The sequence below is a fragment of the Terriglobales bacterium genome, assembly GCA_035573675.1.
Lineage (GTDB): Bacteria > Acidobacteriota > Terriglobia > Terriglobales > Acidobacteriaceae > DATMAB01.
On record DATMAB010000010.1, the window covers coordinates 1 to 57,671 of the forward strand.

50 protein-coding genes and 3 tRNA genes (1 of these 53 running past the window's edge) are annotated in these 57,671 nt (G+C 64.5%); 28 read left to right on the forward strand and 25 right to left on the reverse strand.

Features of this window, described 5'->3' with window-relative positions:
• Window positions 1-41: 41 nt before the first annotated feature.
• Both VNK82_02095 and VNK82_02100 read left to right on the forward strand, forming a co-directional pair.
• A complete protein-coding gene (locus VNK82_02095) occupies window positions 42-1,001 on the forward strand; it encodes an RluA family pseudouridine synthase (GenBank protein ID HXE89734.1) in 960 nt (319 codons plus the stop codon).
• Window positions 1,002-1,108: 107 nt separating this feature from the next.
• Window positions 1,109-2,251 (forward strand): VWA domain-containing protein, encoded by a 1,143-nt coding sequence (locus VNK82_02100; protein HXE89735.1) that lies wholly within the window; start codon window positions 1,109-1,111, stop codon window positions 2,249-2,251.
• Window positions 2,252-2,340: 89 nt separating this feature from the next.
• Here VNK82_02100 and VNK82_02105 read toward each other — a convergent pair whose 3' ends face one another.
• Complete coding sequence (locus tag VNK82_02105; protein HXE89736.1) at window positions 2,341-3,240, reverse strand: VWA domain-containing protein; 900 nt, start codon at window positions 3,238-3,240, stop codon at window positions 2,341-2,343.
• A gap of 210 nt (window positions 3,241-3,450) precedes the next feature.
• Between VNK82_02105 and VNK82_02110 the strand changes: the two genes are divergently transcribed.
• From VNK82_02110 to VNK82_02120, 3 genes are all read left to right on the forward strand, one after another.
• Window positions 3,451-4,695 (forward strand): VWA domain-containing protein, encoded by a 1,245-nt coding sequence (locus VNK82_02110; GenBank protein HXE89737.1) that lies wholly within the window; start codon window positions 3,451-3,453, stop codon window positions 4,693-4,695.
• Between the two features lie 186 nt (window positions 4,696-4,881).
• Window positions 4,882-5,466, forward strand: coding sequence for an ADP-ribosylation factor-like protein (locus VNK82_02115; protein ID HXE89738.1), 585 nt, complete (start codon window positions 4,882-4,884; stop codon window positions 5,464-5,466).
• A 75-nt stretch (window positions 5,467-5,541) separates the two neighbouring features.
• On the forward strand, window positions 5,542-6,477 hold the full coding sequence (locus tag VNK82_02120; GenBank protein ID HXE89739.1) for a hypothetical protein: 936 nt from the start codon (window positions 5,542-5,544) through the stop codon (window positions 6,475-6,477).
• A 3-nt stretch (window positions 6,478-6,480) separates the two neighbouring features.
• On the opposite strand, the gene VNK82_02125 is transcribed toward VNK82_02120, so the two are convergent.
• Entirely contained in the window at window positions 6,481-7,869 is a 1,389-nt protein-coding gene (locus VNK82_02125; protein HXE89740.1) for a M48 family metallopeptidase, read from the reverse strand.
• A 414-nt stretch (window positions 7,870-8,283) separates the two neighbouring features.
• On the opposite strand from VNK82_02125, the gene VNK82_02130 reads away from it, so the two are divergent.
• From VNK82_02130 to VNK82_02160, 7 genes are all read left to right on the forward strand, one after another.
• Window positions 8,284-9,246 carry a branched-chain amino acid transaminase gene (locus tag VNK82_02130; protein HXE89741.1) on the forward strand — a complete coding sequence of 321 codons (963 nt, stop codon included), beginning with the start codon at window positions 8,284-8,286 and terminating at the stop codon, window positions 9,244-9,246.
• A 256-nt stretch (window positions 9,247-9,502) separates the two neighbouring features.
• Window positions 9,503-10,624 carry a type IV pilus twitching motility protein PilT gene (locus tag VNK82_02135; protein ID HXE89742.1) on the forward strand — a complete coding sequence of 374 codons (1,122 nt, stop codon included), beginning with the start codon at window positions 9,503-9,505 and terminating at the stop codon, window positions 10,622-10,624.
• 108 nt (window positions 10,625-10,732) lie between these two features.
• Window positions 10,733-11,326, forward strand: a complete 594-nt coding sequence (locus VNK82_02140) for a RecX family transcriptional regulator (protein HXE89743.1) — start codon at window positions 10,733-10,735, stop codon at window positions 11,324-11,326.
• 231 nt (window positions 11,327-11,557) lie between these two features.
• Complete coding sequence (gene alaS, locus VNK82_02145; GenBank protein ID HXE89744.1) at window positions 11,558-14,563, forward strand: alanine--tRNA ligase; 3,006 nt, start codon at window positions 11,558-11,560, stop codon at window positions 14,561-14,563.
• 100 nt (window positions 14,564-14,663) lie between these two features.
• Window positions 14,664-15,515, forward strand: a complete 852-nt coding sequence (locus tag VNK82_02150; GenBank protein HXE89745.1) for a tetratricopeptide repeat protein — start codon at window positions 14,664-14,666, stop codon at window positions 15,513-15,515.
• 18 nt (window positions 15,516-15,533) lie between these two features.
• Window positions 15,534-16,013 carry a YdeI/OmpD-associated family protein gene (locus tag VNK82_02155; protein HXE89746.1) on the forward strand — a complete coding sequence of 160 codons (480 nt, stop codon included), beginning with the start codon at window positions 15,534-15,536 and terminating at the stop codon, window positions 16,011-16,013.
• Window positions 16,014-16,057: 44 nt separating this feature from the next.
• Entirely contained in the window at window positions 16,058-16,549 is a 492-nt protein-coding gene (locus VNK82_02160) for a pyridoxamine 5'-phosphate oxidase family protein (GenBank protein ID HXE89747.1), read from the forward strand.
• A gap of 6 nt (window positions 16,550-16,555) precedes the next feature.
• On the opposite strand, the gene VNK82_02165 is transcribed toward VNK82_02160, so the two are convergent.
• Window positions 16,556-17,659: an aromatic ring-hydroxylating dioxygenase subunit alpha gene (locus tag VNK82_02165; protein ID HXE89748.1), complete on the reverse strand. Its 1,104-nt coding sequence runs from the start codon at window positions 17,657-17,659 to the stop codon at window positions 16,556-16,558.
• Between the two features lie 687 nt (window positions 17,660-18,346).
• On the opposite strand from VNK82_02165, the gene VNK82_02170 reads away from it, so the two are divergent.
• From VNK82_02170 to VNK82_02180, 3 genes are all read left to right on the forward strand, one after another.
• Window positions 18,347-19,210, forward strand: a complete 864-nt coding sequence (locus VNK82_02170; protein HXE89749.1) for a lytic transglycosylase domain-containing protein — start codon at window positions 18,347-18,349, stop codon at window positions 19,208-19,210.
• A 49-nt stretch (window positions 19,211-19,259) separates the two neighbouring features.
• Window positions 19,260-21,296, forward strand: a complete 2,037-nt coding sequence (locus VNK82_02175) for an N-acetylmuramoyl-L-alanine amidase (GenBank protein HXE89750.1) — start codon at window positions 19,260-19,262, stop codon at window positions 21,294-21,296.
• Between the two features lie 65 nt (window positions 21,297-21,361).
• Window positions 21,362-22,531 (forward strand): DUF6599 family protein, encoded by a 1,170-nt coding sequence (locus VNK82_02180; GenBank protein ID HXE89751.1) that lies wholly within the window; start codon window positions 21,362-21,364, stop codon window positions 22,529-22,531.
• Between the two features lie 321 nt (window positions 22,532-22,852).
• On the opposite strand, the gene VNK82_02185 is transcribed toward VNK82_02180, so the two are convergent.
• Window positions 22,853-22,928 (reverse strand) — tRNA-Thr (locus VNK82_02185).
• 230 nt (window positions 22,929-23,158) lie between these two features.
• On the opposite strand from VNK82_02185, the gene VNK82_02190 reads away from it, so the two are divergent.
• The 4 genes from VNK82_02190 to VNK82_02205 all read left to right on the forward strand — a co-directional run bounded on the left by VNK82_02190 (window position 23,159) and on the right by VNK82_02205 (window position 26,995).
• Entirely contained in the window at window positions 23,159-24,037 is an 879-nt protein-coding gene (locus VNK82_02190) for a tetratricopeptide repeat protein (protein HXE89752.1), read from the forward strand.
• A 74-nt stretch (window positions 24,038-24,111) separates the two neighbouring features.
• Window positions 24,112-25,287 (forward strand): acyl-CoA dehydrogenase, encoded by a 1,176-nt coding sequence (locus tag VNK82_02195; protein ID HXE89753.1) that lies wholly within the window; start codon window positions 24,112-24,114, stop codon window positions 25,285-25,287.
• A gap of 14 nt (window positions 25,288-25,301) precedes the next feature.
• The gene (locus VNK82_02200) at window positions 25,302-25,607 is read left to right on the forward strand and encodes a PilZ domain-containing protein (protein HXE89754.1); all 306 of its coding nucleotides are present in this window, start codon (window positions 25,302-25,304) and stop codon (window positions 25,605-25,607) included.
• A gap of 128 nt (window positions 25,608-25,735) precedes the next feature.
• Window positions 25,736-26,995: a M23 family metallopeptidase gene (locus VNK82_02205; protein ID HXE89755.1), complete on the forward strand. Its 1,260-nt coding sequence runs from the start codon at window positions 25,736-25,738 to the stop codon at window positions 26,993-26,995.
• 16 nt (window positions 26,996-27,011) lie between these two features.
• Here the strand turns inward: VNK82_02205 and VNK82_02210 are convergent, their stop codons facing one another.
• Both VNK82_02210 and VNK82_02215 read right to left on the reverse strand, forming a co-directional pair.
• Window positions 27,012-27,611, reverse strand: a complete 600-nt coding sequence (locus VNK82_02210) for a hypothetical protein (protein HXE89756.1) — start codon at window positions 27,609-27,611, stop codon at window positions 27,012-27,014.
• A gap of 116 nt (window positions 27,612-27,727) precedes the next feature.
• On the reverse strand, window positions 27,728-28,726 hold the full coding sequence (locus VNK82_02215; GenBank protein ID HXE89757.1) for an alpha/beta fold hydrolase: 999 nt from the start codon (window positions 28,724-28,726) through the stop codon (window positions 27,728-27,730).
• A 76-nt stretch (window positions 28,727-28,802) separates the two neighbouring features.
• On the opposite strand from VNK82_02215, the gene VNK82_02220 reads away from it, so the two are divergent.
• Window positions 28,803-29,030, forward strand: coding sequence for an FmdB family zinc ribbon protein (locus tag VNK82_02220; GenBank protein HXE89758.1), 228 nt, complete (start codon window positions 28,803-28,805; stop codon window positions 29,028-29,030).
• 110 nt (window positions 29,031-29,140) lie between these two features.
• On the opposite strand, the gene VNK82_02225 is transcribed toward VNK82_02220, so the two are convergent.
• The 4 genes from VNK82_02225 to VNK82_02240 form a co-directional block, all read right to left on the reverse strand.
• The gene (locus VNK82_02225; GenBank protein ID HXE89759.1) at window positions 29,141-30,367 is read right to left on the reverse strand and encodes a glycosyltransferase family 87 protein; all 1,227 of its coding nucleotides are present in this window, start codon (window positions 30,365-30,367) and stop codon (window positions 29,141-29,143) included.
• A 20-nt stretch (window positions 30,368-30,387) separates the two neighbouring features.
• Window positions 30,388-31,923, reverse strand: a complete 1,536-nt coding sequence (locus VNK82_02230; protein ID HXE89760.1) for an AsmA-like C-terminal region-containing protein — start codon at window positions 31,921-31,923, stop codon at window positions 30,388-30,390.
• 144 nt (window positions 31,924-32,067) lie between these two features.
• A tRNA-His gene (locus VNK82_02235) sits at window positions 32,068-32,143 on the reverse strand.
• A gap of 133 nt (window positions 32,144-32,276) precedes the next feature.
• Window positions 32,277-33,545, reverse strand: coding sequence for a nucleotide sugar dehydrogenase (locus VNK82_02240; GenBank protein ID HXE89761.1), 1,269 nt, complete (start codon window positions 33,543-33,545; stop codon window positions 32,277-32,279).
• A 562-nt stretch (window positions 33,546-34,107) separates the two neighbouring features.
• Here VNK82_02240 and VNK82_02245 point away from each other — a divergent pair.
• Window positions 34,108-35,319, forward strand: coding sequence for a kelch repeat-containing protein (locus VNK82_02245; GenBank protein HXE89762.1), 1,212 nt, complete (start codon window positions 34,108-34,110; stop codon window positions 35,317-35,319).
• A gap of 35 nt (window positions 35,320-35,354) precedes the next feature.
• On the opposite strand, the gene VNK82_02250 is transcribed toward VNK82_02245, so the two are convergent.
• Complete coding sequence (locus VNK82_02250) at window positions 35,355-35,903, reverse strand: 2'-5' RNA ligase family protein (GenBank protein ID HXE89763.1); 549 nt, start codon at window positions 35,901-35,903, stop codon at window positions 35,355-35,357.
• A 127-nt stretch (window positions 35,904-36,030) separates the two neighbouring features.
• Here VNK82_02250 and VNK82_02255 point away from each other — a divergent pair, with 127 nt between their 5' ends.
• The 5 genes from VNK82_02255 to VNK82_02275 all read left to right on the forward strand — a co-directional run bounded on the left by VNK82_02255 (window position 36,031) and on the right by VNK82_02275 (window position 38,862).
• Window positions 36,031-36,540, forward strand: a complete 510-nt coding sequence (locus tag VNK82_02255) for a DUF4112 domain-containing protein (GenBank protein HXE89764.1) — start codon at window positions 36,031-36,033, stop codon at window positions 36,538-36,540.
• Window positions 36,541-36,611: 71 nt separating this feature from the next.
• Window positions 36,612-37,550: a cysteine synthase family protein gene (locus VNK82_02260; protein HXE89765.1), complete on the forward strand. Its 939-nt coding sequence runs from the start codon at window positions 36,612-36,614 to the stop codon at window positions 37,548-37,550.
• 44 nt (window positions 37,551-37,594) lie between these two features.
• Window positions 37,595-37,671: transfer RNA gene (locus VNK82_02265), tRNA-Pro, on the forward strand.
• A gap of 195 nt (window positions 37,672-37,866) precedes the next feature.
• Window positions 37,867-38,631 carry an energy transducer TonB gene (locus VNK82_02270; protein ID HXE89766.1) on the forward strand — a complete coding sequence of 255 codons (765 nt, stop codon included), beginning with the start codon at window positions 37,867-37,869 and terminating at the stop codon, window positions 38,629-38,631.
• Window positions 38,632-38,670: 39 nt separating this feature from the next.
• Window positions 38,671-38,862, forward strand: coding sequence for a hypothetical protein (locus tag VNK82_02275; protein HXE89767.1), 192 nt, complete (start codon window positions 38,671-38,673; stop codon window positions 38,860-38,862).
• A 152-nt stretch (window positions 38,863-39,014) separates the two neighbouring features.
• Here the strand turns inward: VNK82_02275 and VNK82_02280 are convergent, their stop codons facing one another.
• The 3 genes from VNK82_02280 to VNK82_02290 all read right to left on the reverse strand — a co-directional run bounded on the left by VNK82_02280 (window position 39,015) and on the right by VNK82_02290 (window position 42,062).
• Window positions 39,015-39,794, reverse strand: coding sequence for a ceramidase domain-containing protein (locus VNK82_02280; GenBank protein ID HXE89768.1), 780 nt, complete (start codon window positions 39,792-39,794; stop codon window positions 39,015-39,017).
• Between the two features lie 210 nt (window positions 39,795-40,004).
• Entirely contained in the window at window positions 40,005-41,318 is a 1,314-nt protein-coding gene (locus tag VNK82_02285) for a serine/threonine-protein kinase (protein HXE89769.1), read from the reverse strand.
• A 234-nt stretch (window positions 41,319-41,552) separates the two neighbouring features.
• Window positions 41,553-42,062 (reverse strand): hypothetical protein, encoded by a 510-nt coding sequence (locus tag VNK82_02290; GenBank protein ID HXE89770.1) that lies wholly within the window; start codon window positions 42,060-42,062, stop codon window positions 41,553-41,555.
• 216 nt (window positions 42,063-42,278) lie between these two features.
• Between VNK82_02290 and VNK82_02295 the strand changes: the two genes are divergently transcribed.
• On the forward strand, window positions 42,279-43,991 hold the full coding sequence (locus VNK82_02295; GenBank protein HXE89771.1) for a TonB family protein: 1,713 nt from the start codon (window positions 42,279-42,281) through the stop codon (window positions 43,989-43,991).
• Between the two features lie 339 nt (window positions 43,992-44,330).
• Window positions 44,331-44,864, forward strand: a complete 534-nt coding sequence (locus tag VNK82_02300) for a DoxX family protein (GenBank protein ID HXE89772.1) — start codon at window positions 44,331-44,333, stop codon at window positions 44,862-44,864.
• Between the two features lie 158 nt (window positions 44,865-45,022).
• On the opposite strand, the gene VNK82_02305 is transcribed toward VNK82_02300, so the two are convergent.
• The 11 genes from VNK82_02305 to VNK82_02355 all read right to left on the reverse strand — a co-directional run.
• Complete coding sequence (locus tag VNK82_02305) at window positions 45,023-47,263, reverse strand: hypothetical protein (GenBank protein HXE89773.1); 2,241 nt, start codon at window positions 47,261-47,263, stop codon at window positions 45,023-45,025.
• 76 nt (window positions 47,264-47,339) lie between these two features.
• Entirely contained in the window at window positions 47,340-49,040 is a 1,701-nt protein-coding gene (locus VNK82_02310) for a M28 family peptidase (protein HXE89774.1), read from the reverse strand.
• A 115-nt stretch (window positions 49,041-49,155) separates the two neighbouring features.
• Window positions 49,156-49,653, reverse strand: coding sequence for a TlpA disulfide reductase family protein (locus tag VNK82_02315; protein HXE89775.1), 498 nt, complete (start codon window positions 49,651-49,653; stop codon window positions 49,156-49,158).
• Window positions 49,654-49,705: 52 nt separating this feature from the next.
• The gene (locus VNK82_02320) at window positions 49,706-50,689 is read right to left on the reverse strand and encodes an A/G-specific adenine glycosylase (protein ID HXE89776.1); all 984 of its coding nucleotides are present in this window, start codon (window positions 50,687-50,689) and stop codon (window positions 49,706-49,708) included.
• A 93-nt stretch (window positions 50,690-50,782) separates the two neighbouring features.
• Window positions 50,783-51,367: a hypothetical protein gene (locus tag VNK82_02325; protein HXE89777.1), complete on the reverse strand. Its 585-nt coding sequence runs from the start codon at window positions 51,365-51,367 to the stop codon at window positions 50,783-50,785.
• A 6-nt stretch (window positions 51,368-51,373) separates the two neighbouring features.
• Window positions 51,374-52,903, reverse strand: coding sequence for a pilus assembly PilX N-terminal domain-containing protein (locus VNK82_02330; GenBank protein HXE89778.1), 1,530 nt, complete (start codon window positions 52,901-52,903; stop codon window positions 51,374-51,376).
• An 11-nt stretch (window positions 52,904-52,914) separates the two neighbouring features.
• A complete protein-coding gene (locus VNK82_02335; GenBank protein HXE89779.1) occupies window positions 52,915-53,757 on the reverse strand; it encodes a type II secretion system protein in 843 nt (280 codons plus the stop codon).
• A gap of 13 nt (window positions 53,758-53,770) precedes the next feature.
• On the reverse strand, window positions 53,771-54,358 hold the full coding sequence (locus VNK82_02340; protein HXE89780.1) for a prepilin-type N-terminal cleavage/methylation domain-containing protein: 588 nt from the start codon (window positions 54,356-54,358) through the stop codon (window positions 53,771-53,773).
• Between the two features lie 8 nt (window positions 54,359-54,366).
• Window positions 54,367-54,981, reverse strand: coding sequence for a prepilin-type N-terminal cleavage/methylation domain-containing protein (locus VNK82_02345; protein ID HXE89781.1), 615 nt, complete (start codon window positions 54,979-54,981; stop codon window positions 54,367-54,369).
• Between the two features lie 219 nt (window positions 54,982-55,200).
• Window positions 55,201-55,665 (reverse strand): nuclear transport factor 2 family protein, encoded by a 465-nt coding sequence (locus tag VNK82_02350; GenBank protein ID HXE89782.1) that lies wholly within the window; start codon window positions 55,663-55,665, stop codon window positions 55,201-55,203.
• 76 nt (window positions 55,666-55,741) lie between these two features.
• On the reverse strand, window positions 55,742-57,671 hold the 3' portion of the coding sequence (locus VNK82_02355; GenBank protein ID HXE89783.1) for a radical SAM protein. Its footprint extends 206 nt past the window's final position; the window shows 1,930 of its 2,136 coding nt (coding positions 207-2,136); its start codon lies off the right edge, out of view — the gene reads right to left on this strand; it ends in the stop codon at window positions 55,742-55,744.

A 57,671-nucleotide genomic window follows, 5' to 3' on the forward strand; every position in this document is an offset into this window, starting at 1 on the left:
CCGCCTCATCCGAGTAGCCGCTTGCGGTATTCTTCCGGCCCATGGCGCGGCCTGATCCTCCAGCCACATTTCCGGTTGCACAGGAGGACGCTGGCCTGCGCCTGGATCAGTTTGTGACGCGGCACCTCGCCGGGGTGAGCCGTGCCCGTGTGCAGGAGCTGATCCGGCAGGGCAAGGTGGAGGTGAACGGGGCGGCGGCCAAGGCGTCGCTCAAGCTGCACGGAGGAGAGAACGTCGTGGTGCGGGGGCCGGCGGAGCGCCCACCGCTGCGCGCCGAGCCGGAAGCAATCCCGCTCGATGTGGTCTACGAGGACGATTGGCTGGCGGTCATCAACAAACCCGCCGGCATGCTGGTGCACGCGGGCGCCGGACGCGGCCGCGGCACGCTGGTCAACGCGCTGCTCTATCGCTTCCGTTCGCTTTCCGGCGTGGGCGGCGAGTTGCGTCCCGGGATTGTGCATCGCCTCGACCGGCAGACTAGCGGCCTGGTCGTGGTGGCCAAGGATGACGCCACGCATCGCGCCCTGGCCGAGCAGTTCTCCTCGCGGCAGGTGAAAAAACGCTACCTGGCGCTGGTGCACGGCTGGCTGAAGCAGGACACAGGCACCGTGGAGGCCGCAATCCATCGCGATCGCCTTCGGCGCAGGCGGATGACCACACGCCGCCGCGGCGGGCGCGAGGCGGTCTCGCGCTACAAGGTGCTGGAACGGATGGAGACGCCGGCGGGACGCTTCACGCAAGTGGAGGTAGAGATTGCCACCGGACGCACCCACCAGATCCGCGTGCATATGGCTTCCCTCGGCCATCCGGTCGTAGGCGATACGCTCTACGGAGCTCCGCGCAAGCTGGCGGGCATGCCGACATTGGAACGCAACTTCCTGCATGCCGCTTCGCTCGAGTTCCGCCATCCGAAGACGGGAAAGCCGATGGCGTTGGCGGCGAAGCTGCCGGAGGAATTGGAGGAGTTCATCGGGCAGCTACGCCCGCCCGCGAATTCATAATCCGGCGATTTGCAATTCACAGGCGGCGAGACGACGGTATCACGCATCTCAGAAGTAAGAGCCGCGAGGACATCCGCGCGGCGCAAACCGCTATAATGAGGCTCGTGATGAAGCAGTGGGTGCTGATGTTGTTTGCCGTGTTGCTGGCAGCTTCCCTGGCGGCAGCCCAAACCTCCGACGACAATCTGCCGGCGGCGCCTTCCGCGGCCAAGGCTGAGCAAGAGAAACCGAAAGCCGAGCCGCCCCCAGCGCCGGCCCCAGCCCATGCGGTTCCTGCGCCGGAGACGGAAAAGCCGGTCGAAGCCGCGCCCACCGCCGAAACCTCGGTTCCGGAAGCTTCGACGGCATCTCCTGCCCGCGCCGCAGCCGCTCCCGCGCCAAGCGCACCGCGGGCCAGTGATGACGTCCCGCTCACCACCATCATCAAGCGGGTGAACGAAGTGAACGTCATCTTCACCGTGACCGACAAGCGCGGCCGCTTCGTCAAGGACCTGACGCAGAAGAATTTCTCGGTGCTGGACGACCGCAATCCGGTGAAGAACATCCGCTACTTCAACGCCCAGACCGACCTGCCGCTGCGCGTCGGCCTGCTGATCGATTCCAGCGCCTCCGTTCGCGACCGCTTCCGCTTCGAGCAGGAGTCGGCCATCGAGTTCCTGGGCCAGATGGTGCGCTACAAGAAAGACCTGGCGTTCGTAGTGGCCTTCGACAGCAACGTGGAAGTGGTACAGGACTTCACCGACAACACGGAGAAACTGGCCCGGGCGGTGCGCAGCCTGCGCCCCGGCGGCGGCACCGCCATGTATGACGCGCTCTACGGCGCCTGCCGCGACAAGCTGCTGAAGCTGAACGAGCCTTTCGCTGTGCGCCGCGCCATCGTGCTGCTCTCCGACGGCGAGGACAACCAGAGCCGCGTTACGCGCGAGGAAGCGCTGGAAATGTGCCAGCGCGCCGAGGTGGTGATCTACACCATCAGCACCAACGTTCTGGGCCGCACGCCGCACGACAAGGTGCTGGAACGGTATGCGGAGCAGACCGGCGGCCGCGCCTTCACCCCCTTCCGCCTGGAAGAAGTGGCCAGCGCTCTGGCGGCCATCCAGGAGGAACTGCGCAGCCAGTACGCCCTCGGCTACCTGCCGGACAACTTCGTCGCCGACGGGCGCTACCGCACCATCGACATCAAGGCCCGCGGCCGCGGCGGCCTGAAGATCCGCGCCCGCAAAGGCTATTACGCGCCGCGACAGCCGTAGCACTCAGGCATTTGGCGCTTAGCATTCAGCCACTCAACGAAGTAGTGCCACGCTTCCCCGTTCCGGAGCTAAGTGCCAAGTGCTGACGGCTAATTGCTTGCCTTGGTGGCGTAGTAGCCCTGGCGAGCCTGGATCTTGTATCCGTCAGTGGACTTGATCTGGATGCGGCGGAAACTGCCGTCGCGGGCGGTGTTGGTGGGCGTGTAACCGATGGAGTACTGGCTGCGCAGCTCCTGCGCGATCTGGTCGAAGGCCTCCTTGAGCTTTTCTACCTTCTCGACTTCGATCAGCCGACCGCCGGTTTGCTCAGTGAGCTTCTTCATATCCGTGTCGCCAAAGAAAGGCGAACTGCCATAGAACTTGCGATCCGCGACCAAGAGCACATAACACAGGGCGTCGGCCTTCTGCGCCATTTCGATGGCCTCTTGCAGGGTGTAGTAACTGCCTTCGTCATGGCCGTCGGTGACGATGATCATGGCCTTGCGGCCCGCTTCACTGGCCAGCTTGTCGCGCGCGGCCAGGTACACGGCGTTGAACAGCTTTGTGCCCCCTTTGGGAACGGTGGGCACCGGATTGCCCCCGCCCCCCGGGATGATCACGCCATCTCCTCCTCCCGTGTTGATGCGCGCGCGCTCAAATGCTCTTCGCAAGCTCGACTTGGAGTTGGTGAAGTCCTGCAAAAGGTCCACGTTGACATCGAACGTGATGAGGAACGCCAAATCCTTCGGTCCGATAACCTCGTTCAGGAAGGCCATCCCCACCCGCTTCTCTTCGTCGAGCACATACTGGACGCTGCCGCTGGTATCCATCAGCAGGCCGAGCGTGAGGGGCTGGTTGGATTCCGCCGCGAAGTACTTGATGGTCTGCTTGGCGCCCTCCTCGAAGACCTCGAAGCGGTCGCGGGTGAGGTTGGGAACCAAAGCGCCCCGCTTGTCCTTAACGTTGAAGAAGACGTTCACGACCTCGACTTCCACCCGCAAGGTCTGCATCGCAGGGTCGTCACCCCGGCGGGCGGCCGGGGCGGATTGCTGGGGCTCGTCGGCAGCCCAGGCGGCTGGGACCAGCAGCAAAGCCAGACACAGCGATTTGCACGTCCGCCACACTTTTATGCAGCCTTTTTTGTTAGTCTAACATCGTAAGATGCGCGAACCCGGGCTATCGGCACACGCCGGGTTGCAACATCGGAGAGGGCAGGACGCATGAGCGTGGCGCGCAGCATCGGCGGGTTGATGGCGATCCTTGTGGTGGTCGCACTGGCCAGCGCGCAGAACGTCCCTGACGCGCCTTCCGCCACGCGGCCACCGCAGCAGACCACTCCGTTCCCGCCCGCCGATCCCAACGCCCCCAAACGTCCGGCCCCAGAGCCCCCGGCGCAGCCAGCCCCAGAACCCGGGCAACCGTCTCCCGAGGCACAGATCGGCACCGTGCCGGCCGGACAGGCTCCGGCCACCAGCAGCGAGGACGAGCTGTACCGCTTCAGCGTCACGGTGAACTCGGTGTTCGTTCCGGTTACGGTGCGCGACGCTTCCGGACGGCTGGTCGATGGCCTGCAAGTCAAAGACTTCCAGGTGCTGGAAGACGGCGTGCCGCAGCGCATCCGCTTCTTCACCAGCGATCCGTTCCCGCTTTCCGCCGCGGTCATTATTGACACCGGCATGCCGGACAAGGCCATGCGCAAGGTGTCGGGAACGCTCGAGGCGCTGGGCGGAGCCTTCAGCCAGTTCGACGAGGTCTCGCTCTACACCTTCGCGAACACAGTAGAGCACCGTCTGGACTGGAGCGCGGTGAGCGAGCGTTTTATCACCGCTATGAAGCGCGAGAACTATGTGGGACGCACCGGCGGGGTGCCGGTCACCACCGGCCCGATGGCCGCGGGGCCGACTGTGAATGGGGCGCCCTTTGATCCCGGGCGGCCGCGGGTGACCGCCATCCGCCGCGAGGCCAAGGTGCTGAATGACGCCATCCTGGCCGCCGCCCTCGACCTGGCCAAGCGCGACCGCAAGCGCCGCAAGATGATCTTCATCATCAGCGACGGCGCCGAGGAAGGCTCCACCGCCAAGTACGACGATGTGCTCAAGGTGCTGCTGACCAACGAGATCGCCGTGTACGCGGTGGCCGTGGACGCGGCCGCTATCCCGGTCTACGGCTCCATCCGCGACGTGCGTTTCCCCGGTATGGGCTGGGGCAACATCCTGCCCCGCTACGCCGTGGCCACCGGGGGCGACGTGTTCTCCGAGTTCAACCGGTCGGCCATCGAGACGGCCTATGCGCGGCTGACCACCACCGCCCGCAACCAGTACACCCTGGGCTACCAGTCGCCCGGTACCGTGGCCAGCAACTACCGCACCATCGAGGTGCGGGTGATGCGCCCCGGCCTGCGGGTGTACGCGCGCGACGGATACTACCCGCTGCCTCCGCCGCGCCAGCCGAGTCCCGGGCAGTAAGAGTACCAGCGTACAGGTACTTCCGTGCCTTGGCGGAGCGGCCCGCCCAGAACCGGCGTGAGGTAGAATCTGAGCAGTCCCTCCACCCGATGTGGTATAAAACAGCGCTCGGAGTGGCGTCGGAAATCCCCGCGCGCGGCGACCCAGCCCCTACTGTCGCCCCGCGCCCGATGAGGCATACGTCCGTTGAGCTTTATTAACTTCGCGGCCCGCGAGATCAACTGCAAGATCGTCTACTACGGCGCCGGCCTGGGCGGCAAGACCACCAATCTGCAGGTGATCTACGACAAGACCGGCGACAAGCAGAAGGGCAAGATGATCTCGCTGGCCACCGAAACCGACCGCACCCTGTTCTTCGACTTCCTGCCCCTGGACCTGGGCACAGTGCGCGGCTTCAAGACACGCTTCCACCTCTATACCGTCCCCGGCCAGGTGTTCTATGACGCCAGCCGCAAACTCATCCTCCGGGGCGTGGACGGTGTGGTCTTCGTGGCCGATTCCCAGGAAGACCGCATGGACGCCAACCTGGAAGCGCTGGAGAACCTGCAGGACAACCTCAAGGAGCACGGCTACGATTTCCTGAAGATCCCCTACGTGCTGCAGCTCAACAAGCGCGACCTCCCCAGCGCCCTGCCCGTGGACGAACTGAAGAAAGAACTGGTCAAGCGCGGCGAGCCGGTCTTTGAAGCCGTGGCCTACCAGGGCACGGGCGTGTTTGAGACGCTGAAGGAAGTCGCCCGCCAGGTGCTGGTCGAGCTGAAAAAGGGCTAGCGGCACCATCCCCTCCCCTTGCTAGGTGTCTCCATCCCGCACGTTCGGTACCGGCCATCGCTGATTCGGAGGGGCGTGTGCGGAATCCTGTTAGGTGTGCTGCTGGTGGGAGTAGCTTGGGCGGCGGATGCGCCACGCCTGGCTCCCAAGGGCCGCCGGGCACTGTGGATCTGGAACCCCACCTTTCTGGAAAACGGCGACGACTTCGGCGAGCTGCTGAAGTTCACCCGCAAGCGGCGCGTCCAGACGTTGTTTCTCTATGCCTCGACGCGGCGGCTGGAGGCGAAGCCGGAAGTCTATCGCAAGTTCCTAGAGCGCGCACACCGTGCCAACCTCGTGGTGCACGCTCTGAATGGCTCGCCGGAATGGACCCTGCGCGAAGAGCGCAGCGAGCCGCGCGCGTTTCTGAATGCCGTGTTCACCTTCAACCGCGCCAGCCGGGCGGCGGAGCGCTTCGACGCCGTGCATCTCGATGTGGAGCCGCAATCCCTGCGCCGCTGGACCTCACCCGGTTCGGAGGACATCCGCCGGAACCTGGCGGAACAGTATCTGGACCTGCTGAAGTGGGCGCGGCGCAAGACCTCCGACGAGGGCTTGCGGCTCGCTGTCGACATTCCTGTAGTGTTTGCGACCATCCAGCTGGAATCCCGGCCACTGCTGGCGGAGGTGATGGAGCAGGTGGACGAGGTCGCGGTGATGGCCTACCTGGACAACACCGCCGAGGTGCTGGCCGGCAGCCGTGTGCCGATGGAGCACGCCACGCGCATGGGAAAAGGCGTGTGGGTGGGCTTGAGCGCCGATCCCGAGCATCTGCCGCGCGCCAAGCCGGGGAAAAAGCTGGAGCCGGCGCTGGAAAAGCTGGCGCGCGAGGTGGAGAGGAGCCTGGCCGGCCGAACGGCTTTCCGCGGCGTGGCCATCCATGATTACGACCACTACCGCCGCACGCAGTGCAAGTCGCTGGAGAAATGCCGGCCGGACGCACCTCAGGCGCCGGCGGAGAGCACCTACTAACGCTCAGTGCAGCCGCAGGCTCCTCAGCATGCTGACGAAGGTAGGATGGATCTGCTCGAAGTCACGCGTGGGCGCGACGAACACGGCGTAGAGCACGGAACCATCGCCGCGGTCGAGGACTACGACCCAGTTGCGCTCCCGTTGGCCGCGCACCGGCGAGGGACCTTCCAGTTGCAGCTCCATACCGGGTACGCCATTCACGCGGATCTCTTCGGCCGCCGCGGTCTGGCGATGGTCCGGGTTGCCCTGCAGCATGCCCTGCACGAGCTGCCGGGTAGTGTCGCCCAGGCTCTGGCGGGTGCGGGGCCTGGCCACGCCCACGATGGCGCCGTAGGCGATGGCGTCGCCGCTGCGTCCGGCCGGCGGTGCAATGTTGATCTCCTGCTCGGCTTCGGTCACCGGCCAGTTCGCTGGGCGACGGATGCGGAACGCCGCATGCTCGTAGAGCTGCAGCGTGCTGCTGGGCATGACCTCGGCGCGCGAGACGCTTTCGATGGTGCCGCTGCCCTGCGCCTGTCCGGATTGCGACGCGCCCTTCCCTGCGGCAATCTCTTTCGCGGTGAGCGGTTTCATGGCAGCCACGCGCCGCTTGACGTCTTTGAACTCGGAACTGTCGCTGCGATAGCTGCGCGCCGGCAGCGTAGCCACTTCATCCCCCACCAGCTTGGCCCGGTTGCCCGGGTTGGGGTGCGAACTGAAGAACTCCGCGCCGCGCCCGCCCCCGCTTTCCGCCTGCAGCTTTTCGAAGAAGGCCACGACGCCATGCGGGTCGTAGCCGGCGTCATGGATGATGCCGGCGCCGACCAGGTCGGCCTCGCGTTCGGCATCGCGCGAATATTTCAGGAAGACGGAATTCAGCCCGAAGACGATGCCCAGTTGGGCCAGTTGTCCGCCGATACCGCCTCCCAGCCGGCCGCCCAGCACCGCCAAGGGCAATTGCGCCAGCATCGCCTTGCTGGCCTGCTCGGTGGAGTGGCGCATCACCACGTGCGAGATCTCGTGGCCCATCACCCCGGCCAGTTGTGCCTCATTGTCGGCCGCCTGGATGGTGCCCACGTTCACGTAGATGGGCCCTCCGGGCAGCGCGAAAGCGTTGATCTCCTTCTGGTTCACCACCTTGAAGGTGTAGGGATACCGGGGTTCCGGCGTGTATTGCGCCAGTTGCGCGCCCAGACGCTGCACATAACGCGTCACCGGGTCGCTCTCCGGCAGGATGGGGAGCTGTTTTTCGATCTCGGCCGCAGCTTTACGGCCTTCGGTGACCTCATCCTCGCGAGAAAACAGGTTGAAGCCGTACTTGGGCTTGTAGCGGGCCGCGAGCTCCGGCGGCGCCGCCAACAGCAGCACCAGCAGGATGGCCACGACCCTGGTCCATGATGACTGGTTTCTCATAACGTTCTCCGCGCGTTTCGGCGCGCAATAGATAGAACCCTTTCCCTCATGATTGGATGCGAAGCCCGCACATACGGTTTGGGCCTCCGCAAGTTACTCCCCAGCAAGCGGCCGGTGCAACCCGCAAGCGCGAAGCCGCATCCTGCGCCGGAGCACCCGGAGGCGGTGCGATTCCAGCCTGCCGGCCGCCGGCCGGCTGCATCTGTCAAGAGCCAATCTCAAACCAGATTTGAAATCGCGATTGATCGGAACGGGGCTTGGGTATAATGAGCGGTGTTCGGCCCACACGGAGACGTGCAGGAACGCGACCAGATTCGCCCGGCACGACGGCCTGCGCCCGGACGCATCTCCCCGGCGGCAGAACCCTCTCCCTTCGCTGAGATTGTTCCTCATCCCGTGACAAGGAGCTAAGGAATGCCCATCACGCCGACCGAGAAGATCTGGCACAACGGAAAGCTCATCCCCTGGAACGAAGCCACCATCCACGTGATGTCCCACGTGGTCAACTATGGCTCGGCCGTATTCGAGGGGATCCGCTGTTACGCCCAACCCAGCGGGGCAGCCATTTTCCGCGCCCCGGAGCACGCGCAGCGGCTGCTCGATTCCGCCAAGATCTACCGCATCGACGTGGACTACTCGCGCGACGAACTGGTGCAGGCGATGGTGACCCTGGTCAAGACCAATGGCGTGGTCCCCTGCTATCTGCGTCCAATCGTGCTGCGCGGCTACGGCGAGGTCGGCGTCAACCCGTTCAATTCGCCCACCGAGGTGTACATCGTCAACTACCCCTGGGGCAGCTATCTGCGCGCCGAACACACCGGCGAAGCCGACGAGCAGGGCGTGGACGTGTGCATTTCCTCCTGGACGCGCATCGCGCCCAACACCCTGCCGGCCATGTCCAAGAGCGCCGCCAATTACATGAACTCGCAGCTCATCAAGATGGAAGCGGTCATCAACGGTTACGTGGAGGGCATCGCGCTGGACGCCAACGGGTACGTGAGCGAAGGTTCGGGCGAGAACCTGTTCATCGTACGCAAGGGAACGCTGATCACGGCGCCGCTGGGCAACTCCGTGCTGCCCGGCATCACCCGCGAGTCAGTGATGCGACTGGCCGGTGACCTGGGCATCCCGGTGGTGGAGCAGATGATCCCGCGCGAGATGCTGTACATCGCCGACGAGGTCTTCTTCACCGGCACTGCGGCCGAGATCACCGCCATCCGTTCGGTGGACAAGATCAGCGTGGGCAAGGGCTCGGTGGGCCCCATCACCCGCCAGTTGCAGAAGGAGTTCTTCGGCATCGTGCAGGGCAAGGCGCCGGACCGCTACGGATGGCTCACGCCCGTGCCTGTGGCCCGCAAGCAGGCGGTCGCCGTCTAGCCGGCGGAGCGCCAGATCGCCGCGACAAACGCGGTTTCTCCTTGACCGGTGGCCCTCCTTTGGCCGACCTCCGCGTCGACGGACGACGTTCGCCCAACACTACGGTGCAGTTCATCGCCACCGGCTTTCTGCAGCCAGGGGCTCCAACACCGACCTCACCAGCACCTCCGCCGCTAGCGGCGCTGGCAATCTCCGCCCGGACTGTGGTACTGTCAGCCCACTTCCGCACGTATCTCTTTCGCGACGGATACTGGCCATGCATATTGACGACCTGCTTCGCATCGCAATGGAGCGCAAGGCTTCGGACTTGCACCTGAAGGTGGGCAACTACCCGCACGTCCGGGTGGATGGCGAACTGACCCCGCTCACCGACCAGCCTCGCATCTCCGCCGAGGAGATGCTGAACATGGCGTTCAGCATGATGTCCAACCGCCAGAAGCAGAAGTTCAAGGAGGCGGCGGAGCTGGATATGGCCTACGGCGTCGCCGGGCTGGGCCGCTTCCGCGTCAACGTCTTCCAGCAGCGCGGCAACGTGGGACTGGTGTTGCGCGTCATCCCCACCAAGATCCGGCCGCTGGAAGAACTCTACATGCCCAAGATCATCGAGCAGATCTGCGACGAGGCTCGCGGCATGGTGCTGGTGACGGGCGTGACCGGCTCGGGCAAATCCACGACGCTGGCGGCCATGATCGACCGCATCAACTCCACCCAGCCCGAGCACATCATCACCATCGAGGACCCTATCGAGTTCCTGCACCGCGACAAGAAAGGGTTCGTCAACCAGCGCGAGGTCGAGGTGGATACGCCTTCGTTCGCCTCCGCCCTGCGCGCCAGCCTGCGCCAGGACCCCGACGTCATTCTGGTGGGCGAGATGCGCGATCTGGAAACCATCGGCACCGCCCTGCACGCCGCCGAGACCGGCCACATGGTGTTCTCCACGTTGCACACCCTGGACGCCACCGAGACCATCAACCGCATCATCTCCGTGTTCCCGCCGCCGGAGCAGAAGCAGATCCGGCTGCAGCTCGCTGCCGTGCTCAAGGCCATCATCAGCCAGCGCCTCATCAAGCGCGCCGATGGCGCCGGCCGCGTGCCCGCCGTCGAGGTGCTGATCTCCACCGGCTACATCCGCGAGTGCATCATCACCCCGGAGAAGACCCGGCTCATCGCGGAAGCGCTGGCTGCCGGCGTCTCCCAGTACGGCATGCAGACCTTCGACCAGTCCCTCTACGACCTCTACACCCAGGGATTGATCTCCTACGAGACGGCGCTGGAGAACGCGACCAACCCGGACGACTTCAAGCTGCGCGTCCAGGGCATCGCCTCCACGGCCGAAGCCACCCGCGGCGAAATGCAGCAGGCCGGCCGCAACCGATAGCCGACGAAACTCAGAACACGGGGACGCGAAAGCGTCCCCGTTCCTTGTCTGGTCAACTTGGGGCCTGGTCCTCGGACCATCGAGTAAGCGCCGTAGTCAGATGACCCGATGACCACATCACCAGATGACCACATTCTCGCATTGCCGCCCACCCTCTGCGATTACACTCTGCTCATGTTCCGCCGCTCCCGCAAGCCGCTGGACGAGACTGCGCTCTACGAGTATGCCGTGGGAGCCCTGGCCCGCAAGATGCGCACCGTGGCCGAACTCAAGCGCCTGCTGCGCCTGCGCGTGACGCCCGGCGCCGAAGGCGAGGTGCTGGTCGAGAACGTAGTCCGGAAGCTCAAAGACCAGAAATACCTGAACGATTCCGCCTACGCCGCGGCCTACTCCGCCTTCCGCCGCGAGAATGAGAAGTTCGGCCGCCTGCGCGTCATCACCGACCTGAAGACCAAGGGCGTCCATGGCGACGTCATCGAGAAAGCCGTGGACGAGGCCTACCGCGGCCAGAGCGAGGAAAAGCTCGCCCGCCAGTTCCTCCAGCGTCGCCGCCTCAAGAAACCCGCCAGCCAAAAAGACGCCGCGCGCATCTTCCGTACCCTGGCCCGCGGCGGCTTCACCACCCGCACTATCGTCAGCATCCTGAAGAAATGGGACGTCGAGGACGAGGTGCTGACTGCCCTGGAATCCGAGCAGGATTAGTTTTCACCACGGAGACACGAAGACACATAGAGAAAGTTTTCTCGAGTCGAGATGGTCGGGCAATGTGCGACCAGCCTGCAGGAGGGTGCGCCCGCATCAGGCCGGTGGAACACTGGTGCGACGCGGCAGTCACCCGATGGCTCCGCTTTCTCCGTGCCGGAGCCTGCCCTGAGCTTGCCGAAGGGTGTCTCCGTGGCGAGAAAGACCGAATGCTAGAATCAAGCTGCGCGCATGCCGACCGGCTCTGAAATCCGTGAGATGTTCCTGCGCTACTTCGAGGAGCGCGGGCACCGGCGCGTGCATTCCTCCTCGCTCGTTCCCGCCAACGACCCCACGCTGCTCTTCACCAACGCCGGCATGAACCAGTTCAAAGACGTCTTCCTGGGCCTGGAAAAGCGCGACTACGCGCGCGCCTGCTCCTCGCAGAAGTGCGTGCGCGCCGGCGGCAAGCACAACGACCTGGAAAACGTCGGCTTCACCAACCGCCACCACACCTTCTTCGAGATGCTGGGCAACTTCAGCTTCGGCGACTATTTCAAGAAAGAAGCCATCGAATTTGCCTGGGAGCTGATCACCTCGAAGTCGTGGTTCGGCCTGCCCAAGAATAAGCTCTACTTCACTATCTTCCAGGGCGAAGAAGGCGTGCCGCGCGATTCGGAGGCCTACGACGGCTGGCTGAAGGTCGGCGCGCCCCAGGACCGCATCCGCGAGTTCGGCTCCAAGGACAATTTCTGGGCCATGGGCGAGACCGGCCCGTGCGGCCCCTGCAGCGAGATCCACTACGACATGGGCCCGGCGGCCAGCGACCTCGGTCACAAGGATTGTGAGTTCGGTTGCGAGTGCGGCCGCTACATCGAGATCTGGAACCTGGTGTTCATGCAGTTCGACCGCGACGCCTCGGGCAAGCTCAACCCGCTGCCCAAGCCCTGCGTGGATACCGGCGCCGGCCTCGAGCGCCTGGCCGCGGTTCTGCAAGGCAAGGTCTCGAATTACGAGACCGACCTGTTCACGCCGCTCATCCGCCGCGCCGCGGAGCTGACCGGCGTCTCGCTGGAAAAAGAGCTGGAGAAAGAGGCGCACCAGAAGACCGCCGCCTCGCTGCGCGTGATCGCTGACCACGCCCGCGCCACCACGTTCCTTATCTCCGATGGCGTCGTGCCTTCAAATGAAGGCCGCGGCTATGTCCTGCGCAAGATCATGCGGCGCGGCATCCGCCATGGACGGCTGCTGGGGCAGGACAAGCCGTTTCTGCACGAGATGGTCTACGCAGTTCGCGACGCGATGAAGGACGCGTATCCGGAACTGGTTGAAAGCGCTGACCGCGTGGCGAAGCTCGTATTCGAAGAAGAGCGCCGCTTTGAACACACACTGGCCCTTGGCCTCCGGAGATTGCAGCAGGACTTGGACTTGGTACGGCCACCACGAGTCTATGACCTAGGACAACAAGTCCTCGTTGAGCGACGTACTTACTTACCTACCAAACACAAGGAGTTTCCAGCCGGAACAAACCCGGGCGTTGCAATCTCGCGGATAAGTTCTGCCGTGATGCCGGGCGTTCCGGCCTATCTGTTCTTCGAGGTCGATGGCAAACTCTACCTCTTGATCAATGGATCCCCCGCCGAAATCACTACTCTAGCGGGGCTCAGGTTCCCTGTTGAAGCGGGAATGTATCGAATAGTTCCGATTGGGGAATACGACAAGACCAAGGTAGAGTGGGCTCCGAGATATTCGGGCGAAGCTGCCTTTAGGCTCTTTGAAACCTTCGGCCTTCCTCGCGACTTCATTGAAGACGCATGCCGTGATCAAGGGGTTACATTCGATGCGGCGGGTTTCGAACAGGCCATGGAGACCGAGCGCGCTCGCGCTCGCGCCTCCTGGAAGGGCGCGGCCAAGGAAGCGGCTTCACCCGCTTTCCGCGAACTGAACAAGACCTTCTTCGAAGGCTACAAGCGCCTGGAATCCGACGGCTCCAAGGTCCTCGCCATCGTCAAGGACGGAGTCGGTGTGGCCGGACTCAAGCCGGGCGAAGAGGGCGAGGTCGTGCTCGACCACACGCCCTTCTATGCCGAATCCGGCGGGCAGGTGGGCGACGTAGGCTGGTTCTACAACGACGAGCACAACTTCGTGGTGGCGGAAGTCCGCGGCTGTTATTTTCCGGTGCAGGGTGTGCGCGCGCACAAGGTCATTGCGCGCCAGCCCCTGCGCGTGGGCGAGCGGGTGGATGCGGTCGTCAACGCAGAAGTCCGCGAGGCTACCGTGCGCAACCACACGGCTACGCACTTGTTGCACGCGGCGCTGCGCGAGGTGCTGGGCAAGCACGTCAAGCAAGCCGGGTCGCTGGTGGCTCCGTCGCACCTGCGCTTCGACTTCTCGCACTACGCCGCGGTGGCCGACGAAGAACTGCAGGACATCGAGGACCTCACCAACAAGGAAGTGCTGCGCAACCGCAAAGTCGAGGTCTTCGACGACGTCCCCATCGACACGGCCATCCACGAGATGAAGGCCATGGCGCTGTTCGGGGAGAAATACGGGGAGCGCGTGCGCGTGGTCAAGATCGGCGATTTCTCGGTGGAGCTGTGCGGCGGCACCCACACCGGCGCCACCGGCGAGATCGGCCTGGTGAAGCTGCTCGATGAATCGAGCGTCTCCGCCGGCGTGCGCCGCGTGAACGCCGTTACGGGTGAGGGCTCGCTCGCCCACTTCCGGCAGGACCATGCGCTCGAGCACGTGGTCACGAGCATCATCCCACGCGCGGCCGCCGAGGCCTCTCCCGCGGAGGCGCTGAAGCGCGAGCTGGAGCGCCGCGAAGAAGAAGTCAAGCGCCTGAGGAAAGAGCTGGAGCAAGCGCGCATGAAGTCGGCGGCCTCGACGCTCAGCTCCATCGAAGAGAAGGTCCGGGTGGTCAAGGGCGTCAAGGTTCTAGCGCATCGCGTGGATAATCTCGAGCGCCCGCAGATGCGCACGCTCGTCGATAATCTCCGCCAGAAGCTGGGCTCAGGCGTGGTGGCGCTGGGTTCGGCGCAGGCCGAGGACGGCAAAGTCGCGCTCATCGTTGGCGTCACCAAGGACCTGACCAGCCGCATTTCCGCGGGCAAGGTCATAGCGCCGGTGGCGCAGAAAGTCGGCGGCTCGGGCGGCGGCCGTCCGGATATGGCCGAGGCCGGCGGCAAAGACGCCGGGGCGCTCGACGCAGCCCTGAGCGCGGTGTACGCGGTCGTCGAGGACCTGTTGAAGTAAGGCGCGGGCATGATGCCCGCGCGACAGCCGGCGAGTCGCCGGCGCTACGCTGCTGGAGTACAATTCGCCTCCCATCCTCCCACCCGACAGGAGGTGCAACATGCGGCAGTCACCATACGTAATCGCGTTCCTCGCGGCGCTGCTGGTCCTTCCGGCCCTGGCCCAGCAGGACAAGTCCGACTTGGACAAGGCGCTGGAACTCATCGCCGAGGGCAAGCACGCGCAGGCCATTCCCATGCTCGAGCGGCTGATGGTGCAATCCCCGAGCGAGCAGGTGTACTACACCCTGGGCGGCGCTTACGTGCATGAGAAGCAGTGGGACAAGGCAGCCGCCACCTACGAGGATGGCGCCTCGAAGTTCCCGCTTTCGGCGCGGCTCAACTACGCTGCCGGCCTGGCTAACGAGCAGCGCATGGACCCGGGCAAGGCCCTGCCCTTTTATCGTCGCGGGGTGCGCCTGGACCCCATGCTGGCCTACGAAGGCGGCGGACGCTATGACCCCGAGGTGGACGCGCTCTACATCCCGGTGGTGCACGACCACCGCGGCGCCAACTCCTGCTCCGGCCGCCTGTATTACGACGACAAGGAACTGCACTTCATCGTCTACCTGGTGGTCAGCGGATTCGGCCGCGGCAACGACGATTCCTTCAAGGTCCCCTACGAGCAGATCGAATCCGTCGAGGTGGACCGCAAGAAGGGTGAACTGGCCTACGACTACTCGGTGCTCACGCTGCTCACCAACCTGAGCGGGCCGCGGCGCCGCATCGCCAGCGGCGAAGAGTCGCGCGTGGATCTGAAATTCTCATTCAAGACGCCCATCGCGGGTTACCGCGGCAGTCCCTGGACCAAGAACGACATCAAGTTCTTCTTCATCGAGCCCGAGGTGGGCGACAAGTTCATCCAGTTCCTGGAGAACAAGCAGGTCCGCACCACGCGGCGCTCCGGAGACTAAACGAGCGAGGACACAACGATGGCAGAAGGCGCCGTACAGAAGTTCAGAGCCAAACTCACCGGCCAGGGAGAGGGCAAGGCGTGGACCATCCTGGTCCCGCCCTTTAGCGTCGAGAAGACCTGGGGCACGAAGGCGCGCGTGCCGGTGAAAGGCACCATCAACGGGTATCCCATCCGGTGCTCGCTGTTTCCCATGGGCAACGGCAAGCACTGCATCATGGTGAACAAGGAAATGCAGAAGGGGGCGGGCGCCACGCAGGGCGATACGGTCTCCGTGGTCCTGGAGCCGGATGCTGCGCCGCGCACCGTCGCCGTGCCGCCGGTGCTGAAGAAGGCGCTGGCCCGCAACAAGGGAGCCCAAGCGTACTTCGACAAGCTCTCGCCCTCCCACAAAAAGGCCTACGTGGACTTCATCACCGAAGCCAAGAAGGAAGAGACTCGCCAGCGGCGCGTCGAGAAGACGCTGGCGATGCTGGCTGCGGGGAAGAAAATCATGTAAGGAAGTGGTCAGTGGTTCGTGGCAGTGCAAGGTTTGGATCTGAGATGTCGACCGCCCCGAAGAAGCCGCCGCGTGCCAGCCGTCCGCACATGCCGGGCTACGGCATTCCGCGCTCGAAGGACGGGCTGCTGCCATGGACCTGGGCGGCGAAGCGTTTGGAGAATGCCCACACCTACTGGCTGGCCACGACGCGTCCGAACGGCCAGCCCCACGCCATGCCGGTGTGGTGCGTGTGGCTGGAAGGGCGGCTGTTTTTCAGCACCGGCCGCCGCTCGCGCAAGGCGCGCAACCTGGCGCGCGACCCGCGCTGCTCAGTCGGCCTGACGCACGGCAAGGACTCCGTGATCCTCGAAGGCAAGGCGCGGCGCGTGCGCGACGCGGCGCTAGCGCGACGCGTCTCCTCCGTCTACAGCAAGAAGTACGATTCGGGAATTCCCGCCGGCGAACCCGTTTACGGCGTCGAGCCACAGGTCGCCTTCGGATTCACGGAGACCGGGGATTTTCTGCGCACCGCCACCCGCTGGAAGTTCGGCTAGCGCGGCTCAGCTCCTCCACGTCAAAGTCACCGGACCCTTGATGGGATGCTCGAAGGGCTGACCGGTGCTGCGGGACCGCTGCAATGCCTGCTTGAGTTGAAAGTACCAGCGCGCGGGGCGGTCGGCGTCGTCGATCAGCATGAGCGCGGGCTTGTGGCGCAGGCCTTCGGCCTGCTTCTCCATGGTCTGGCGGTCCTGCTCGATGAACTTGGCGGCGAAGTAGCGCGCCACCGGCAGCACGAAGGGCACGTGGCGGAAGATGTTCCACGCCGCCACCACGTCGATGCGGCAGTGGTCGCGGGTGAGGGGCGTGACCGTAGTCAGGCTGGAGAACCAGTACTTGCCGGCGCGGATCTGCTCGTAGCGGAGGTTGGGCAGCACGAAGTCGATGGTGGTGGTGATGGCATCGGCCTCGGCGTAGAAGCGCAGCAGGCGGTAGGGCGCGCTGTTCGACGACGGCGTATGCGCGCTCATGCGGAAGCCATACGGGATGGGCTCGAACTGCTTCTGCTTGAGGTGGATGCTGTGACGGCTGCGCCACCACCAGGCCTGATGGACGAACGGCCCGTGGGCCGGGTCCATCAGCCCGATGATGCCGTGGTCGACGCTGGTGGGCATGTCGGCGGTGAGATGCGTCAGGCGAAACGGTTCGCTGACGATGGGCAGCCGCGGTATGGGCGGCGGCTCGGCCGCAGCGCGTCCTGATCCCGCCTCCGGCAGGAAGGTCCAGAGGAAGCCGTCGGCTTCCTGGCAGGGATAGGCCTGAGCGTAGATTTTCTGCGGGTCGAGCTTGTCCTCGGGTGTGAGCGAGGGGATTTCGCGGCACTGGCCGGTAGTGGGCGCGAAGCGCCAGCCGTGATAGCTGCACTCGACCAGCTCGCCGTCGAACGAGCCGCAGGAAAGCGGCATGGCGCGGTGCGGGCAGGCGTCGCGCAGCGCGAACGGCTGCCCTTCGCGGGCGCGTCCCACGACCAGCGGCACTCCCAGCAGCGTGACCTTGTGCATGCGGCCGCGGCGGACCTCCCCGCTGGGCAGGGCGCGATACCAGAAGCCGAACAGCATCTCGGCATCCGGCTTGTGCTCGAGCAGCGGCGCGTCAGCGGCACTCATGGCGGGCCCGGCGGCAGAGTACTATGTGGTGCGCGCGGGCAGCAAGGTTGGAGCGTGACAACATCCCACACGCCTGCTGGGCTTGCATCAACACACTCCTGTTCGGTCAGCTTGACACTCCGACACACCGCCAACGGAAGGAAGGACATGGGACGCAGATCGGGTTGAGCTTGAGGGACCCGCAGTCACGGGAGCTCGAGGTCCACTTTCTGGATACACCGCCCTCCGGCTTGCAATCGAGATTGGAGGAGGGGCGGCTCCTCCCGCCTGAGCAGTTGGCAGCCACCGGGAGCAAAGGCCGCGCGAGTCCCCATGTGTCGCACACGAGAAAAGGCCCGTGAAGGGCTGATTACGGAAGGGTAATCGCGCCCCGAACCAACTCGCTTAGCCCGAAAGCTCGCCCACCGCGTAACTTGTTGTTTCTATGGGTGATTCTGTCCCCTGGCTGGGGCATTCGGGGGTCATGGCACCAGCGAGCAGCGAACTTACGGAATCGCAGGTTATAGCCGTTTTTCCTGGGTGTTCCTTCCGGAATCTTAAGGTTCACTACCTTGATACCGACCTATGACCACATTTGAAGGTCGAGGTTTACCAGCATATAATCCACGCACTCTGGTCCGAAGTCTCCGTCAGGCCTGAGGTTAGGTGGGGTGCGGGAGATGCCTGCCCGCGCCTTGGCGGGTACAAATGAGCGAACACCGGCTTCGAACCCTGATGGCGGTAGCGGCGACCGTGTGGTTTTGTGTGACCGCAACGGCTGCCGACATTGTCCCAATCACGGAGAACGGACGCACCATCTTCCGCAACGACGGCGGCACGCCCGCCCCATCTCGCCCGAAAGTCCGGCGCCGCAGCGGCACCGCCCGGCTGGTTCCCTTCCAGCATCTCTATTACTGGGACGCCCGCCGCGGGCGTTGGAGGAAGCTGGCCCACGCGACTCCCGAAGCCATTGAGGCGGCGCGCAGCGCCTGGGCCGAGGCGGCCAGCGAGATTTCCGCGCGGCCGGAGGAGCCCGCGCGTGCGCCGACCGAGTCCGCGGCCGCCAATCCGAACTACGCCGGCATGGAGCGCGCCGGTAGCCTGAGCGCTGCCGAGGTGGACGCCGCCATCGAGGCGGCAGCGGCGCGGCACAACGTGGATCCCAACCTGGTGCGCGCCATGATCAAGGTAGAGTCCAACTTCAATCCCCGTGCCGTCTCCCGCAAAGGAGCCTTGGGACTGATGCAGCTTATGCCGGGCACGGCCCGCAAGCTGAACGTCAACAATCCGTTTGACCCGGAGCAGAACGTGGACGCCGGTGTGCGCCACCTGAAAGGCCTGATGCAGGATTTTGGCGGCGACCTGACGCTCACCCTGGCCGCTTATAACGCAGGGGCAGGCGCAGTGCGGCGTAACGGCGGCGTGCCTCCTTATGCGGAGACGCGCAATTATGTGCGGCAGATTACGCGCATTTATGGCGGTGAAGGGCGCATCATCGGCGGACCCAGTTATGCTCCCATCCGCATGCTCAAAACCGAGGACGGCAAGCTGATCTTCAGTAACGTGGAGTGAGGGCATCCTGACTTGGACGTTCCCAAGGCGGCGGCTGCGGATGGCGGCGATGGCACTGCTCATCACCTCCGCAACTTCTCTGCCCGCCAGCGCCGCGGCGAGGAACAAAGCTGCCAGCCGGCAGCGCGCACAAGCCCAGTTCGAAAAAGCCGAAAAGTCGCGCAAGGCCTTGAGCGCCAAGCCCACGGCCGAACGCAAGAAAGTGGATTACCAGCGGGCCATCGCGGCGTATTGGCAGGTCTATCGGTACTCGCCGGCCTCCCCTCGTGCCAATGAAGCCCTATGGGCCATGGCCGAGCTCAAGACCGACATGGGGCGCATCTTCGGTGACCGAGCGACGCTGGAAGCCGCCATCGACCAATACGAGTTTCTGCGCCGCGAGTACCCTGGCAGCCGCTACCGGTTCGAGGCGCTGCTGCGCGAGGGCCAGATCTACCGCCATGACCTTGCCGATGCGGCGCGCGCCAGGGCCACTTTCGAGGACTTCCTGAAGCGGTATCCGTCGCATCCCCTGGCCAAAGATGCCCAGACCGAACTGGAGGAGATGCGGGTCGAAGCCACCCGTCCCAAGCCCACGCCGGCGCCGCCGAAACAGATCAAGCCGGATGAACCCAGGGTCATGGACGCCGCAATCGTCGAACCACCGCCCGCTTCCGATACGGACAAGGAACGAAAGGGACGGGTGATGGTGACCAACATCCGGCACTGGTCCACGCCCGACTACACCCGCGTGGCCATCGACCTGGAACAGGAAGTGAAGTACGAAGCCGGCCGCCTGGGGAATCCTGACCGCATCTTCTTCGACCTGCACAACGCCCGCCTGGCGCCCGAGCTTTTGAACAAGTCGCTGGAACTGGGCGCCGATGGATTCCTGCAACGAGTGCGCGTGGGACAGTTCCAGAAGGGCATCACCCGCGTGGTGCTGGAAGTGAACGGGGTCTCACAATATTCCGCCTTCTTCTTGCCCAACCCCTACCGGCTGGTGATCGACGTTCATGGCAGCCGGGCTGCCGAGACCCAGGTTGCGGCCAAGCCGGCGGCGTCTTCAGCGCCCACGCCTGGCAAGACGACAACGCAGGAGAAGAACAAGCCGGTGACGGTGGAGATTGCCAAGGCCGCGCCGCCACCCGCTTCGCCACCCGTCGCTGCCACTGCCACGCCCGAGGTTTCTCTGGCCAAGGAACAGGAGATCAAGGCGACCACCAAGCCCACCACGGCTCCAGTCTACGAGTCGGTGGCTCCCAGAGCTGCCGAGAAAGAGTCCAGGGAAGCCAGGCATACGAAAGCCAAGCCTCCGGCCGAGACCACGGTCGCGCTCGGCCGCCCGGCCAAGCCCACCACTAGCGGGGAAACGTCGCTGACGCGGGCCTTGGGGCTGAAAATCGGCCGAATCGTCATCGATGCCGGACACGGTGGGCACGATACCGGCACCATTGGCCGCAAAGGGCTGGCGGAAAAAGACCTGACGCTTGACCTGGCTCTGCGCCTGGGACGCCTGCTGGAAGACCGCCTGGGCGCCGAAGTCATCTACACGCGGACCGAGGACGTGTTCGTTCCCCTGGAAAACCGCACCGCCATCGCCAACAAAGCCCAGGCTGATTTGTTCCTCTCCATCCACGCCAACTCCAGCCGGGACCGTTCGGCACGCGGTGTCGAGACCTACTATCTGAATTTCACCTCCTCGCCGGACGCGCTGGAGGTGGCGGCGCGCGAGAACGCGGTTTCGGAGGCTTCCATCCACGAACTGCAGGACCTGGTGAAGAAAATCACCCTCACGGAGAAGATCGAGGAATCGCGTGAGTTCGCCTCCGCGGTTCAACAGTCGCTCGCGCAGCAGGCCAAGAAGAACGCCGGCATGCGCAGCCGGGGCGTGAAGAAGGCGCCGTTCGTGGTTCTGATCGGCGCCAACATGCCTTCCATCCTTGCCGAGGTATCGTTCCTCAGCAATCCCAGCGACGAGAAGAACCTGAACAAGTCGGAATACCGCCAGCGTCTGGCCGAAGCGCTGTTTCACGGCGTCTCCAGCTATGCCGAAGGCCTGAGCGGCGTAAAACTGGCCTCCAAGAGCAACGCCGCCGCCCCCTAACCCCTCCGTAGCATGCTGAAAGCGTAAAATCCTTGTTGAGGGCCGGTGTCTAATGCTGGTATGTGATGCCGGACCTGCCCGCGATCATGCTGCGCCCTTTTTTCATGTTCGTGTTGCTGGCCGCACCCGCCGGTGCCGTCGCGCAGATCGCGCCGCTGCTGCCGGATTCGTTCGCCGGCTGGCAAAAACAGGCCCCTTCACAGAAGAGCACCCAGGCACAGATAGCCGATCCCACGCAGCCGGCGCTGCTGGCCGAATTCGGATTCACGGACTTCGAGTCCGCCCGCTATGTGCGCGGTGACCGCAGCTTCGATGTCCGGGCGGCTCGCTTTCGCGATTCCAGCGGCGCGTATGGCGCCTTTACCTTCTACCGCCCCCCGGAGATGCAGGAGGAACAACTGGGCGATATGGGGGGATCCGTCGACCGGCATGTGCTTTTCTATCGCGGCAACATCCTGGTCACCGCGGTGCTGGACCGGCTGACCGCAATGTCCGCAGCCGAACTGCGCGCGCTGGCCGATGCGCTGCCCCAGGGGACATCGCGTGAAGGAACGCAAGCGCCTTCTCTGCCCGCGTATTTGCCGCACACAGGTGCGGTCAGGAATTCCGGGCGCTACATCCTGGGTCCAGCGGGACTGGCCACGTCGGGTCTCCCGCTGCCGGCCGAAAGCCTCGACTTCAGCTCCAACCCGGAGATTGCGCTGGCGCGTTACCAGACCACGGGCGGAGAAGCCATGCTGGCGGTCATCTCTTACCCCACGCCCCAGATTGCCGCAGCGCGGCTGAAAACGCTGGAAGCGTTCGGGGCCTCGCGTCCGGACCTGCGGCTGAACACCAGGCGCAGCGGGCCGCTGGTCGCGGTGGTCAGCGGCGTCACCCCGGGTGACGCGCAGCCGCTGCTGGCGGCGGTGAACTACGACGCCGACATCACCTGGAACGAGAACACCTTCCTCAGTCCGCGCGACAATATCGGCAATCTGTTGCTGGCCATCTTTGTGCTGATCGGTTTCATTCTGTTGTTCGCCTTGGTGGCCGGCGTGGCCTTCGGCGGCGTACGCATCTTTGTGAAGCGCTTGTTTCCCGGGAGGGTGTTCGACCGGCCACAGGAAATGGAGATCATCCGCCTCAACCTCGGGGAGCAGCCTAAGCCATTGGCCGGAAGCGGGTTAGATGACGTCGACCGGCGCAGAGTGACAGATTTTGTCACTTCTTCGGAAAATCGCCCCACATCTTAAGTTATTGAAAATAAAAGCACTTATTATCAAGAATTTGCTTGACACCCCACAATCGCCAAACATAAGATTTTTGCCAGAAAAGTTTTGGCGGCTTGTCCGTCGGAACTATTCTCCCTTAAGAGAGGGCCGCCTGGTTGCCGGGCGGCCTTTTCGTTTTGTAGGGAAGCAGTCAGCAATCAGCAGTCAGCGCTCAGCGAGTCGTGCGTGGGTGCAGCGAACTGCGAGATGATCCCGCGGCGCGTTTTCAGCTGTGGTTTCAGGGATCAGGTTCGGCTGAGCGCTGATTGCTGACCGCTGATTGCTGACCGCCGATTGCTGAGATGGAGCCGACGATCGGATTTGAACCGATGACCTGTCGATTACGAATCGACTGCTCTACCAGCTGAGCTACGTCGGCTCGGCGCGAATCACACGATGGATTGATTCTAATGTGCATCGCTTGCACCGGTAAAGGCGTGCTGGCAGTGCAGCGAGCACTCGATCACGGACCGGTAAGTGCTGGACTACGAGTGCCTCATTCCCGGTGCACGTTTCCCAACCCGCTACCTGTGGATAAATAGGTCTTGCCAAGCCCGGTAACCGTTCCGATAATGACGGGCAAGCTCTAACTGCTCCGCGAAAGAAAACTTGGAACGCTATCAGCGAGCAGACGTACTGCGCATCCTGCGCATCACGGCACGGCAGCTCGGGAGCTGGGAGAAAGCCGGGCTGGTGGCTGTGGGCGAAAGCTATTCCTTTTTCGACCTCCTGCAGATCAAGAAGCTGCGCGACTTGAGCGCCAAGCGGGTGCGGCCGGCGGTGATTCGCGAATCGTTGCGCGCCATGCAGCGCCAGGTGGCGGGCATGGAGAATCCGCTGCTCGAGGCGGGAACCTTTTCCACCGACGGCCGCCGCATTGTGTTCCGGCACCGGGGCCGCTCGGTGGAACCCATCGCCGGACAGTTCCTGCTGGATTTCGGAACCGTGGAGAACGTCGTGCCCGCCAAGGTCAAGTACATGCGTCCGGCGGAGACGGCGGAAGAGTACTTCGCCCGCGGCGTTGCCCTCGAGGAAGACCCGGGCATGCAGAACCAGGCCATCGAAGCCTACGAGCAGGCCATCGAGCTCGACCCGAGGCACGCCGCAGCACACATCAACCTGGGCACGCTGCATTACAACCGCCGTGACTACGTACAGGCGGAAAAGCATTACCGCGCGGCCATCGCCTCCGATCCGCGCTATGCCCTGGCCTATTTCGACCTGGGCAACGTGCTGGATGAGACCGGCCGCCTGCCGGAAGCGGTCGAAACCTACAAGCGCGCCATCCAACTGGCGGCCAACTACGCCGACGCCCACTACAACCTGGCCCTGGCCTACGAGAAGCTCGGACAGCCGCGCAAAGCCCTGCCCCACTGGCGCACCTACCTGCGCATGGACAGCTCCGGTCCGTGGGCCGTGCACGCCCGCGCCCAGATCCACAAGATCCTGGAAAACGAAGGGCTGCAGGTGGTGGGCGGCAAGAAGTAGCAGCTAGCTCCTGGCTACTGGCTTCTAGCCCTTGCTACAATCGCGGCGGGCCATCTTCATGCTAAGGATCTCTTATGCCTGATGCAGTCCTGACCAAGGCGACGCCACCGCCGCTGGTGGCGCTCACCGAAGACGAAGTCCTCTTTCGCGACAATATCCGCCAATTCGCCGAGGAAAAAATCCGCCCGCTGGTGCGGGAGATGGACGAAAAAGGCGTCTTCGAGCCCGACCTCATCCGCCAGTTCTTCGAGCTGGGCCTGATGGGCATCGAGATTCCCGAGCAGTACGGCGGCGGCGGCGGCACCTTCTTCGAGGCCATCCTGGCGGTGGAGGAGATCTCGCGCGTGGACGCTTCCGCCGGGGTCATTGTGGACGTCCAGAACACGCTGGTCAACAACGCCCTGCTTCGCTGGGGCAACGCTGAGCAGAAGCAGCGCTACCTGCCCCGCCAGGCGCGGGACACGGTCGGGGCCTACGCGCTGAGCGAGGCCGGCTCCGGTTCCGACGCTTTCGCCTTGCAGTGCCGCGCCGAGCTGCGCGGCAACGAGTACGTCCTGAACGGGCGCAAGCTGTGGATCACCAACGGCAAGGAAGCCGGCCTGTTTGTGTTGCTGGCGACTGTTGACCCGGCGGCGGGCTACAAGGGCATCACCGCATTCCTGGTAGAAAAGGACTTCCCCGGGTTCAGCGTGGGCAAGAAGGAAGACAAGCTGGGCATACGCGCTTCGTCCACGACCGAACTCATCCTCGAGGACTGCCGCGTGCCCAAAGCCAATGTGCTGGGCGAGGTGGGCAAGGGATACAAGATCGCCATCGAGACGCTGAACGAAGGCCGTATCGGGATCGGCGCCCAGATGGTCGGCGTGGCCCGGGGCGCCTGGGAGTATGCCGTGAAGTATTCGCAGGAGCGCAAGCAGTTCGGCAAACCCATCGCGGAGTTCCAGGGCCTGCAGTTCCAGCTTGCCCAGATGGCCACGGACATCGAGGCGGCGCGCCTGATGGTCTATAACGCCGCCCGCATGAAGGACGCCGGCATGAACTTCGTCAAGGAAGCGGCCATGGCCAAGCTGTTCGCCTCCCAGGTGGCGGAGCGCGTGACGTCGATGGCGGTCGAGATCTACGGCGGCTACGGCTTCACCAAGGACTACCCGGTGGAGAAATACTGGCGCGACTCCAAGATCGGCAAGATCTACGAAGGCACGTCCAACATGCAGTTGCAGACCATCGCCAAGATGGTGCTGGGGAAGTAGTCTCGGAGGCCGCAGTGCCGACAGAAAGCCCGGACGACCGCCGCCGGTTCGAGCGCCACCCCATCCCCGGCGACGCCTACGCGGTGGATGAAAGCGGCCGCGAACTGGGCAAGGTCGTAGTGGCGGGGGGCGGTGGCATGGCCATCGAGCTGGCTGGCGGCATGGCCTCCCAGGACTTCCCCGCAGGACGCAAGCTGCGCATCACGGTAGTCGAGCCGCAGACCCGCACCAGCCACACCCTCGATGTCCGGGTGATCTATCGTGACGGCACGGAAGTAGGGGTCGAGTTCGTGGGCGCGCAGAGCCCGTTCTCCAAGTAACCTCTCCCACGCATTCGTCCCACTGAATCTGCGCGACCCACGCAAGGCACTTGGGGCCGCAGCAGGGCCTGCGGTATCCTGACCCGCCTGTTGGAAGAAGACCAACGACATCAACACCCGGAGGAGCGTTGCGCCGTCGATTCTTCTCACTTGTCCTGCCGCTGGCCCTGCTAGGCTCCGGAGCTCTGACCTACAGCTTCCGTGAAGTGGAGAGGGTGGAGGAACAATTCTCGCGCGAAGTGCGCCTGGCCCAGGAACAGGCGGCCCGACTGCGGGCCAAGCTGGTCCTTTTCCGTGAACTGGCTGTCCCCCGCGGCGGCACCTTCGCTGAAACGCTGGTGGAAGCCGGGCTGGAGCGCGCCACCGTCGCCGGTATTGTGGCCGCGGCCAGCCAGGTCTATGACCTGCGCCGCGTGCGCGCCGGAAGCACGCTGGCGGTCGGCGAGTCGCTGGAAGGCGACGTGCGCACCGTGCGCTACCGCATCGACCCGGAGCAAGAGCTGCGCGTGCAGCGTTCGGGCGACGGATTCCGCGCCCTGGTCGAGGAAATCCCGTTCGATACTGAAGTCACGACGGTCACCGGAGTGATCCAGGATTCTCTGTTCAATGCCGTCACCAGTGCCGGGGAGCGTCCGGAGCTGGCCCTCAAGCTGGCCGACATCTTCGGCTGGGACCTCGATTTCTACACCGACCCGCAGCCGGGCGACACCTTCAGCGTCGTGCTGGAGCGCAGGACAGCGCGCGGCGAGTGGCGCTACGGCCGGATCCTGGCGGCCGAGTACATTAACAGCGGCAATCCGTACCAGGCGGTGCTGTTCCGCGATCCCGCCGGACAGGCGGCCTACTACGCGCCCGACGGCAAGTCGCTGAAGAAGGCGTTCCTGCGCTCGCCGTTGAAGTTCGCGGCGCCCGTATCCTCACATTTCAGCCGCAGCCGGTTCCATCCCATCCTCAAGCGCTACCGGCCCCACCTGGGAACCGACTACGCCGCGCCCCGCGGCACACCGGTACAGGCGATCGGCGACGGACGCGTGATCTCCGCCGGCTGGATGCAGGGCGGCGGCAAGACCGTCCGCCTGCGGCACGCGAATGGTTACGAGACCATGTATCTGCACCTTTCTCGCATCCTGGTGGAGCGCGGCGCGAACGTCCGACAGGGCCAGGTGATCGGGCTGGTGGGCGCGACGGGCCTGGCGACCGGGCCGCACTTGGACTTCCGCATCACGCAACATGGCCAGTTCCGCAATTTCGAGGCGTTGCGCCTGCCCCCGGCCGAGCCGGTCGCTAAGCGCGATTGGGAGGAGTTCGCCGCGGCGCGCGACCGCTGGCTGGCGAAGTTACCGGAGGCCCACAGGACGGTGGCGCAAAGAGCTTCGCCCGTCCCCTAGTGCTGGTGGCCGGGAGCTACCGGCCCGCCGCTTCCCGGCGCTGCATGGCTGAGAGTTGCAGCAGCGCGTTTTCGATGACCTTCAGCGCGATTCCCCAGCGCCGCCGGGCGTCGTTCTCGTCGTCCCCGTAGCCGTACAGATAGAAGGTGATGCAGAAGCCTTCACGCGGAGGCGCCGAGGGCTCCTCGCCGTGGTAGTAGCAGCGGCGCACGATGAACTCCGCGGCCGAAGGAATCTCGGGCACGCGGTGCAGCAGCCGCGAAGCGCGGTCGGCAAAGTCTTCGTGGGCCTCGAAGACGAAGCGTGGCCCGGGGTCGGCGAAGATCAGGTCAATGTAGGAGCCGAACTTCCAGCCTACGCCGTAGATGGCTTCTTCCTCGCTGAGTTCGTTGCTCAGCCAGGTATCGCACTTCGCGGTCTCCAGGATGGAGTTGGGCGAATTGATGGAGGCCAGGAACTCGCCCAGTTCGCGGTGGTGGTGGGCTTCGTCGATGTTCAGCAGCAGTTCGGGCTGGCGCTTCAGGTCGTAGTAGCGCACCCGCCCGTCCGCCGACGCCCAGGGGATTTCCAGGACGTCATCCTCACGCCCGAGCTCGACCGACGCATCCGCTTGCACGCGCTTATGGTAGCACTTAGCACTTGGCATTTAGCATTTGGCCTTAGCACCTGATCAGAGAAGCGAACTCCGACCTGCTTACGCGAAAACCAGCAATCCGCTAAGGTGGCTGAGCGCTAAGTGCTGACTGCTGAGTGCTGGTTCAGGAACTCCACAATCGTCCGCTCCGCCCAGCGGCCGTCGTAGCCCACGGCCGGCGCCAGGAACGCGCAGTGCCCGCCGCGGCGAGTTTCGAGAAAGGTGATGTTGGGATTGGCCCGGATGTGCGTCCGTGTCAGCGGCATCAGGGGAATGAAGGGATCGTCGTCGGAGTGGATGATCAGCGTCGGGCGCGCGACGCGGTCGACAACGCGCGACGCGGAAGACTGCGCGTAATAGTCGTCGGCGTTGCGGAATCCGCTGTAAGGCGCCGTCACCCGGTCGTCGAACTCACGCACACTGCGCATCCAGCGCAGGCTCTCCAGCGAATAGCGGTCGGGGAAAAGGCGCGCCTTCTGGCGCACACGCCGCGTCAGGCCCCAAAGGAAATTCCACTCGTACAGCCGGTTCTCGGGAAGATGGATGGCGTCGGCCGCGGCGGCCAGGTCCATAGCGGGGCACACGGCAGCGAAGGCCACAACTTCGCGCGGGGCGTCGTTCCCCCACTCGCCCGCCAGCTTTATCACCAGATTGCCGCCCATGGAGAAGCCGGCGAGCGCCAGCCGCGGCAGGCCGTCGGCGATCAGCGCCTGCGCCACCGCGCCCACATCGCCCGAAAGCCCGGAGTGATAGAGCGTGGGCGTCAGCCGTTCGGAGCCGCCGCAGTTGCGCTGGTTCATGCGCACCACGTTCATCCCTGCGGCCCACGCCTTGGCCGCTGTGCCCAGGATGTATTGCGACTCGCTCGAGCCCTCAAGCCCATGCACTAACACCACGGTGAGCGCCGCGCGCGGCTCCGGCTGCCAGTGGCAGTGGCACAGGACCTCCGAGCCTTCCTCCACCGTGAACCTGCGTTCTTCCGCTCGCGGCAGCCGGTGATTCCGCGGCAACAGCGCCGCCGCGATGGTCTGCCGATGCGGACCGGACAGGCCGAATCGCGGGCGGAAAGACTGGCTGGGAACGAACGCTGCGGGCATCGTCGGGCGATGTCATTCTAATGGCGCGTTGCGGCGGCAGCGCCAGAATGCTATGTTCTGTAGCGGGAGTCACCCTGTGCCCATCTTTGAATACATCTGCAAGGACTGCCGCCAGCATTTTGAAGCCGTGGTCTACGGCGTGCAGAAGCCCGAGTGCCCCTCCTGCCATAGCGGACGACTGGAGCAGCAGCTTTCCGTGTTCGCGGTGGGAGCGGGCAGGAGCGCTGCGAGTTCCCGTCCCAGCGCCGCTCCCTGCGGCACCTGCGGCGATCCCCGCGGACCGGGTTCGTGCGCGTTGGATTGAAGCAGCGATAAGCAATAAGCGATTAGCGGCAAGCTTGAACGCCCCTGATTCACGCAGTTTTGTGACGTAGACTCGCGTTTTTCTTGGGGCTCGCGCTTATCGCTTACTGCTTATTGCTTATGGCTGGCCCGTTCCTCCGCCGAGAGCTGCACCACCACCCACGCCATGCCCACAAACGCCACCACTGAAAGCTGCAGATGCGTTACCTGTGTCACCGCACCCAGCAAGGGCAGCGCATAAGAGAGATAGAGCAGCACACGCATCGTCGGCGACCAGTGATGGTCAGCGTTCGACAGCGCCCAGTTCCCCAGCAGAAGCATCGCCGGCGCCAGGATCACCAGGTCATAGACGGTCAGGTGCGGCGCCACCAACACCGTAGCCAGAAGGAAACCGGAGTAGCGCAAGGGTAGTGTTGCTGGCGTTCTCCACACCCACACCACGCCCAGCAACACCACGCCCGCGGTGGCAAAGTACAACCAGCGCGCCGCCGCTTCCCACGGCACCAGCAGCATCCAGAACGCCCGCAGAGAGTGCATCTGGTAGAGCTTCGGCTCGAGCACCGAGGACATCGCGCCCAGCATCCGCAGAGTCTGCCCGTACTGCTCCATCACGGCCGAACCCCAGTACGACCAGCCGGCGGCCAGTTGCGCCGCCGCTCCCGCCACGGCACCCAGGACGACTTTCCACTGCCCGGTAAACACGAACACGACCGCCGCGGCCAGTCCGAGCTGCGGCTTGTAGATGAGCATGCCGATGGTAAGGCCGGCGAGCAGAGGTCGCTTTGCTTCGAGCGCCAGATAACCGAGCGTGAGGAACCCCAATGCCAATGCCGAGGTCTGCCCGTGGGCAATCAGATTGAAGAACGCGGGGGAAGCAAACGCCAGCAGCACTACGGTTCCTCGGTGTTGCCCGAGTTGCGGGCAGCGTCGCCACACCGCATGGCAGCACAGGCCGTAGGTGACCGCGCTGATGGACATCCAGAGAACAGCGGCCACCGGATAAGGCAGACGCGCCAGGGGAGCAAACAGCAGCGCCATCTGCGGGCCATGCACGGGCTGGAAGAAGAAGCCCTTGGAGTCCGGCACCAGGCGCTCCGATTCGGCCTTTTGCGCATAAGCGTCGTAGAGGTCCGCACCGCGCCCCTGGTTGGCCAGCGTTCCCAGCGTATAGAAGTGCAGGAAGTCGGCGCCCTTGACGATACCTGCGCGGTCGCGCATCCCCGGTGTTGACAGGCTGAAGGCGTACACGAGCCACAGGCACAAGCCCAACAGAGCCGCGTGCCGACGCACGCGTCGCTCGGTGAGCCACGCAGCCATCCGCTCCAGGGGACGGGCCATGGGAAGCGACATTGTAGCCGCTAGTCCGTTCGCCGCAGGGCCTTCCCGACATCGACCCCAAACTGCGGATTCTTCGCCGTCCCGCTGACCTCGATGGGAAGCAGCGTGCCGGCGCCCTTCCGCGAAAACCAGGGATCGACCGCCTTGAGAAGAAACGACTTTACTCCGGTGGTTGTCTGGGATAGTTTGGCTTGGAGAGCCAGCGTCCCGCGAAGGTCCAGAGTGCCTTCCAGGAGGCTGTAATGCCCGCGGAGGCGGACGGTCGCGCCCGGCACCTGAAACCTAAGCCGGGAGATGGACAGCGTGCCGTTCTTCAACTGAAAGCGTCCCTCCAGGTCGGAGGCGACCTCGGAGCCTTCCTCCTCAGTCTTCCCTTGGCCCCGCAGGCTCAACGTCTCCACCTTCTTGCGCACGCTCAACTTCGTGAAGCGGGCACTGGCGAGGTGGAAGCGGCCGCTGAGATTCAGGCGTTGCGCGATTCTCTCGCTTCCGGGCAGCAGCAGGAACTGCGTCTGAAGGCGCACCGGGCCGGTCATGGGAGGCGTGCTGTCCTTCACCGCCAGGCGCAACAAGTCTTCGATCCGACCTTCCGGGACGCTGACATCCAGAGCGACAACGCGACCTCTCGGCTCGGCAGTTCTCGCCACCAGGCCGTTGGCCAGGATGGTGGAGTTCCCCAGGCGAGCCTCCACCGAATCCAGGAGCGTGTCGCCGCTGGTGCCGTCCACCACCGCACTGAAGCGCGTGTGCAACGGAACCGGGTTTCCTCCGACGTCGACACTGAAGTCCGGCGTGTCGGTCTCGCCCTGCACCGCCAAGCGTCCGAGAATGCCCTCGAACTTTCCTGTGGAGGCCAATATTCCGCCGATGCCGCGAATGGTGTTGAGGTCGGCGTCACGAAAGCTGTATTCGCCGGAGACTGGAGTCAGGCTGGGATCTTCCGCCTCCCAGGGGCCGAAATAGCCCGTCGCCTCGATCTCGCCCGCCGGCTTGGGGTTGGTGAGACTGGCGCGGAAGGACATGGGCCGGCCCGAACCTGAGGAACGCAGCAAGACGTGGTGAAGATCGAACACGATCGGCAGTTTGCCTTCCCGCTTGGGCAGGATGGTCAACTGCGCGTTGTCCGAGACTATTTCCTGTACGGCGATTCGATAGCCGGCCAGCCGCTTGCCCAGCGAGCTTCCGCCCGGCTGGCTGCGCGGCGGCACAGTAATCTCCAGCCCTTCAATCCGGACGCGATCGACGTGAGGCGGCGTTCTCAACAGGGCCAGCAACCCTGTTTCCACCGAGAAAGCCTTCACCCGAATCAAGGGAGGGAGGTCCTTCCGCTCCCGGCTTCTCATGGCCAGGCCTTCGCCATCAATCCGGAGAAACAGGAGGCCGGAAATCCGCAGTTCTTCGATCTCGACGTCGCCGTCGAACCGCTCTTGCAGGATCGCCACCAGGCGTTGCTTGACGAGCGGCTCCACCCAGCGCCTGTGCAGCGCAGCCGTGCCAAGAACGCAGGCTGCCAGGATGACACCCAGCAGACCCGCAATCGCAAGCCGCTTGCGCATGGTCACGGCACCTCCAGCGCGGTTTGGTTGGCCATTCCGCAGGTAAAGCGGAACCGCGCGACACTCTGATTGCTCCGTGGCGAGTTAGATGCAGGAGAGAACTGGCTGTGGAAACAGGAAGGCGCAGAAACGAGAATCAAATGCTGGGGTGGGTGATGGGTCTCGAACCCACAACGTCCGGAGCCACAGTCCGGTGCTCTACCGATTGAGCTACACCCACCGCAACCACTCGATTATAGCAAGCGTGATTGCGGACCGAATGGCGGCGCAAGCGGTTGAATTTTGTGGTTAAAAGCCACGCGGACGGCCCGGCAGCCGTCCGCTTGGTGTTCAGGAGGGAGAGAGACAGAAACTTAGGAGCGGCCCACGCCCACGTATTCAAAGCCCATGGCGCGCAGGCGCGTGGAGTCGAGCAGATTCTTGGTGTCCACGATCAGCGGCCGCTTGAGCGTGCGCTTGATGCGGTCGAAATCCAGGTCGCGGAACTCCGGCCAGCCGGTGCCCACCACCAGGGCATCGGAGCCTTCGGCGGCGGCGTACGGCGTCTCGCAATACTTCACTGTGCCGTTCAGTTCCTGGCGCGCTTCCGGAATCGCGACCGGGTCGTAAGCCCGCACGTGTGCGCCCCGCGCCGTCAGCCGGCGCGCCAACTGCACGGCCGAGGACTGCGCCACGGAGTTGGTGTGCGGCTTGAACGCCAGCCCCAGGATGCCGACTTCCTTCCCGGGCACGTTCTGCAGCAGCGACGTGATCTTGTCCGCCATGCGATCCGAGATGGAAGCGTTGACCTCGCGAGCGGCAGCCAGCACCTTCAACCCCTGGCCGTGGCGCACCGCGAGCTGCGCCAGCGAATCCATCTGCGTTTCCACGAACGGACCGCCGAACGCCGTTCCCGGTTGCAGGCAGCGGGGCGCGATCTTGCGGTCCAGACCCAGCGCCAGCGCCAGGTCCACCGCGTCGGCCTGTACGCCCTCGCACAACGAAGCGATCTCGTTGATGAACGCCACCTTGGTCGCCAGGTAAGCAGTGGCCGCTTCGCGCACCAGTTCCGCCGTGGACGGATTGGTGACGATCACCGGCACGCCGCGCATGATCAGCGGGCGGTAGATCTGCTTCAGCGTGAACACCGCATCGTTCGAGGTCGTGCCCAGCACGATGCGGTCCGGCCAGTTGAAGTCCTCGACCGCACAGCCGTCGGTGAGGAACATGGGCTGCGCCACGACCTGCAGGTCATGCCCCAGGTCGCGCAGGCATTGTTCCACGCGCACCGCTGTGCCCACCGGCACGGGGGTGGCGATCACCATGATGGACCGGGCGCGGGCGCCGCCGGCCACTTCCATCGCCGCTTCATCGATCTGCCGGTGCGAGTCCGGGGAGATGTAGAAGACGTCAGCGCGATTGGTGAAGTGCGCCAGCTCGGTCGTATAGGTGAGCCGTCCCACGCGCGTGTTGCGGCGGACCATGTCCGTCAGGTTCTTTTCGCAGAAGGGCAACTGGCCCTGGTGCAGGCGGGCGATGCGAACCTCGTCGCGGTCGTAGCAGGTGACCGGAAGACCGAAATCGGCCAGGCAGGCCGAGACCACCGTGCCCAGATAACCGGTGCCATACACTCCGATATGCATTGCCGAATCCTTTCGGGGCCCGTGTGCGTAGTTGCCCACAAGCCTCTGTTGACTGAGGGGAGGAGGCTTGCTTTCCCCGACCGGCAGCCCGCAGGCTGCCTGTGCTCCTACCTGTGTACCCTCGGTGCCATCCAGCAACAAGATGAGGAAAGGACATGCACCAATGGGGAGAGCTGGCTCGATGGCGGCGACGGGATGCGAGCGCCCTAACTGGCTGAAAACAAAGATGTTAGCGGGATTAACAAATTGGTGATTGGAGTGACTGGTGACGTCCTAGGCACATAGGCAGGTCCGGAAAATCGTGCGGGGAAGTACGCCATAGGAGCTCACGTCGGCCAGTGACCTAGCACCTTGACAGTCACAATGTCGACGGAAGAGAATCAACGTACTCATACCCTCGCTCCCATACACGCTCTCTACCGTCCACACACTGTCTAAGCGAGGCGGGCCCCCAGCACGGATCACACACGTTTCTGATTGACGAGGCATCCTCAGGCCGCCGAATCATGGCCGACTTGCTCAATTTTTCTTTTCTTGACGGATTTCCCGCTGGAGGTGGGAGATGAAACAAAGAACAGGAATGCGATCCGTGGTTTCCCGTACGTTCGTAGCTTTAGTCATCCTGCAACTTGCGAGCGTAGTGTCGGCGCAAGTGCCGGACACCTTCACAGCTGTCCCAGGAGGGATGACCTCAGGCCGCACGTGGCATAAGGCAACGCTCCTCAACAACGGCAAGGTACTGGTGGTCGGCGGGGCGGGGACAACCGCCGAACTGTACGACCCTCTCACCAACACCTTCGCGGCTACGCAGGCCGGGATGACCGTACCGCGCCAGTATCTAGCCGCGGCACCGCTCAACGATGGCAAGGTCCTGGTAGTCGGGGGAGAAATCCACGATGGCGCGTCTACGTCCAGCGCTGAAGTGTACGATCCCGCCACCGACAGCTTCACGGCGACTCTGGGCGGGATGTCTGCAGCCCGTTACTGGCACACGGCGACAATGCTCAATAATGGCAAGGTGCTCGTGGCCGGGGGCTGCTGCAATCTTGCGAGTGCGGAACTGTACGACCCCTCCACCGGCACTTTCACGGTCATCCCCAGCGGTATGACGGCAGCCCGTTACCATCACACCGCGACGCTCCTCAACGACGGAAAAGTGCTGATCGCTGGCGGCTTCGGGTCTGTGGCGGGGGGTGGCTTCGACTATCTGGCAAGCGCCGAACTGTACGACCCATCCGCGAACAGCTTCACGGCTATCCCGGGCGGGATGACCTCGGCCCGCGCGGCTGCCACCGCGACGCTGCTCAATAACGGCGAGGTCCTGCTGACTGGGGGGCACAACGGCTTTGGAATCACTTCCAGTGCCGAACGGTACGACCCCACCGCCAACACGTTCGCCGCCACGGATGGCAATATGACCTCAGACCGCTTAGCTCACACAGCAACGCTGCTCAGCAGTGGCAAGGTGTTAGTGGCGGGCGGCGGTAGCGCCGACCTGTACCACCCCTTGGACCAGCCAGTGCCGCTTCTCCAGCAACTGGTCGTGGTGGTCGCGAGCTACAACCTGCAGCAGGGAATCAGCAACTCGCTCGACACGAAGCTGCAGAATGTTCTTGAGGCGCTAAACGAGGCCAACGCAGGCCAGCGTGCCGACGCAGCTAACAAGCTCCAAGCGTTCATCAATGCCGTGGACGCGCAACGCGACAAGGAACTGACGAGCACTCAGGCCGACGAACTTACTGCCATGGCTATGCGCATCTTGTCGGTGCTCTAGCAAGACCACACCACTGCGAACCACAGGTTGCCAGCTTAGGGGCGTGGCGCCAGCTGCCGGCCCAGGTGCACCGGCGCAAGGTCCACCCAGCGGTTGTGCGGGCCTTCGCGGACGAAAGTCAGCTCGTCCAGCCGGATGGTGCGCGGGCCGCGGTATCGGTTCCAGCGCTCGCGAGAAAGCGCTTCGGCGGCGCGGGCTTCGGCATCCCCGGCCAGCTTCACGATGGTCAGGTGCGGGTGGTAGGTCCACGGCTCCACGAACTCCAAGCTGCCACGATTCAGGTAGTCGTGCAGGCGCCGCATCTCTTCCGCGCCCTCCTTCACCTGGATGTGAACTGTAGGCGTGACGGGAACGAAGCTGTCCACGTCGCCCAGGGTAATGTCGAAGGGATGAAAGCTGGCGCACAGTTCCTCCAGCGTTCCCAGGGCGGCGGCTTCGCTGCCGGAAAGCAGGCGCGGCGGCAGGATGCTGACGTGAGCGGGAAGATGACTGTGTTCGGGGTAGACCTCGCGGCGCAGCTCTTCGACGAAACGTCCCACTGAGTTCCGTACGTAAGCCACCACCGCATAGTGCAGCGGCTGCATACCGGAGTGTGATTATAGTCCTGCCGGGGGTGCCGACGGCCAAAACCAGACAAGCGGCCTGCGTAGCGCCGGCGACCTGCCGGCTGTCGTGCGGGCAGTTGCCCGCAGCGTACGCTATCCTGACGCCATGACCATCCGCGCCGAGCCGGAAATCATCCCACCCGGGGCCGAGCCGCGCCGCTCGCGTAGGCTCGAAGACGAGCAGCTCGACTTCCTGGCAGCCCTGATGGACGACCTGTTCCGCATCCCCGGAACGCAGCTTCGCTTCGGCCTCGATCCGCTGGTGGGCTTACTGCCCGGCCTCGGCGACATGCTCACCGGCCTGGTCTCGGCGCTGCTGCTGCACGCCGCCTGGGAGCGGGGCCTGCCGCGTGTGGCTATCGTCCGCATGCTGTCCAACGTCGCCCTTGATTCCCTGCTGGGCAGCCTGCCGCTCGTGGGCGATGTTTTCGACGTCGCTTGGAAATCGAACCGGCGCAACTTCGACTTGCTGCGCAAGTACGAAGGCTCCGAACGCCGGCGGCAGACCATGATGGACTCGCTCTTCCTTATCGGCCTGCTGGCTGCGGTGCTGGCGCTGGCCGCTCTGCCCGTGGTTGCGCTGGTTCTACTCGTCAACTGGGTCCGCGGCGGGTAGAGCAAGTTCGGCCCACAAAGAATGCGACCTGCGCCGGAAAGCTACATCCACTGGGAGGGTCAGACCACCTCATGGACAGCTTGCCGCCGGACATCCTGCATTGCATCGGCAATACATCGTTGTTGCCGCTGTGCCACATCGTACCCGCGAACGGCGCCCGTATCCTGCTGAAGCTGGAAAGCGAAAACCCAACCGGCAGCATGAAGGACCGCATGGCGCTGGCCATGATCGAAGCCGCGGAAGCGGACGGACGCCTCAAACCGGGCGGCTCGGTCGTCGAATACACCGGCGGGAGCACCGGCGTTTCTCTCTCTCTCATCTGTGCCGTCAAGAGATATCCCCTGCATATCGTGAGTTCGGATGCCTTCGCCCGGGAAAAACTCGATCACATGCGAATCCTCGGAGCCCGGCTCCAGGTCGTGCCCAGTGACAGCGGGCGCATGACGGAGAAGCTCACGCGCGACATGATTGAAGCCGCCCGCATCATTGCGGAAGAAACCGGGGCCTTCTGGACCGACCAGCTCAAAAACACCGACCAGCTCGCCGCCTACCACAAGATGGCAGAGGAAATCTGGAATCAGACCGGCGGACGGATCGATGGATTCGTCCAGAGCGTGGGCACAGCAGCATCCCTTCGCGGGAACGCGGAGGTCCTGCGCCGGCACAATCCGCAGATCAAGATCGTCGCCGTTGAGCCCTCGGAGTCCGCGGTCCTCTCCGGCGGCCCGCCGGGCGCCCACAAAATCGACGGGGTCGGAGCGGGCTTTGTCGTGCCGCTCTGGCAGCCGGGCATCGCCGATCACATCGAACGCGTTTCCACGGAAGAGGCGATGGCCATGGCACTCCGCCTCGCCCGTGAAGAAGGCCTCTTTGCCGGAACGTCCACCGGCGGCAATGTCCTCGCCGCGCTGCGCCTCGCCGAACGACTGGGTCCCGGCGCGACCATCGTCACCATCATGTGCGACACCGGCATGAAGTACCTCAAGACCTTTGGCGCCAGGCTCGACTGAAGGGCGGGCCGCGGGCGCGCGCGCTTGGGCTACAATCGATGCGTCGGGGCGTAGCGCAGCCTGGTAGCGCACCTGCCTTGGGCGCAGGGGGTCGGAGGTTCAAATCCTCTCGCCCCGACCATTCTTGAAGCGACCTGCAGCACGGAAAAGTCTTAATTCCAATGGATGGGTCACCATGCGGCACGCAATTGCGATAGTGTTGCTCGGCGGTTGCCTAGGGTTGCTCTGGTCACAGGACCGCCCGCGCGCCGTAGCGGCTGTTGCGTGGTCCGCGCTCGAGCCGCAAGCACTCCTACGCGTAGCACCCCTCTGCCCGGTGGAGAAGCTGCCGCCCGATGTGCCCGGGGCAGTGATGGTGCGGATCATAGTCGGGACCGATGGCAAAATCCGCAAGGCGACTGCCTATGCGGGGGCGGCGTTACTCCTGGATCGTGCCGCCGAAGCCTTGGCCAAGTGGGAGTTCGTGCCGCAAACTCTCAACGGAGAGCCCGTAGAAGTCCAATCTATGGCGGTTATCGAAGTCTGCAAGCAAACAGAACAGCCGCAAGTGGAGGCATCCCTTCATGAATTGAAGCGACTCACGGGCGAGTGCAGCGATGAAGCGAACGATGACGCCGAAATGAGTTGCGTGGAGGCGATGACGCTGGCCGACGGGATGAGCGGCGAAATCGCGATGCTGGGACGGTGGTGGGCCTATGCAGCGTACGGCAACTTGCGGGCGCGGCAGGGAAAGCCTAAGGAGGCCGATGAGATCTTTACTAGGGCGCTCGCTTGGTTTCGTGAGCAGCCGCTCTCCGGCGCCATGCAGTTGGACTTTCTGTGGCAATTGGCTGGGTTGCGCGAAGGACTGCGAGAGTACGAGCGCGCCCTGCAGCCCTACCGGGATGCAGAAGCCCTTGTGCAGACGGCAATGGACCAGATAGAAGGCGCGAACTTCCCGGAGAGCACATACCAGGAGATTCACGCTGCGCAGGTGCGAAACATGAAACGGGCTCTGGAAGGAGAAATACGTTGTCTCATCGCTCTCGAGAGAGACTCTGAGGCGGATGCCCTAAGAATCAAGGTGGCGCAGTTGAAGTAACGAGAGCACAGGCGGGTGAGCGTGGAGCGGAGCCGGCCGATGGCAACAAAACCTGAGGACCCCGAGGCGGGAACGCCTGTGACCAGCGGCAAGAACCGCCGGGCGCCGCTTCGCACCGCTGCCTACTTCTGCGGACGGGCGCTGCTGAATCGCAAAATCACCCGCGACGCCCGGCGCTGCGCGCTCTGCGGATGCGCTCCCGCCGCACCTCATCGCTCGCGCCGCTACTGAACAAATCGACTTTGCGTTGCTGCGAACCTCCGCATCGCCTGGCGCAGATGCTGCCCGGTACGGCAGCTATTGTCGGTAAGGGCTGCGAACTTCCACGGCGCGGCGAACGGAGGGCCCCTCTTTGGCGCGTAGGTGGAGGAATCACACCCCTGTCAGGCGATCAAGGAGCCGACGGTCTGCCGCCGTCCGAGCATGCGCAGTATCCAGTAGGCTGCGACCGCGGCCGTCAGGTGTTTGAGGGTGTGGCCGCTCACCGCATGACCGAGGTGGAAGACGAGTGCGTCCCCGGCTTCGAACAGCTTCGCCAGTCCGTAGATACCAACTGCTACCAGCAGGTCCGGGCCGCGCGTGTAGCGCGCCGGAAACAATCCCAGGATCAGCGGCACGGCCAGCAGGGTGAAAACCTGCACCATGACGTAGGGCCGCAGGTCGCCAGTGCCGCGCAGTTCGCCGGCATGCCAGTACACCACGCTGAACAACCCCACGGTCATCAGCACCGGCAGGGCAATCAACCCGGCACGCAACTCGATGCGTTCGGCGATGAGCGCGGCCAGCACGCCCATGAATCCCACCGCCATGGGCAGGCGGTCCCAGAGCAGCGTGGCGTTGGACGGCGCCGCGTGGTAGTACGCCGAGCCGAAACACGTCAGCGCGACACCCAGGAACAGCGCCACCCACGGCCATCGCTCCGCGGACGCAGTGAAGCGGGCCTCGCTTCCCTTCCCCAGCGCGAACCACAGTCCTGCCAGCCCCACCAGCAGGAACGGAAGGTTGGAGGCAACATTCATGAAGTTGGGCACGCCCAGCCAGGAGCGCGCGTCGGCGAAGCGGTGATAGGCGGGATCCTGCGGAATGCGCGGCAGGAGCGTAACTGCTCCCGCTGCTGCCGGCGTGGCGGCAACCAGCACCGCGATGCGCGTACGGAAGCTCATAGCGGCTCTACGGCGCCCGCGGCCTGGCGACGACCCGGGGTTCGGGCGCCGTCTCCATGGACGGCGTGGCCTGCCACGCCACGTTTCCGACCTGCGGACCCGGCAGAAGCCGTCGCGCAGCCAGCCCTTTGGTGCGCCAACGAAACGCGCAGCGGAAGTCTCGCCGGGCGGCACGTTGAAACTGGCGGAAGCGCTCGCCGGGCGGGCCGATCAGGAGCGCGGCAGGGGGCGTCCGTGCAGGCGCGCGTTCAGCTTGGCCTCGACGCGACGCACCGGCGTCAACAGCAGGGAGCGCAGAACCAGCGCCGCCGCCGCCAGCGCCAGCACCATGAAGTCCCAGTGACCTGACCGCAGATTTACAGCAATAAGGTCATGCGCCAAATGCAGCGGCGGTTCGGCGACTGCCTGGACGGCGGTCAGGAACCAGGTGTCCGCGATGGCTTCCGGACGCACCAGTCCACCCGCGACGAAGAAGTAGGCGACGAAAGAAATCGGCCACAGCAGCATTCCCACCGAGAGCCCTTTACGCAGCCCGCGTATTGCCAGGTACCAGTTCTTGATGCCGGGCTCAGCGCGGGGCGCAACCGGCGGCGCTATCGTCACATACGAGGGCTGGCTGGCCTTCTGCGCCACCAGCTCCAAAGCCGGACGGATGGCCGAAGCAGTCAGTTTGTTGGCGCTCAGCGAGGCCTGGATGTTCTTCAGCCGGTCGCGGACGTCGCGGGCCGCGGGGCGGCAGGTGCGGTCCTTCTGCAGGCAGTTGCGGATCAGCCGGTCGAGTTCGGGTGGAATCTCCGGGTTCAGGCTGGGAATCGAGGGCGGCTCCTGGCTGAGGATGCGGGCCAGCGTCGCCTGCGGCGTGGGACCGGAAAACGGCGTCTTGCCGGTCGCCATCTCGTACAGCACCACGCCGAAGGAAAAGATGTCCGTGCGCGGGTCGATCTCGATGGCCAGGGCCTGCTCCGGCGACATATGGCTCACCGTGCCCAGCAGCGTTAGGCCCGTAGTTTCGAACGACGAGCGGGTCTCACCGGGATCGCCGATCGGATCGCGGTCGCGCAGCTTGGCCAGCCCGAAGTCCAGGATCTTCACCTGGCCGCGCGGCGTCACCATGATGTTTTCCGCCTTCAGGTCGCGATGGATCACGCCATGCTCGTGCGCCGTGACCAGGCCTTCGGCCACTTGCACGGCGATCTCCAGCAACTGCCCCACCTCCAGCGGACGGCCGTCCATCATCTTCTTCAGCGTGCGGCCTTCCACGTACTCCATCACGATGTAGCGCGTGCGGCCTTCCACGCCGAACTGGTGGATGGTCATGATGGAGGGATGCTGCAGGCGGGAAGCGGCGCGGGCTTCACGCAGGAAGCGGGCCTCGCCGGCCGGATCGGGCGTGTCGGGCGCCAGCAGGGTTTTGATGGCAACGGGCCGGTCCAGATTCACGTCGTGGGCACGGTACACTACACCCATGCCGCCGGCACCAATGCGGTCTTCGATGCGATAACCGCCGAAGGTCGAGCCGATCATGCTTCCTTCGCTGCTTCGGGAAGCAACCACAGAGCCCGGAGGAGGTTCAACAGCCAGCTCGCCGCCCTTCACGGACGGAGAGTTCGCTACCCGAATACACACCCGCCTACGCACACGGTAGGTCGCAGCAGGGCTGGGTGTCAAGGTCAAAAGCGGCCTATAGCACTTTGGTGCTATGTCACACATTCCGCTTGTCTTCCGAGCGACTCGGCGCTTTTTCAACAGGGCTGTGGATCAGCCCTTTTTCGGGGCCGCCGGAGGGGCGGATTCCATCATCGGTTCGCCCTCCGGCTGGAAGGACTTGAATTCCACTTCGCGGAACTTGCTGGACGCCTTTCCCTTGGCGTCGGTGGTGAACTTGGTCAGGATACCCTTCAGGACGAAGTAACCCTCGTCGGCTCGCTTCTTGTTCGCAGCCCTGGTCACCTTGCCCTCGAATTCGAACCAGACGCCATGAATCTTCCGCGTGGTGAACTTCAGCCTGTCGCCCTCGAGCGAAGCCTTGTCGAAGAGCTGGTCGAGAAAGGTCTTGCCGCCTCCCGGCTCCTCGTTGAAGCGCGAGACGTAGCCGGTCACTTTGCCTTCCTGAACGTTGATCTGCAGATACTCGCCTTCCTCGAGAAAGGAGTACGCGCCGGAAATATCTTCGAGGGGCGCAGCGGTTGCAGCCGGGACTTGCGGGTTCGCTGCGCTCCCGGGCGGCGCGGTTTGCTGCGCCACCGCCAAGGTTGTCGCAACGAGCAAAAGCAAGATCCATCGAGCCTTCATAAGCGTCACCACGCTCTCTCATTAGACCACGAATCGCGCTTCCGGGCTGACACGCTGCAGTCATCGCGCAGAAGTCGGGTTTTCCCGTCCCAGCGAAGCGGCTACCCGTGCCGCGAGCCGCGGCAGGGCTCGGCTATAATCCTCGTTACTCGGCGATTTCCGCCGGTCCCGCAGTCTATGCAGAGCGGCCCGATGGTTACCGAAGAACGCGCGTCTGGCGCCGTCTCCCCTCCCACGCCGCCTACGCTGCTGGTGGAACTGGAGCCGTGGGGAAAGGTCTTCCGGCGCAATCTGCGGGACCTGCTGCTGCCGCGGCGCGAAGCGCCGCTGCGCCTGACCTCGAGACCGGCGGCGTTCTGGCCGGATGTCTTCGTCCCTACGCGGCCTCCTTACGCGAGCCTGCGGCAGTCGTTCCTGTATCACATTTTCGTCATCCTCACCATTGTCACCTTCCCCACGCTGTGGCGGATGCGGCCGCAAGCGCCGCCTTCGGCCACCGGGAACCGGACGCTCACGTATTACGAGGTTTCCGAGTACCTGCCGTCGCTCTCCACCGGCAGCGCGCCGGCCAAAGTGGCGCGCAAGGGCCGACCCAAGTACGCGCGGCAGCCCCTCATCTCCATCCCCGCGCAGCCGGATAATTCCACGCAGACCATTGTGAATCCCGCAGCGCCCAAGATCCTGCTCGAGGAAGTGAAGATTCCCAACGTGGTCGTGTGGACGCCGGTACCGGCGCCGGCCCCGATCGCGGCCACGGCCCGGCCGACTTCGCAGTTGACGCTGCCCTGGCTGGCGCCGATGGTAGTAGCGCCGCCGCCGGAAGCGCACCGGCGCGACGCTGCGTCGCTACCCAAGATGCCTGCACCAGCGGTGGTCGGCGCGCCACCCACACCGGAAGCTCTGCAGCGCAGGGTCGGAGAGCTGAACATTGCGCGCTCCCATCCTGCCGTGCTGATTCCCAGCCTGCCGGTTCCGGAACAGCGCGCTTCCAGCGGCGAGAGCGAAGGCGGCAACGCCCCGCCACCTCCCTCGACGCACGGCGCAGGCGGCGGAGCCCGGGCGGCGGGTCAACTCATCGCCCTGGGCCTCTCTCCCACCGCGGTCGGCGGGCCGGTGGAAATTCCCCCGGGCAGCCGGCGCGGCATCTTCGCCGCCACGCCCGAGGGCAGTCCGGATAATCCCGGCACGCCGGAGATTGCCGGCGGCGGCAGCGGTCCCGGCGGCACCGGCAGCGGGGAAACCGGCGGACCGGGGAGCGGCACCGCGACGAACCCTTCCGGCGTGTTCATCGGCGGCGGGCCACCAGCAACCGGGCCGGTTGCCGTGGTAGCCGGCGAGAGCAACCGTGCGGGCGGCGGTGGCGCGGTCACCGCCCCGGGTAACAGCGTCACGCGTGAGCAGTTGCTGGCAGCGGCGCGCGCCCCGGCACTGCCTCCCAACGTGGTGCGAGAGACGGCGCCAGCCACGAATGCGCCAACGCGCCCGGCCGCGGGCAGCGTCGAGAGCCAGGTCTTCGGTCCCAAACGCTTCTACTCGATGACCATCAACATGCCCAACCTGACGTCGGCAGGCGGAAGCTGGATCGTGCGCTTCGCGGAGCTGAAGGAAACCACCGACCGCACCGAGCTGACTGCGCCTTCAGCCATGAACAAAGTGGACCCGGCATTCCCTGCAGATTACATCCGGCGGCGCGTCGAAGGGCGCGTACTGCTCTACGCGGTGATCCGTGCCGACGGCAGCGTGACCGATGTGCGCGTCATCCAGGGCTTCGACGACCTTCTGGATGAAAATGCGCGCCTGGCCATGACCCGCTGGCGCTTCCGTCCAGCCACCAAGCACGGCACGCCGGTGGACCTGGAAGCCATCGTGGAGATTCCCTTCAAGGCGCGGCCAAGCACGTTCTAGCGGCAGGTCTCAGTTGGCAAGTGTCAGGGATGCGCCCGGTCTGTACCCAAGGGTCCCCCTCCCCGTATCCACCATCTTTAGAATCAATGAGTTAGGGGCAAGGTCTTGATTCTATAAGAGGTAAAAGTATATGCAGAATCAACGGGTTAGGGTGGCATCTGCCAAAATCTTGATGTCAAAGAGCTTAGAGAGTCGGTCTTTGATTCTGAATAACTTATCTCATTGGCATTTAGCCAACATACTAACAATATCAATTTGGATGGGACTTGTCAAGGGAAAGTTGCCCGATTCGTCTAGCCTTTCGCGTACACCTGGCCATCCAACTTAGGAGGAGGAATCATGTCGACTCATACTGTTACAACTTTCCCCACCCGCCCCGAGGCGACACCGGACGTGCAGGTTCCGGCTGCACCGGGAAGCGGTTGGATGGGGTATGTAGTGGCTGCGGGGCGCGTGCTGTACTCGGCAATCTTTCTACTCTCTGCGGTGGGCCACTTCACGAAGCAAACAATCGACTATGCGGCGCAACAGGGAGTGCCGCTGGCATCCATCGCGGTGCCAGTCTCAGGCGTTCTTGCGCTGTTGGGAGGGTTGAGCGTTTTGCTGGGTTACCGTGCGCGCATCGGCGCGTGGCTGCTGGTGCTGTTCCTGGTGCCGGTCACGCTGATGATGCATAACTTCTGGGCGTTCACGGACCCGGCGATGGGGCAACTGCAGTTCGTCATGTTCCTGAAGAACCTGTCGATGCTTGGCGCCGCGCTGATTATCGCGGGTATGGGAGCCGGGCCGTTGAGTCTGGACGACCGACGTTTGCGTCGCCGCAGATTCCTGGCGCAGGTTGAAGAGGAGTTCGAGGGCATGCGCGCGGCATGACAGAATGAAAGTCTTCCTTCCCACCCTGTCGCTCCAACGGCAGGAGCGACAAGGGTGGGGCAACCCCCGCCAGTTCCAAGGCTCATTAGCCCATGTCTGCGCCGAACAGCATGGCGCAGACATGGGGCACCGTCGGCACCATCGGCTGGGAACGAGAATCAGGCCTGCCTTGCGACGCGCACCGGCGCGCCCGATTCCACGTATTCGTAGATGGCGGCGTTGGTGCAGACCTCGTAGTAGCTACGCGGCGTCCACTCCTTGAGGGAAAAATCGCGGGGATCGACGTGGGCGATACGGGCTTCGCGCACCACCAGGCGGTGGAACATGCCCGCACCCACGGCCACCATCCCGCTATGGAGCCGGACGGTTTCGTTCTGCCAAAGAGTAGGAAGCTGAGTTTCGTGCAGTTCGAGCGAGATTTCCTGCTGGAGGCGGCGGAAGGCGGCTTCGTTGATGTGGATACCGCCGACGTTGTAGTGCAGCATGAGCTCTTCCGGTGCGCCGGCGGTCTCCACGTCCTCCACGGTCTGGAAGGAATAGACGTTGAACAGGCCGCTCTCTGCGCCGAGCAGCTTGCGGGCGCCCTTGCTGCAGGACGAGAGGCGGTCGCTCTCGTTCAGGGCGCGGGAGATCATGATGCGGTTGTTGCCGTCCATGAGATAGAGCGGGGCGGAGTCCTCGAAGCAGATGCCGATGCCCAGCTCCAGGATGGGCAGCCCCGCGGGCCGCGATTTCTGGTTGTAGGCCTGCACGATCTCCAGCATCTCGCGCGCCAGCACACAGGCCCGGGCCACGCAGTTGGAGGGCTCACCCTCGCGCCCGAACAGCGCCAGGATGATGGCATCCCCTTCGATGAAGACCTTGCTGGCGCCGTACTTGGCGAGCAGCTTGTTCACCGGATCGTAGAAGTTGAGGCTGAAGTAGGAAGCCGGGTTCAGGCCGCGCTCCATGAGGGTGCGGGTGAGCGTGGTGGAATCGCGGACGTCGGCCTTGATAACGACGTGGTGGATGACCTTGTCCTCCACCGGCTTCTGCTCCTCGGCCAGCAGGAACTCGTAGAGGGTGCTGTTGATGGCAGAAAGCTCACGCAGCTTCTCGTTGGCCACCACGTTGACCGAGTCCATGGCGGAGGTGAGCGCCTCAAAGCGGCGCAGGTCGCGGTGGTAGCGCATGAAGTCGCCCAGGAAGCGGCCGGCCATCTTGGCGCGCTCCGCGCCCTTGCAGTTGCCCACACGCTTGACGGCGGCGTTGAGGCCGTCGGCAGAGATCTTACCGTGCTCCTCGAGCAGGGTCTCCACCCGTTTGCGCTCGGTGCGCGAAATGAGCGCGTTCTTGAGCTGCTGGGCGTTGATGGGGGGCGAGTACTGGGCCAGCAGCGGCACCGCCTCATAGGAGGCGATGACGTGGTCCATGACCTGCTGCTTTTCCAGCAGGTCCACCCAGGCGTGGAGCAGCGCTTTCTGCGACTTGCCGCGGGGCGTGGATTCATCGGGCGTGCCGCCGGCGGTGAGTTCCTGGGCATTTTCCGGGGCGCTGAAGAAGGGATCGAGGGCGCGGTCGTCGTCGGTACCGCCGTTGGCCGAGATGTTGAGCGAGCGCAGGAACTCGCAGCCGATCTCCAGCATGGTCTGGAAGCGGTCGGGATCGCGTTCGTAGTTGCCCAGCATGACGTAGTGTTCGGCGTTGAGATAGTCGTCGCGCCCGTCTTCGGTGAACAGCAGGCGGTTGAGCAGCAGATCGTAGTGGGCGGCGCCGGCGGATTCGCCGAACAGGGAGCGCCGCGTGCGCGAGAGCGTTTCCTTCTCAATCTCGCGCAGGGTCTCGAACAGGTCCTGACCCACGCGGCGCAACAGCGACTTCTTGCCGATCTGCAGGGCGGCAAAACGCTCGCGCATCTCCATGATGCGCGAGGGCTGATTGGGTCCTTCGTAGCCCTTGAGCTTGGTGCGGCAGCGCTCCAAGGTCTGGGTGAACTGGGCGTTGAGCTCGCTGCGCAGGAACTTGATGACGGCCAGGCGGGCCAGCAGGTCGATGGAGACGTTGTTCTCCGCCTTGGCCCGGTTCAGCGCCGCCAGATGCAGCTCCAGCAGGCTGCGCTTGAAGTCGGCCGGCTCGGCCTTGGGCTTGGCGGCCTCCGGAGGACGGAAGATGGAGGGAGGCCGGGAGAAGGAGACCTCTTCCGCTACTAGGTCCTGCACGTTGCCGTAGCGGACGATGAGGCGGGCGATGTGCTGGCGGGCGGTTTCGGCAAAGCGCGGGCTCAGAAAGACGTCGTGCCGCACGTTGTCCACGCCGGCCACCAGGCCCTCCAGACGCAGCGAGGGCGTGTAGGTGTTCAGGCTGAGTTCCTTGGCGTGGTCAGCCAGGCTGCCGCGTTGCAGGAATGAGAACGGCGACATGGGCCAGTGGCAAAGTGCCGGGCCAGCAATCTACCACAAGAGTCCTCGGGTCATCTGGTCATCTGAAAGGACTGCCTCACGGGGCGGCTAAGGCCTTGCGGCTGGCCTTGCGGGCGGCCTCGAACTCGTCGCCGGGCAGCCACTCGACGCCCTGGCGCAGCAAAGCCGCTTTCCAGCCCAGGGTGAAGCCGAAGCGGGCCAGGGTTTGCAGCGTGGCGAAGTCCATGTCCTCCCGGTACTCGTCGCCGGGCTGGTGGTAGCGCTTGGCGGTGTACTCGTCGCGCTGCTGGCGTCCCCATTCCAGGGTCTTTCCCTTGTACTTGAGGCCGGCTTCGACTGAGAACCCGGGCACACCGACGCGGGCCAGGCTGAAGTGGTCGGAGCGATAGTAATAGCCGGCGGAGGGATTGGAATCGGGCACGATCTCCAGGCCGAAGCTCTCCGCCGTGGACTTGACCACGGGATAGAACGTGGTGCGCTCGGAACCCGAGACCTCGACCTGCTCGGGCTCGCCGCGCGGCGGGATGCCGTCGAAGTTCAGGTTCAGCACGATGCGGGCGGCGGGGATGGGCGGATGCTTGCCCAGGTATTCGGAGCCCAGCAGTCCCTGCTCCTCGGCGGTGACGGCGGCGAAGAGGATGGAGCGCCGCGGGCGCTCGGAGGCCTCCGCGAACACGCGCGCCATTTCCAGCAGGACGGCGCAGCCGCTGGCGTTATCCACGGCGCCGTTGAAGATGTTATCGCCCGCCATGCCGGGACGAATGCCCAGGTGGTCGTAATGCGCGGTGTAGATGACGGCCTGGTTGCGGTACGTGGCATCGGAGCCCTCGAGCTTCGCAATCACGTTGCTCGATTCGAAGCTGCGCACCTTGGTCAGGACGTGCGCCTTCAGGCGCAGCGGCAACTCGATGGGACGGAAGCTGCGCGCGCGGGCCTGCTGCATGAGTTCATCCACGTTCTTGCCGGCGGCGGCCAGCGCCTTGCGCGCCACGTCCAACTGGATCCAGGAAGCCGCCTTGAGCTTGGGACCGCTGGCTTTCAGGTCGGAGCGCTCCCCGGACCAGGAGTTGCGCACCACGTCCCAGCCGTAGCTGGCCATGTCGGTCTTGTGGATGAGGATGGCGCCCACGGCGCCGCGGCGCGCCGCCTCCTCGAACTTGTACGTCCAGCGTCCGTAATAGGTGAGCGCCGGCCCTTTGAAAAATCTGGGATCCTCAGAAGGCGGTTCGTTCACCAGCATGAGCAGCACTTTGCCCTTGAGGTCGGCGCCCTTGTAGTCGTCCCATCCGAACTCAGGGGCGGAGACGCCGTAGCCCACGAAGACCACGGGCGCGTCGATGTGGGATTCGGTCACTTGCGTCTGGTCCATGATGACGTAGTCGTCGAGCATGGTGAGCTTCATCTCCGCGCCGGAGGCCGGAACGATGGCGAAGGTGGTCTGCGGCTCGGTGGTCAGGCCCACCAGCGGGACGCGCTGCATGAACGTGCCCTGGTCGCCGGCGGGCTTCAGACCGTAGGCGGCGAACTGCTCGGCGATGTACCTGGCCGCAAGGTCGCCGCCGGGCTGGCCGGTGCCGCGCCCCTGCAGGCGGTCGTCGGCGAGGTAGCGGACGTGGGCTCGGATCTTCTCCGCGTCAATGGCCTTCACCGCGCGGGCCACGGCGGGAGAAGGGTCGCGTTCCGCGCCCATAGCCTTGCGCTTCGAGCGCTGGCTCTGAGGGAAAGCCCCGACCGCCGGGACCAAGAGCAGAAGGGTGAACACAACGACCTTCAACATGCGCATCAGGGGGAACCTCAATCGTGAGATGAACCTTCTATTCTATGCGATGCCCCGGCGTGGTTTGTGTTGGTTTCGGGCGGGACCCGCGGACCGCGGGTCAGTTCTTCGACCCTCAACCGGCCATGTAGTCGACGACTTCTTCCCCGGGCGCGAACACCTGCGCTTTGGGGACGGCGGCGGCTGCGGCCAGCCGCTTGTTCAGTTCGTCGATCTCCGAGCGCAGCCAGCCTACCGTGACCTGTTCCACCCTGCCCTCCGGCGAGATAAAGAACAGCGAAGGCACGTTGGTGAGACCATAGGAGTTTGAGACCGGGTACGTGCGGGTGTCGTCGAGATAGAGAGGGAAAGTGATGCCGAACTTCTCGGCAAACTGCGCTGTCTCCTCGCGCGGGTTCTGCGAGATGCCGACCACGGTTACCTTGTCGCTCGGGTAGGCTTGATAGAGCCGCTCGAGGAAGGGGAAAGTGTACTGGCAGGTGGGGCAGGAAACCTTGAAGAACGCCGCCAGCACGGGGCCGCGCTGGCGCGCCTCCGCCAGCGAGAAGCGGTCGCCATTCATGCCCGGCAGCGAGATCTCCGGCGCCGGCTTTCCCTTGCCAATCGAACCCATTTTGCAGCCTCCCTGACTATTTTAGTTCGATGACGCCGAACCGTCTGCGGCTTCAGCTTTCGAGCAGGCCTGTGTTTCGGAGGATCTTGCGGGTCAGGCCGGTGAGGGGGAGCGAGGCCAGACGCGAGCGCGGGATCCAGCGCCCGCCTCCAGGGCGCGTTCCATCGAGCGCCACCACGCGCACGGTGTAGTCGGTGCTGGTGATGGCATGGCGCAGCATGGCCAGGACCGCCGGCACAGCGGCTTGGTTCTGCGCAATTTCCGGGAGTTCCCACATTCCCGGCATCAGGGATGCCCGTTCGGGACGCCGCATCAGGTAGACGGCCCGTGGGGTGACGGCCAGGCCGTACGCGATCTGCCTCTTCCGGCGGCGCAGCCGCGGCGCCGGCTCCAGCGCGCCCCGCGTCCGGCACCAGGCCGCCAGCGGACACGCGGCACAGAGCGGCACTCGCGGCAGGCACACCGTGGCGCCCAGCTCCATCATCGCCTGGTTGAAGTCGCCGGGACGGTGCTGGGAAATGAGTTCTCCCGCGGCCTCCCAGAGGGAGGCATGGGCGCCCTTGCCGGGAGCGCCCAGCAGGCGGCGCAACACGCGTTCTACGTTGCCGTCCACCACGGCGGCGGGCTCGCCGAAAGCGATGCTGGCGATGGCGGCAGCCGTGTAGCGCCCGATGCCGGGAAGCGCGCGTAGTTCCGCCGCCGAGCGCGGGAAGCGCCCGCCACGCTCGCGCACCAGCAGGCGCGCGGCGCGGTGCATCGTGCGCGCCCGACGGTAGTAACCCAGGCCGCTCCAGGCGGCCAGTACATCCGCCCTCCGCGCCGCTGCCAGGGCGCGCAGATTAGGGAAGCGCCGCAGGAAGTCACGGTAGCGCTCCTGCACCACAGCCACGCGCGTCTGTTGCAGCATGATCTCGGAAACCCAGACGCGATACGGGTGGCGCGCACGCCGCCAGGGCAGGTCGCGCCGGTTCCGGTCATACCAGGCCAGCAGCTGGGCGCGCAGGCGAGGCACGACGCGGACAGGGGGGCGGGCCATAGACGCACAGTATGCCTGAGCCGCGCGCCGGCATGTAACAATCAAACAAGAAGGCCGGCACCAGGCCGGCCTGCGTTTCAAGTACAAACTGCACTACTGCGGTGGTGCTTCTCCTTCCGGCTTCTTGCCGGAGCCAGCCGCGGCCGCGGCCTTCTCGGCTTCCTCGCGCTTGGCGCGATAGGCGGCCAGGTTCTCTTTGGAGCGTTGCAGCGATTCCTGGTAGAGATTGCGGCGGAACTCGCTGGTCTCGGTCTCCAGTTGTTTTTCCAGCTTCTCGATGTTCTTCTGGACCGCGGCTTCGTCGGCCTTGGCCCTCTCCAGGGCCGCCTTGGCTTCCTCAGCCTCGGGAGAAGGAGCTGCGGCTTCGCCCTCGGGTTTCGTCGCTGCCGCCTCAGACCCCGCGGGCGCCTCGGTAGCCGCTCCGGCGCTGGAGCCCGCTGGCGCTGCCGCAGTTGCTTGCGCTGCCGACTCCGAGCCCGGAGGCGCCTTGGGCAGGTCCTCCGAGCCATACACCTTCTTGGACTTCGTGGCGTCCTGCTGCGCCTTCTTTTCCTTGTTGCGTCGCGCCAGCTCGCCCAGCGACGGCTGGTCCTGGTTCTGGGCCAGGGCCGGGAAGCACAACGCCAGGCACGCCAGTGCGGCCAGTAGCGTGCGAGTCAATCGGGGAAGAATCATCATGACCTCCTAATAATGGACCTCGCGGTAGGCGATGATCGTCGGTGGTTGCGGCGCCTGCTTCTGTTGCAGCGCGCACAGGTCGTAATTGATCACGGCGCTGCCGCCCAGTACGGTATTGTCCAGCGACTGCTGGCCGGCCAGCACCGCCCCTACGATGTTGGTAGGGTTCGCGCCGCCGCCTGTGAAGGCCACCACGCCTTTCACCAGGATCAAGCCGTAGAACTGCAGGCCGCCGTTGATCTCCAGGTCGCCATCCACCACTAAGATGCCCGCTCCGGAAGCCGCGTTGGTCAGCTTGAGATCGCCGGGAACGTACGTGATCTGGTTGACCACCCCGATCGGGTTGCTGGGGTCAGCCGGAGGAAAAGGACTGGGCAAGCCGCCAAACTGCTGGTCTGGGTGCGTGCCGCAATCGGCAGGCGAGCCGGAACAAGTATAGTTGTATGGCGGGCCAGTCACGTTCACCGCGGTAGGATTGCCGCCGAAGGTCTCGACCATGGACGGGATGTCGTAGAACCAGGGCTGGTTCTGCGCGATGGGCGGATCGGGACCTGCAATGACAGTCTCCGATGAATTCGGATTGTCCACCGTCTGCGACGAGTAGATGGCCCATTTGCTCTTGTCACAGATCTTTCCGGGGCGATCCACACAATCGGTCTTTTTCACTCCTTTCACGACCGTCGTGGTACATAGGCACGAGCACTGGTCGTAGCCATTCACTGTGAGTTGTCCGCTCAGGCTGACGTGGTCCTGCGAATCCACGGCGGCGTTGGTGATCATGGGCGGCTGTTCCGCCACTTCCATCTGCACCATGCGGCGCGCGCCGGTGCGCGTGACCGCCAGCGCGGTCAGCACGTACACCGGGCGCATGTACATGAATTGCGGCGGCGGCGGGTCCGAAGAGCAGGTCGCGTATCCGGCCGGCAGCACTTTTTCGTTCAGGCCGTCAAAACAGACCTGCGTGTCATAGGTACCGGCGTTCGCGCCCCCATCCACGTAGTACGGATCGCCGGTGCGGTTGGCCTTGGCGGTGATGCGCACCCACTTGTACTCCAGCGCGGCGGCGCTGCTGTTGAAAGGCGCGTCGCTGGCCAGGAACGGCGCGTACACGCCCGGCGAGGAGGCGGCCGTGGTGCACTGCTTGCCGGGACCCGGGTTGGTCATGCCCAGGCCGGACAGGTTCTCATGGCAGAGCTGGGTGTCGAAGTAGCGGCTGCCCGGCACGTTGGGCGTTACCGTCTCTCCCGTGGCGGGATTGGTCACATAGATGACCGAACCGGCCATCGGCGGCAGCCCGGCCGGCCCGGTGATCCGGTGAGCGCCGGTGTTGCTGACGGTCATGCGCTCGCGCACCTCCGCCAGGCCCGCCTGGGCGGCAAAGAAGGCGCGCTGCTGCTCCCGGTAGTTGAGATTAATGCTGGTCTCGGTGTCGGACATGTACATCAGCCCGATTGCGATAGCCGAAAGCAGCATCATGGCGAACAGCGCCATCAGCAGCGCCACGCCCCGTTCCCCCTCACTACGATGCGGTTTCATGACAGTTCTCCCTAGTTCTGTAGCCGGGCGGAAGCCGTGAGCGAGACTGCGGGACGCATCAGCGTCTGCGGATCGGGCGTCGCCGCCAGCACATTCATGGTTACCCGGATGGTACGGATGTTCTTGAGGGCCGTGGGATTGGTGTTGATGTCGACGGGCAGCGTGACCGCAAACCCGTTACGGTCAAACGCCTGGAAGACGGGCTGCGTCATGTAGGGGCCATAGACCGTGTCGTTGGAGATGCTGGTCACTCCCGTGGCCGACGCGTAGGGGCTGGTGGAGGAACAGGCTCCGCCCAGCGGGTTGGGAAAGCAAATGGAACGCGAGCCATTGGGGCCGGTCCCGCCGGAGCCTCCGCTGTTCACGATGTTGCCCACCATGCCGAAATAGCTGGTGGGCTGGCTCAAGGGTGAGGTCCCGTGGATCTTGATCACCTGGCTGCGGCGGATCGTGCACGGACAGGTGCCGCCGGGACCGGTCGCCAGCGTGTAGCGGATGCTGTCCACCTGGCCATCGCCGTCCACATCCGCTTCAAAGACGATGTCGCTGTTGCTCACCGACACCAGCCCGGCCGCCACCCGGCGGTCGTTGATCTTGGGGTTGAGCGTGATGGCGCCGGGCTCGTACATCTTCAGCCCAGGATACCCGGCCTGGTGCAGGTCGCGCACGAAGCGGTCCATGAAGTTGCGCGCCTCCTGGAACACGTCCAGCTTGGCTTCCTCGGTGCGGAATCGCTGCTGCACCCGGATAATCTCGCGGAAGACCACGCCCATGACGATGCTCAGGATGGCGATGACGGTCAACAGCTCGATCAGCGAGAAGCCTCGCTCGTTGCTTGCCCGATGGTGTGCCATGGTATGTGCCTCGCTAAAAGCCTGCGATAGTGCGCAGGGTCACCGGGCGCGCGAAATACTGCAGCTGCTGCGGCCCGCCTGCGCGCGCCCCGATCTGCCGCGCCGACACCGTCACCAGCTTGGAGAAGGCGCTGATGCGCCGGATGTTCCAGCGCACGTCGTAGGTGGCCTGCGTACCGCCGGCGCCGCAGGCCACGAACTCCATCTTGTAGCCCACCGGAACGCTGGCGTAGAGCTGCGTGAAGTCGATGCTGCCGGTGCTGTTGTCCACGTTGGCTCCCGCCTGGTCGCCCGGATTCGGACCCACGGCGGTGGCGATGGTCCAGGTCTGCGGCCCACCGGCCGAAGCCGGCCTGCAGTCCACTACGCTGATGGGCGCGCCCACCACCACCGATTGCGCCGCCGCCGTCTCGGTGACCATCTGCGAAAGCGCCGTGGCGGTGGTGTCCAGCTTGTTGCGGTTGTTGCTGGCGATGGCGGTCGAGATCAGGATCATGGTGGCCATGAACCCCACCGTCATCACCACCATGGCGATCATCAGCTCGATCAGCGACATGCCCGCTTCGCGCGGCTCTTCAACCGGACGTCTGCTCGCTCGCATAGCGCCTCCTACTGCCAGCGGTTCCCGCTCCAGATCCAGGTGCGCACGCGTCCGCTGGGCGAAATGGTCACGGCCGCGTAGCCGGTCGGATTCCAGGTGTTGGTCTGATAGAGGTAATAGACGAAGCCCACGCGCTGCTGGCCGCCGAACGCCACGCTGCAACCCCCGTTGAAGTCCCATACGCAGGGGTTCCCCTGGCCATCGAACCCCATTCTCCACCACTCGTTCTGCGGCACGAAATCCAATTGCATGGTGGTGGTGTCGGGTCCCCAGCCCATCCACATGCCGAGCGGCATCTGCGCCACCAGGTCGCGCTCATTGGCGTCCACGGTCCAGTTGGCCGGATGCTCCTCCACGAAAGTGGACACGTAGTAGCTGCTGCCGCCGATCCAGTTCCAGGTGAAGCCCAGCTTCTCGATGCGGTTGTTGCTCAGCGCCTTCATGCGCACCCGCTGCACCATCTGGGCCTGCGCCGTGGCCGCTGAACGCAGCCGGAAGTTGGCCACCGCCTGCATGATATTGGGCGCAGCAATCGCCGCCACCACCAGCATGACCACCACCACGATCAGCAGCTCAACCAGCGAAAAACCGCCCGATCGTTTGCGAAACTCGCTCTTCTTCATCGGCAAGTCCTTCGGCGCGCCCTCTTCCGGGCGCAGCGCGTTCCGCCCCGGCTGTCGGCCGGAACTGGCCGCGATGTTAGCACTACTGCATCCCAGCTTCCACTCTGCCCCCATGTCCCATCATGTCCTTGGTAAACATGAACTTGGCCTCCGTGCCGGCCTCTTGGACATTGGCGAGCGCATAGTGATTCTGTTACATTTCGTTACATTTTTGGAAGGTTACTTCCGTTGCTGACCTTCCGGAGTCACCGGCATCCAGACCTGCACGACCGCAATCCAGTTCGTCCCCACCTGCTGCCACACCGACAGCATCTGCCGCGTCGCTGCTCCCATCGGCTGTCCCTTGAGGGTGCCCTGCATGGTCATGGTGTAGGTGAGCACCATGTCATCGCCATTGGGAGTGACCTCCATCTCGCCGATCGAGTAGTCGGTAATTTCCAAACCCTTGAGATATTCCATGTGGGCGGCGCGGTCGCGTTTGCCGTTGGGCGTCACCACCACCAGGTTGGCGCCCAGGCGTTTCTCCACCTCCGGCCAGTTGCGGGCCTTGATTTCCTGCCACAGCAGGCGCTCGAACTGCTCGGCGCCCGTCGCACTGCTCCAGGTGGGCGACTGTTTCTCCTTCCACATGGTGCAGCCGTCGAGCAGGAAAACGACAAGCAGCAGAGCGGAGGCTTTCGGCATGGGCGAGATTCTACTCCGCGAATGCGGGAAAAAAGAAAGGCCGCCCGCGGGGGGCGGCCTTCCGACAAGACGCGATCTAGTCGCCGTACACCTCTTCCTGTTCCCGCACCGGTTCCGCCGACTCCGCTGGCTGAGCGGCAGGTTTGGCAGCCAGAGAGTTGAGCGGCACGAAGCCGTTCGTCTCCGGAGCCTGCTCTTTCAGGACCACCTGGCGATAGAGCCTGGCCATGCGCGCGTTCTCTTCTTCTTCGCGCAGCTTGGCGGCGCGAGCGCGGAGTTTTTCCTCGCGGGCGTTCTTGGCGATGCCCAGCCGATCCAGGTCGTGCTGCTCTTCCGCGTTGACGTGCTCCTGGTTGAGCCGCAGCAACTGCTGTTCGGTGGTTTCCAGGTTCACTTTCTTTCCGCCGGCGAAGATCTCATGCCGCCCATGCTCTTCGTACCACCGGGTGAGGGTGGCGGTCATGTGCATCTTCTCGATGATGTTGCGCCAGCCGATGCCGGTGTTGTAGGCGCAGAAGCTGATCTCCCCCTCCTGCGTGGCATAGGGGATGATGCACTGCTCGGTGCGGCGGAAGTCGTAGTTGAACAGGTCCTGGAACCACATGCCGGCGACGAACAGGATGTTCCAGCGGTCCTTGCGCCGCTTCTCGATGTCCTCCCTGGTGCGCTCGCCGGAGACGTTGCCGTACTTCTTGCCCTGCTGCGCCTTCTTGGTGGCGCCGAAGCCCTTGTCGAACTTCATCAGCAGGTCGAAGATCGTGAAGTGGGTCGTGGTCTTGAACGGGTTGTAGTTGCGCATCACCGCCAGCGCCATACCCAGCAGCGACAACCCGCGGCCGCGGCCGGCATCGGTGATGCGGCCCACGTCCTTGGCCAGCTGGTCCACGTTCAGGAACGAAGTCAGCGGCGCCGCTTCCTTGGTCTCCTTGTCCACCATGATGGCCATGCCCACCCCGCAGTTGGGGTGGCAGCCGCAGCTCATCTGGCCCCAGTTGGCTTCCGGCCCGTGCACCAGGTCGGCCCAGTCGGAGAACGTCGAAAGGAAGCTGATGGGGAACCAGTCGCGCGCCGGTTCGCCCAGCCCGGTCTGGTTCTTCACGTCGTGCGCCAGGTGGCTGAGGGTGTAGCGCTGCGCCATGCGCCGCTCGTCGGTGATGGCCTCGTCGCGGCCGGTAAAGCTGACCGGCTGGAACGACAGGAAAGAGATGACCTTCGGGTTCTCCAGCGCGAACTGCACCAGCTTGCCCACCTGCTCGTTGTTGATGCCGTTGATGATGGTGGTGACGGGCACGATCTCCACGCCGGCTTTCACCAGGTTTTCGATGGCGCGCAGTTTCACGTCGAACAGGTTGCCCACCTTGCGGTGCGCATTGGCGGCGTTGCCGATGCCGTCGAACTGCAGGTAGGCGTAGCGCAAGCCGGCGTCGGCCGCCTGCTCGCAGAACTCGTAGCTCTTGGCGAACTCGATCCCGTTGGTGGCCGCCTGCACGCTGTTGTAGCCCACTTTGCGCGCGTAACGCACCGCATCCAGGAAGTAAGGCGAGAGCGTGGGCTCGCCGCCGGAGAACTGCACCGACATCTGCCGCTTGGGCTTCAGTGAGATGGCGTTGTCCAGCACCGTCTTGATCTCTTCCCAGGTCAGCTCATGCACAAAGCCCACCTGGTTGGCGTCCATGAAGCAGGGGTCGCACATCATGTTGCAGCGGTTGGTCAGGTCCACGGTCAGCACCGCGCCCCGCCCGTGCTTGATGGTCGAAGAGCCGTGACGATGCAGATGCTCGTCGGCGTGCGCGCGCATGTCGCGTCCCGGGAACATCTCCTCCAGGTGCCGGTAGAACGCCGTATCGATGGACATGATGTCCTCGAAGTGGCCGTGCTTGGGGCAGTCCTTGATCATCCAGATCTTGCCGTCGCGCTCGACGATTTGCGCCTTGATCTCGCCCACCCGCTCGTTGAGCAGCACTTCGTGCGGCAGCTTGCCGTCCAGGATCTGCTGGCGGATCTCC

Coding starts and splice junctions, on each gene's coding strand:
- VNK82_02165 (HXE89748.1), bottom strand. CDS start 17,659: ATGAGTGCCGCTGACGCGCCGCTGCTCGAGCACAAGCCGGATGCCGAG.
- VNK82_02340 (HXE89780.1), bottom strand. CDS start 54,358: ATGCGAGCGAGCAGACGTCCGGTTGAAGAGCCGCGCGAAGCGGGCATG.
- VNK82_02215 (HXE89757.1), bottom strand. CDS start 28,726: ATGCCCGCAGCGTTCGTTCCCAGCCAGTCTTTCCGCCCGCGATTCGGC.
- VNK82_02255 (HXE89764.1), top strand. CDS start 36,031: ATGACCATCCGCGCCGAGCCGGAAATCATCCCACCCGGGGCCGAGCCG.
- VNK82_02300 (HXE89772.1), top strand. CDS start 44,331: ATGTCGACTCATACTGTTACAACTTTCCCCACCCGCCCCGAGGCGACA.
- VNK82_02175 (HXE89750.1), top strand. CDS start 19,260: ATGGCACTGCTCATCACCTCCGCAACTTCTCTGCCCGCCAGCGCCGCG.
- VNK82_02100 (HXE89735.1), top strand. CDS start 1,109: ATGAAGCAGTGGGTGCTGATGTTGTTTGCCGTGTTGCTGGCAGCTTCC.
- VNK82_02335 (HXE89779.1), bottom strand. CDS start 53,757: ATGGCACACCATCGGGCAAGCAACGAGCGAGGCTTCTCGCTGATCGAG.
- alaS (HXE89744.1), top strand. CDS start 11,558: ATGCCGACCGGCTCTGAAATCCGTGAGATGTTCCTGCGCTACTTCGAG.
- VNK82_02275 (HXE89767.1), top strand. CDS start 38,671: ATGGCAACAAAACCTGAGGACCCCGAGGCGGGAACGCCTGTGACCAGC.
- VNK82_02140 (HXE89743.1), top strand. CDS start 10,733: ATGACCACATCACCAGATGACCACATTCTCGCATTGCCGCCCACCCTC.
- VNK82_02280 (HXE89768.1), bottom strand. CDS start 39,794: ATGAGCTTCCGTACGCGCATCGCGGTGCTGGTTGCCGCCACGCCGGCA.
- VNK82_02150 (HXE89745.1), top strand. CDS start 14,664: ATGCGGCAGTCACCATACGTAATCGCGTTCCTCGCGGCGCTGCTGGTC.
- VNK82_02250 (HXE89763.1), bottom strand. CDS start 35,903: ATGCAGCCGCTGCACTATGCGGTGGTGGCTTACGTACGGAACTCAGTG.
- VNK82_02195 (HXE89753.1), top strand. CDS start 24,112: ATGCCTGATGCAGTCCTGACCAAGGCGACGCCACCGCCGCTGGTGGCG.
- VNK82_02155 (HXE89746.1), top strand. CDS start 15,534: ATGGCAGAAGGCGCCGTACAGAAGTTCAGAGCCAAACTCACCGGCCAG.
- VNK82_02330 (HXE89778.1), bottom strand. CDS start 52,903: ATGAAACCGCATCGTAGTGAGGGGGAACGGGGCGTGGCGCTGCTGATG.
- VNK82_02305 (HXE89773.1), bottom strand. CDS start 47,263: ATGTCGCCGTTCTCATTCCTGCAACGCGGCAGCCTGGCTGACCACGCC.
- VNK82_02285 (HXE89769.1), bottom strand. CDS start 41,318: ATGATCGGCTCGACCTTCGGCGGTTATCGCATCGAAGACCGCATTGGT.
- VNK82_02225 (HXE89759.1), bottom strand. CDS start 30,367: ATGGCCCGTCCCCTGGAGCGGATGGCTGCGTGGCTCACCGAGCGACGC.
- VNK82_02135 (HXE89742.1), top strand. CDS start 9,503: ATGCATATTGACGACCTGCTTCGCATCGCAATGGAGCGCAAGGCTTCG.
- VNK82_02315 (HXE89775.1), bottom strand. CDS start 49,653: ATGGGTTCGATTGGCAAGGGAAAGCCGGCGCCGGAGATCTCGCTGCCG.
- VNK82_02170 (HXE89749.1), top strand. CDS start 18,347: ATGAGCGAACACCGGCTTCGAACCCTGATGGCGGTAGCGGCGACCGTG.
- VNK82_02350 (HXE89782.1), bottom strand. CDS start 55,665: ATGCCGAAAGCCTCCGCTCTGCTGCTTGTCGTTTTCCTGCTCGACGGC.
- VNK82_02240 (HXE89761.1), bottom strand. CDS start 33,545: ATGCATATCGGAGTGTATGGCACCGGTTATCTGGGCACGGTGGTCTCG.
- VNK82_02230 (HXE89760.1), bottom strand. CDS start 31,923: ATGCGCAAGCGGCTTGCGATTGCGGGTCTGCTGGGTGTCATCCTGGCA.
- VNK82_02180 (HXE89751.1), top strand. CDS start 21,362: ATGCCGGACCTGCCCGCGATCATGCTGCGCCCTTTTTTCATGTTCGTG.
- VNK82_02110 (HXE89737.1), top strand. CDS start 3,451: ATGAGCGTGGCGCGCAGCATCGGCGGGTTGATGGCGATCCTTGTGGTG.
- VNK82_02260 (HXE89765.1), top strand. CDS start 36,612: ATGGACAGCTTGCCGCCGGACATCCTGCATTGCATCGGCAATACATCG.
- VNK82_02345 (HXE89781.1), bottom strand. CDS start 54,981: ATGAAGAAGAGCGAGTTTCGCAAACGATCGGGCGGTTTTTCGCTGGTT.
- VNK82_02295 (HXE89771.1), top strand. CDS start 42,279: ATGGTTACCGAAGAACGCGCGTCTGGCGCCGTCTCCCCTCCCACGCCG.
- VNK82_02105 (HXE89736.1), bottom strand. CDS start 3,240: ATGCAGACCTTGCGGGTGGAAGTCGAGGTCGTGAACGTCTTCTTCAAC.
- VNK82_02310 (HXE89774.1), bottom strand. CDS start 49,040: ATGTTGAAGGTCGTTGTGTTCACCCTTCTGCTCTTGGTCCCGGCGGTC.
- VNK82_02320 (HXE89776.1), bottom strand. CDS start 50,689: ATGGCCCGCCCCCCTGTCCGCGTCGTGCCTCGCCTGCGCGCCCAGCTG.
- VNK82_02095 (HXE89734.1), top strand. CDS start 42: ATGGCGCGGCCTGATCCTCCAGCCACATTTCCGGTTGCACAGGAGGAC.
- VNK82_02160 (HXE89747.1), top strand. CDS start 16,058: ATGTCGACCGCCCCGAAGAAGCCGCCGCGTGCCAGCCGTCCGCACATG.
- VNK82_02130 (HXE89741.1), top strand. CDS start 8,284: ATGCCCATCACGCCGACCGAGAAGATCTGGCACAACGGAAAGCTCATC.
- VNK82_02125 (HXE89740.1), bottom strand. CDS start 7,869: ATGAGAAACCAGTCATCATGGACCAGGGTCGTGGCCATCCTGCTGGTG.
- VNK82_02325 (HXE89777.1), bottom strand. CDS start 51,367: ATGATGATTCTTCCCCGATTGACTCGCACGCTACTGGCCGCACTGGCG.
- VNK82_02245 (HXE89762.1), top strand. CDS start 34,108: ATGAAACAAAGAACAGGAATGCGATCCGTGGTTTCCCGTACGTTCGTA.